Source organism: Micromonospora endolithica, from assembly GCF_003626595.1.
Lineage (GTDB): Bacteria > Actinomycetota > Actinomycetes > Mycobacteriales > Micromonosporaceae > Micromonospora > Micromonospora endolithica.
Genome location: NZ_RBAK01000007.1, coordinates 341,240 through 384,181, shown reverse-complemented (window position 1 = coordinate 384,181; position 42,942 = coordinate 341,240). Strand labels below are relative to the sequence as shown.

42 protein-coding genes and 2 pseudogenes are annotated in these 42,942 nt (G+C 72.3%); 25 read left to right on the top strand and 19 right to left on the bottom strand.

Translation table 11 applies throughout. The annotated features are described in order from the left end of the window. On the bottom strand, window positions 1–793 hold a 793-nt coding region (locus tag D7223_RS19930), incomplete at its 3' end, for an ABC transporter ATP-binding protein (protein WP_147442472.1). Window positions 794–1,118: 325 nt separating this feature from the next. Here D7223_RS19930 and D7223_RS19925 point away from each other — a divergent pair. From D7223_RS19925 to D7223_RS19905, 5 genes are all read left to right on the top strand, one after another. Continuing rightward, window positions 1,119–2,555, top strand: a complete 1,437-nt coding sequence (locus tag D7223_RS19925) for a TldD/PmbA family protein (protein ID WP_120729903.1) — start codon at window positions 1,119–1,121, stop codon at window positions 2,553–2,555. Window positions 2,556–2,613: 58 nt separating this feature from the next. Further along, window positions 2,614–4,035 (top strand): TldD/PmbA family protein, encoded by a 1,422-nt coding sequence (locus D7223_RS19920; protein WP_120729902.1) that lies wholly within the window; start codon window positions 2,614–2,616, stop codon window positions 4,033–4,035. 292 nt (window positions 4,036–4,327) lie between these two features. Next, window positions 4,328–5,155, top strand: coding sequence for a hypothetical protein (locus D7223_RS19915; RefSeq protein ID WP_120729901.1), 828 nt, complete (start codon window positions 4,328–4,330; stop codon window positions 5,153–5,155). Between the two features lie 12 nt (window positions 5,156–5,167). Then, window positions 5,168–7,135 (top strand): fumarate reductase/succinate dehydrogenase flavoprotein subunit, encoded by a 1,968-nt coding sequence (locus D7223_RS19910; protein ID WP_120729900.1) that lies wholly within the window; start codon window positions 5,168–5,170, stop codon window positions 7,133–7,135. 3 nt (window positions 7,136–7,138) lie between these two features. Beyond that, a complete protein-coding gene (locus D7223_RS19905) occupies window positions 7,139–8,236 on the top strand; it encodes a succinate dehydrogenase/fumarate reductase iron-sulfur subunit (RefSeq protein ID WP_120729899.1) in 1,098 nt (365 codons plus the stop codon). Window positions 8,237–8,417: 181 nt separating this feature from the next. Here the strand turns inward: D7223_RS19905 and D7223_RS19900 are convergent, their stop codons facing one another. Then, on the bottom strand, window positions 8,418–8,870 hold the full coding sequence (locus D7223_RS19900; protein ID WP_120729898.1) for a (deoxy)nucleoside triphosphate pyrophosphohydrolase: 453 nt from the start codon (window positions 8,868–8,870) through the stop codon (window positions 8,418–8,420). Window positions 8,871–9,052: 182 nt separating this feature from the next. Between D7223_RS19900 and D7223_RS19895 the strand changes: the two genes are divergently transcribed. Together D7223_RS19895 and D7223_RS19890 are read left to right on the top strand one after the other, a co-directional pair. Continuing rightward, window positions 9,053–9,358 (top strand): pterin dehydratase, encoded by a 306-nt coding sequence (locus tag D7223_RS19895; RefSeq protein WP_120729897.1) that lies wholly within the window; start codon window positions 9,053–9,055, stop codon window positions 9,356–9,358. 122 nt (window positions 9,359–9,480) lie between these two features. Beyond that, window positions 9,481–10,224 carry a hypothetical protein gene (locus D7223_RS19890; RefSeq protein ID WP_120729896.1) on the top strand — a complete coding sequence of 248 codons (744 nt, stop codon included), beginning with the start codon at window positions 9,481–9,483 and terminating at the stop codon, window positions 10,222–10,224. Window positions 10,225–10,280: 56 nt separating this feature from the next. Here the strand turns inward: D7223_RS19890 and D7223_RS19885 are convergent, their stop codons facing one another. After that, window positions 10,281–10,682 (bottom strand): VOC family protein, encoded by a 402-nt coding sequence (locus tag D7223_RS19885; protein WP_120729895.1) that lies wholly within the window; start codon window positions 10,680–10,682, stop codon window positions 10,281–10,283. A gap of 113 nt (window positions 10,683–10,795) precedes the next feature. Between D7223_RS19885 and D7223_RS19880 the strand changes: the two genes are divergently transcribed. The 3 genes from D7223_RS19880 (at window position 10,796) to D7223_RS19870 (ending at window position 13,010) form a co-directional block, all read left to right on the top strand. Beyond that, the gene (locus D7223_RS19880; RefSeq protein WP_120729936.1) at window positions 10,796–11,677 is read left to right on the top strand and encodes a LysR family transcriptional regulator; all 882 of its coding nucleotides are present in this window, start codon (window positions 10,796–10,798) and stop codon (window positions 11,675–11,677) included. Between the two features lie 36 nt (window positions 11,678–11,713). After that, window positions 11,714–12,076, top strand: a complete 363-nt coding sequence (locus tag D7223_RS19875; protein WP_120729894.1) for a PH domain-containing protein — start codon at window positions 11,714–11,716, stop codon at window positions 12,074–12,076. A 202-nt stretch (window positions 12,077–12,278) separates the two neighbouring features. Further along, window positions 12,279–13,010, top strand: coding sequence for a class I SAM-dependent methyltransferase (locus tag D7223_RS19870; RefSeq protein ID WP_120729893.1), 732 nt, complete (start codon window positions 12,279–12,281; stop codon window positions 13,008–13,010). Between the two features lie 42 nt (window positions 13,011–13,052). On the opposite strand, the gene D7223_RS19865 is transcribed toward D7223_RS19870, so the two are convergent. After that, window positions 13,053–14,336 (bottom strand): RNA polymerase sigma factor, encoded by a 1,284-nt coding sequence (locus D7223_RS19865; protein ID WP_120729892.1) that lies wholly within the window; start codon window positions 14,334–14,336, stop codon window positions 13,053–13,055. Next, window positions 14,329–14,664, bottom strand: coding sequence for a YciI family protein (locus D7223_RS19860; protein WP_120729891.1), 336 nt, complete (start codon window positions 14,662–14,664; stop codon window positions 14,329–14,331). The genes D7223_RS19865 and D7223_RS19860 overlap by 8 nt, the downstream gene beginning before the upstream one ends. A gap of 336 nt (window positions 14,665–15,000) precedes the next feature. On the opposite strand from D7223_RS19860, the gene D7223_RS19855 reads away from it, so the two are divergent. Together D7223_RS19855 and D7223_RS19850 are read left to right on the top strand one after the other, a co-directional pair. After that, a complete protein-coding gene (locus tag D7223_RS19855; protein WP_120729890.1) occupies window positions 15,001–15,939 on the top strand; it encodes a hypothetical protein in 939 nt (312 codons plus the stop codon). Window positions 15,940–16,181: 242 nt separating this feature from the next. Beyond that, window positions 16,182–16,820 (top strand): SanA/YdcF family protein, encoded by a 639-nt coding sequence (locus tag D7223_RS19850; RefSeq protein WP_337589453.1) that lies wholly within the window; start codon window positions 16,182–16,184, stop codon window positions 16,818–16,820. Between the two features lie 48 nt (window positions 16,821–16,868). Here the strand turns inward: D7223_RS19850 and D7223_RS19845 are convergent, their stop codons facing one another. From D7223_RS19845 to D7223_RS19835, 3 genes are all read right to left on the bottom strand, one after another. Further along, entirely contained in the window at window positions 16,869–17,849 is a 981-nt protein-coding gene (locus D7223_RS19845) for a hypothetical protein (RefSeq protein ID WP_147252682.1), read from the bottom strand. Next, entirely contained in the window at window positions 17,846–18,361 is a 516-nt protein-coding gene (locus tag D7223_RS19840; protein ID WP_238162122.1) for a SigE family RNA polymerase sigma factor, read from the bottom strand. Before D7223_RS19840 ends, D7223_RS19845 begins: the two co-directional genes overlap by 4 nt. Before the next feature lie 87 nt (window positions 18,362–18,448). Beyond that, on the bottom strand, window positions 18,449–18,973 hold the full coding sequence (locus D7223_RS19835; protein WP_202864678.1) for a GNAT family N-acetyltransferase: 525 nt from the start codon (window positions 18,971–18,973) through the stop codon (window positions 18,449–18,451). A gap of 102 nt (window positions 18,974–19,075) precedes the next feature. Between D7223_RS19835 and D7223_RS19830 the strand changes: the two genes are divergently transcribed. Both D7223_RS19830 and D7223_RS19825 read left to right on the top strand, forming a co-directional pair. Further along, a complete protein-coding gene (locus D7223_RS19830) occupies window positions 19,076–19,861 on the top strand; it encodes a class I SAM-dependent DNA methyltransferase (protein ID WP_120729886.1) in 786 nt (261 codons plus the stop codon). A gap of 2 nt (window positions 19,862–19,863) precedes the next feature. Next, window positions 19,864–20,415 carry a YciI family protein gene (locus D7223_RS19825; protein ID WP_120729885.1) on the top strand — a complete coding sequence of 184 codons (552 nt, stop codon included), beginning with the start codon at window positions 19,864–19,866 and terminating at the stop codon, window positions 20,413–20,415. 94 nt (window positions 20,416–20,509) lie between these two features. Here D7223_RS19825 and D7223_RS19820 read toward each other — a convergent pair whose 3' ends face one another. After that, window positions 20,510–21,256: a hypothetical protein gene (locus tag D7223_RS19820; RefSeq protein ID WP_120729884.1), complete on the bottom strand. Its 747-nt coding sequence runs from the start codon at window positions 21,254–21,256 to the stop codon at window positions 20,510–20,512. Between the two features lie 605 nt (window positions 21,257–21,861). On the opposite strand from D7223_RS19820, the pseudogene D7223_RS19815 reads away from it, so the two are divergent. The 3 genes and pseudogenes from D7223_RS19815 to D7223_RS19805 form a co-directional block, all read left to right on the top strand. Further along, a pseudogene (locus D7223_RS19815) lies at window positions 21,862–22,197 on the top strand (hypothetical protein); the annotation flags it as partial. A 129-nt stretch (window positions 22,198–22,326) separates the two neighbouring features. Further along, a complete protein-coding gene (locus D7223_RS19810; RefSeq protein WP_147252681.1) occupies window positions 22,327–22,962 on the top strand; it encodes an HAD family hydrolase in 636 nt (211 codons plus the stop codon). Window positions 22,963–23,000: 38 nt separating this feature from the next. Beyond that, entirely contained in the window at window positions 23,001–23,201 is a 201-nt protein-coding gene (locus tag D7223_RS19805) for a hypothetical protein (protein ID WP_186832341.1), read from the top strand. Here the strand turns inward: D7223_RS19805 and ychF are convergent. Continuing rightward, complete coding sequence (gene ychF / locus D7223_RS19800; protein WP_120729882.1) at window positions 23,191–24,276, bottom strand: redox-regulated ATPase YchF; 1,086 nt, start codon at window positions 24,274–24,276, stop codon at window positions 23,191–23,193. The two genes, D7223_RS19805 and ychF, sit on opposite strands and share 11 nt — an antisense overlap. 71 nt (window positions 24,277–24,347) lie before the next feature. On the opposite strand from ychF, the gene D7223_RS19795 reads away from it, so the two are divergent. Next, window positions 24,348–24,920, top strand: a complete 573-nt coding sequence (locus D7223_RS19795) for an exonuclease (protein WP_120729881.1) — start codon at window positions 24,348–24,350, stop codon at window positions 24,918–24,920. On the opposite strand, the gene D7223_RS19790 is transcribed toward D7223_RS19795, so the two are convergent. Both D7223_RS19790 and D7223_RS19785 read right to left on the bottom strand, forming a co-directional pair. After that, window positions 24,898–25,632 (bottom strand): Type 1 glutamine amidotransferase-like domain-containing protein, encoded by a 735-nt coding sequence (locus tag D7223_RS19790; protein ID WP_120729880.1) that lies wholly within the window; start codon window positions 25,630–25,632, stop codon window positions 24,898–24,900. The two genes, D7223_RS19795 and D7223_RS19790, sit on opposite strands and share 23 nt — an antisense overlap. Window positions 25,633–25,705: 73 nt before the next feature. Next, a complete protein-coding gene (locus D7223_RS19785) occupies window positions 25,706–26,209 on the bottom strand; it encodes a MarR family winged helix-turn-helix transcriptional regulator (protein ID WP_238162121.1) in 504 nt (167 codons plus the stop codon). A 94-nt stretch (window positions 26,210–26,303) separates the two neighbouring features. On the opposite strand from D7223_RS19785, the pseudogene D7223_RS19780 reads away from it, so the two are divergent. Next, window positions 26,304–27,074, top strand: a pseudogene (locus D7223_RS19780) (EamA family transporter); the annotation flags it as partial. Between the two features lie 110 nt (window positions 27,075–27,184). Here the strand turns inward: D7223_RS19780 and D7223_RS33650 are convergent. Then, window positions 27,185–27,667: a hypothetical protein gene (locus tag D7223_RS33650; protein WP_238162120.1), complete on the bottom strand. Its 483-nt coding sequence runs from the start codon at window positions 27,665–27,667 to the stop codon at window positions 27,185–27,187. A gap of 251 nt (window positions 27,668–27,918) precedes the next feature. Here D7223_RS33650 and D7223_RS19775 point away from each other — a divergent pair, with 251 nt between their 5' ends. The 4 genes from D7223_RS19775 to D7223_RS19760 are packed head-to-tail and all read left to right on the top strand — an operon-like array spanning window position 27,919 to window position 33,667. Beyond that, window positions 27,919–29,433, top strand: coding sequence for a DNA-3-methyladenine glycosylase 2 family protein (locus D7223_RS19775; protein ID WP_120729878.1), 1,515 nt, complete (start codon window positions 27,919–27,921; stop codon window positions 29,431–29,433). After that, on the top strand, window positions 29,430–29,951 hold the full coding sequence (locus D7223_RS19770) for a methylated-DNA--[protein]-cysteine S-methyltransferase (RefSeq protein WP_120729877.1): 522 nt from the start codon (window positions 29,430–29,432) through the stop codon (window positions 29,949–29,951). The genes D7223_RS19775 and D7223_RS19770 overlap by 4 nt, the downstream gene beginning before the upstream one ends. 36 nt (window positions 29,952–29,987) lie before the next feature. After that, window positions 29,988–31,817: an ABC transporter ATP-binding protein gene (locus D7223_RS19765; protein WP_120729876.1), complete on the top strand. Its 1,830-nt coding sequence runs from the start codon at window positions 29,988–29,990 to the stop codon at window positions 31,815–31,817. After that, window positions 31,814–33,667, top strand: a complete 1,854-nt coding sequence (locus D7223_RS19760; RefSeq protein ID WP_120729875.1) for an ABC transporter ATP-binding protein — start codon at window positions 31,814–31,816, stop codon at window positions 33,665–33,667. Before D7223_RS19765 ends, D7223_RS19760 begins: the two co-directional genes overlap by 4 nt. Before the next feature lie 19 nt (window positions 33,668–33,686). Here the strand turns inward: D7223_RS19760 and D7223_RS19755 are convergent, their stop codons facing one another. Both D7223_RS19755 and D7223_RS19750 read right to left on the bottom strand, forming a co-directional pair. Then, window positions 33,687–35,210, bottom strand: coding sequence for a hypothetical protein (locus D7223_RS19755; protein ID WP_120729874.1), 1,524 nt, complete (start codon window positions 35,208–35,210; stop codon window positions 33,687–33,689). A gap of 119 nt (window positions 35,211–35,329) precedes the next feature. Further along, a complete protein-coding gene (locus tag D7223_RS19750; protein WP_120729873.1) occupies window positions 35,330–35,791 on the bottom strand; it encodes a DUF1801 domain-containing protein in 462 nt (153 codons plus the stop codon). A gap of 164 nt (window positions 35,792–35,955) precedes the next feature. On the opposite strand from D7223_RS19750, the gene valS reads away from it, so the two are divergent. Next, window positions 35,956–38,520 carry a valine--tRNA ligase gene (valS, locus tag D7223_RS19745; protein ID WP_120729933.1) on the top strand — a complete coding sequence of 855 codons (2,565 nt, stop codon included), beginning with the start codon at window positions 35,956–35,958 and terminating at the stop codon, window positions 38,518–38,520. Between the two features lie 163 nt (window positions 38,521–38,683). Here the strand turns inward: valS and D7223_RS19740 are convergent, their stop codons facing one another. Genes D7223_RS19740 through D7223_RS19725 form a run of 4 tightly spaced genes read right to left on the bottom strand, consistent with a single transcriptional unit; the run spans window position 38,684 to window position 42,141 of the window. Next, entirely contained in the window at window positions 38,684–39,394 is a 711-nt protein-coding gene (locus tag D7223_RS19740) for an ABC transporter permease subunit (protein ID WP_120729872.1), read from the bottom strand. Then, a complete protein-coding gene (locus tag D7223_RS19735; RefSeq protein WP_120729871.1) occupies window positions 39,394–40,353 on the bottom strand; it encodes an ABC transporter ATP-binding protein in 960 nt (319 codons plus the stop codon). Before D7223_RS19735 ends, D7223_RS19740 begins: the two co-directional genes overlap by 1 nt. Next, complete coding sequence (locus D7223_RS19730) at window positions 40,350–41,234, bottom strand: ABC transporter permease (protein ID WP_120729870.1); 885 nt, start codon at window positions 41,232–41,234, stop codon at window positions 40,350–40,352. The genes D7223_RS19735 and D7223_RS19730 overlap by 4 nt, the downstream gene beginning before the upstream one ends. Continuing rightward, the gene (locus tag D7223_RS19725; RefSeq protein WP_120729869.1) at window positions 41,227–42,141 is read right to left on the bottom strand and encodes an ABC transporter ATP-binding protein; all 915 of its coding nucleotides are present in this window, start codon (window positions 42,139–42,141) and stop codon (window positions 41,227–41,229) included. Before D7223_RS19725 ends, D7223_RS19730 begins: the two co-directional genes overlap by 8 nt. A 118-nt stretch (window positions 42,142–42,259) precedes the next feature. On the opposite strand from D7223_RS19725, the gene D7223_RS19720 reads away from it, so the two are divergent. Continuing rightward, a complete protein-coding gene (locus D7223_RS19720; RefSeq protein WP_120729868.1) occupies window positions 42,260–42,862 on the top strand; it encodes a DM13 domain-containing protein in 603 nt (200 codons plus the stop codon). Window positions 42,863–42,942: the final 80 nt, after the last annotated feature.

The following is a 42,942-nucleotide window of genomic DNA, read 5'->3' as shown; positions in this document are numbered from 1 at the left end:
GCTGCACACCGCCGGACTCCACCGCCCGCCCCCCATACATCACCAACACCTCGTCAGCCACCTGCGACACCACCCCGAGATCATGAGTGATCAGCACGATCGCCGAGGCGAACTCCGCCTGGAGATCAGCCAACAGGTCGAGGATCTGCGCCTGCACCGTCACGTCCAACGCCGTGGTCGGCTCATCGGCGATCAACAAATCCGGATCATTGACCAGAGCCATCGCGATCATGACCCGTTGCCGCATCCCACCGGAGAACTCATGCGGATACTGAGCGAACCGACGAGCCGGCTGCGGAATACCCACCCGACCCAACATGTCCACCGCACGCTGCCGCGCCTCCCGCCGACCAGCCCCCGGATGGTGCACCCGATACGCCTCAGCGATCTGCCGACCCACCGTGTAGTAAGGATGCAACGCGGACAGCGGATCCTGGAAGATCATCGCCATGTCCCGGCCACGCAGCCGACGTACCTCCTCATCCGCAAGACCGACCAACTGGCGGCCGCCGACGGTGATCCCACCGGTGACGACAGCCCGCTTCGGGTCGTGCAGACCGAGGATCGCCAACGAGGTCACGCTCTTACCGGAGCCGGACTCGCCGACGATGCCCAGAGTCCGCCCCCGATCGACGCTGAACGACACCCCGTCCACCGCACGGACCGTCCCGTCCTCGGTGTCGAAACGCACCCGCAGGTCCTCCACCCGCAGGTAGGGGCCGTCACCGGCGCGCGGCTCCGGGACGCCGGGGCGATCCGCCGCCGTGGCGGGCGTCGGCTCCGACATGTCCATGACCACCTCCCTCCGGGTGATGTAGGGAACCTACAACAGAATGCGGAGGGTGAAAATAACCTACAGAGGCCGGGCTGTCGGCGGGCCACAGCGTAACGGCTGGGCAACCCCCCGGAAACCCCTCGCTCTCTGCCACCCGCCGTTCCGGACGGACGCCGGGTGCGACGATGTCAGGGGCAGCCCGAACAGGAGCCGGGGGAACTGCTCTCCTGACGGATGTCGGGCCGCTCGCCTAGGGTCGGCGCATGAGCGAGCGGCAGCGAGCGGATCATCGGCACCGCGCGAAGGTGCCTCTTGGCGGCACGCAGCGAAACGGAGTGCCGGCATGAGCGAGTTCGACGCGGCCTCCGCCGCCGTCCAGGCCGCCCTCGACGCCGGCGCCCGATACGCCGACGCCCGGGTGATGCACCGCCGCTACGAGTCGATGTCCGCGCGCAACGGCGACATCGAGGAGCTGGCCCAGGACGAGAGCGTCGGGCTGGGCGTCCGGGCGCTGGTCGGGTCGAGTTGGGGCTTCCACGCCGTACCCGACCTGTCCGACGCCGCGGCCCGCGACGCCGGCCGGCGCGCCGCGCGGACCGCCGCCGCGAGCGCGCGCGTCCCCGGCCCGCCGATCGAGCTGGTCCCCGGTCCGGCCGCGGTGGCCAGTTGGGCCTCGCCGTGCACCGTGGACCCGCTCGGCGTGGCCCTGTCCACCAAGGGTGACCTGCTGGTGGAGGCCACGAAGACGATCGTCGACCACGGCGCCGACCACGCCGAGGGGCTCTACCAGATCTGGGACACCGCCAAGTGGTTCGTCTCCAGCGAGGGCCACCGGATCGACCAGCGCATCCGGGAGTGCGGCGGCGGCATCTCGGCCACCTCGATCGGCGACGGTGAGACGCAGCGTCGGTCCTACCCGAGCTACCGGGGGCAGTACGGCACCACCGGCTGGGAGCTGGTGGAGTCGCTCGACCTGGCCGCGCACGCCGCCGAGATCGCCGACGAGTCCCGCGCGCTGCTGACCGCGCCGCTCTGCCCGGCCGGCGAGACGGACCTGATCCTCGGCGGGGAGCAGCTCGCGCTCCAGATCCACGAGTCGGTCGGCCACGCCATCGAGCTGGACCGGATCCTCGGCTGGGAGGCAGCCTTCGCCGGCACGTCCTGGCTGGACCTGGCCCAGCTCGGTTCGCTGCGCTACGGCTCCGACCTGATGACCATCACCATCGACCCGACCCTGCCGGGCGCGCTGGGCAGCTTCGGCTTCGACGACGAGGGCTCGCCGGCGGTGAAGCGGGACGCGGTGCGGGAGGGCCGCTGGGTGGGTGTCCTCGCCGGCCGGGACTCCGCCTCCGTGGCCGGTCTCGACTACGCCGGCAGCGTCCGGGCGGACGGGTGGGCCCGACTGCCGATGGTGCGGATGACCAACGTCGGCCTGGAACCGGGCCCGCACACCCTGGAGGAGATCATCGCGGCCACCGACGACGGGGTGCTGATGGACCTCAACCGGTCCTGGTCCATCGACGACAAGCGGCTCAACTTCCAGTTCGGCTGCGAGGTCGGGTGGGAGATCAAGAAAGGGCGGCGGGGACGGCTGCTGCGCAACCCCACCTACACCGGCATCGGTCCGCACTTCTGGCGCTCGATGGACATGCTCTCCGCCGAGACGGTCGCCTGGGGCACACCGAACTGCGGCAAGGGCCAGCCGGGCCAGGTCGGGCACACCGGCCACCCGGCGGCGCCGGCCCGGTTCCGCAACGTGCGGGTGGGGGTTCGGGCGTGAGCGCGAGGAGTGAGCCGGTTCTGCGAGCCCCGCAGTCGCGAACGAAAGGGGGCTCCGCATGACCGAGCTGGACCTGGCCGGGCAGGTGGTCGAGCTGGTCCGCCGGCTCGGCGGCCCCGGCGCGCAGGCCGAGGCGACGGTGGTGCGCAGCGATCTCGCGCTGACCCGCTTCGCCAACTCGTTCATCCACCAGAACGTCGGCGAGTCCGGCGTCTCGGTCCGGCTGCGGTTGCACGTCGACGGCCGCACCGCCGCCGGCGGGGGCAGCCTGATCACCCAGGACGGGCTCCGGGCGCTGGTCGACCGCACCCTCGCCGCCGCACGGCTCGGTCCGCCGGACCCGGCGTGGCCGGGGCTGGCCCCGTCCGCGCCGACCCCGTCCGCCCCGGCCTTCGACGAGGCCACGGCGTACGCGGACCCGGACGACCGCGCCGAACGGGTACGCGCCTTCGTGGCCGCGGCCGGTGGGCTGACCACTGCCGGCTACTGCCGCACCGCGCACCGGTCGGCGGCCTTCGCCAACTCGACCGGTCACTCCGCGTCCGGGCGTACCGCCGAGGCGGCGATGGACGGGATCGCCCGTACCGGCGGCTCGGACGGAGTGGCCCGCCGGTGCGCCGACCGGATCGGCGACCTGGACGGCGCAGCCCTCGGCGCGCGGGCCGCCGCGAAGGCCCGCGCGGCGGCGGACCCGGTCGAGTTGCCGCCCGGCCGGTACGAGGTGGTGTTGGAACCCGCCGCGGTGGCCGACGTGCTGGAGAACCTGGCCTTCTACGGCTTCAACGGCAAGCGGTACGCCGAGCGGCAGTCCTTCGCGGAACCGGGCGTGGCCCAGTTCGACCCGGCGGTGACGCTGGTGGACGATCCGCTCCGCGGCTCCGGGCTGCCCTTCGACGCCGAGGGCACCCCGCGCGCCGCGGTGACCCTGGTCCAGGCGGGGACCACCCGGGGCGTGGTGCACGACCGGCGGACCGCCACGGAGGTCGGCGCGACCTCCACCGGCCACGCGGCGCCGGGAGCGACCACCTGGGGGCCGATCCCGCACAACCTGTGCCTGGCCGCCGAGCCCGGGGCCGACGCCCGCGCCTCGGTGGACACCCCGGGTGCGGCCGGCGCACCGGCCACGGCGGGTGATCTCTCCGGCGCGGTCGCCGACGTGGACACCGCGGCCCTGCTCGCCGGGGTGCGACGCGGCCTGCTGGTCAGCGACCTCTGGTACACCCGGGTGCTCGACCCGAAGACGCTGGTGATCACCGGGCTGACCCGCAACGGGGTCTGGCTGGTCGAGGACGGGGTGGTGACCAGGTCGGTCCGCGACCTGCGCTTCACCGAGTCCTACCCCCGGGTCCTCGGCCCGGGGGCGGTGCTCGGGGTGGGGCGGCACGCGGTCCGGCTGCCGGACCGGGTCGACGGGGTCTGGTGGGAGGCCCCGCCGCTGCGGCTCGCGTCGTGGAACTTCACCGGCGGCGCCTCCGGCTGACCGGCCGGCGGCAACGCTGCGTACCAGGTTCGTCGATGCCCGGTGACCTTCTTAACATCCGGACATCGATCCACGTCGGAGGGCTTTTGCCCGGCCCGGACACACGGGACACTGCCTTGCGCGGACGGCTCGCGGAGATCGGCGTAACGTGTGTCACTTAGCTGCGCCGTTATCGCCGGCGCGGCCGTTGGTGCGCGCATGACGTTGGCAAGCGGGTGCGGTTACGCCGGGCCGGTTGCCTACCGGAACTTGATCCGCCGCCCGTGAGGGCCCCGTCAGGGAGACGACTCGAATGACAGCACCGTCGGCCACGACGCCGACCACCAGGCCGGGGGGAGCGCGACCGCGCGCCGCCATCGCGGCGAGGACGTTGCGAACCGATCGCTGGTGGCTACAGCCCCTGATCATCGCCGCGATCCTGCTCTTCTTCATCGTCTACTCGACGATCCGCATCTTCATGGCGAAGTGGTACTACGTCGAGGACTACCACTACCTGACGCCGCTCTACTCGCCCTGCATCTCCACCGAGTGTGTGCCCGGGTCGGCGCACTTCGGCACGCCGCTCGGCGACTTCCCGTTCTTCATCCCGCTGGGCATCATCGCGTTCCCGATCGTGGCCGGCTTCCGGGTGACCTGCTACTACTACCGCAAGGCCGGCTACCGGTCGCTGTGGGCGTCCCCGCCCGCGTGCGCGGTGAACGAGCCGCACAAGTCGTACAGCGGGGAGACCCGGTTCCCGCTGTTCGTGATGAACTGGCACCGCTACTTCTTCTACCTCGCGGCGCTGATCCTGCTGGTCAACATCTACGACGCCGTGCTGGCGTTCCGGGGCCCGGACGGCAACTTCGGCGTCGGCCTGGGCACGTTGATCATCCTGGTCAACATCGTGGCGCTCGCCGGTTACACGGCCTCCTGCCACGCCTGCCGGCACGTGATGGGCGGGCGGCTCAAGCACTTCTCCAAGAACCCGGTGCGCTACCGCCTGTGGACCTTCGTGTCGAAGCTGAACGTCCGGCACGGCACGTTCGCCATGACGTCGCTGTTCACGGTGATCCTCACCGACTTCTACGTCATGGCCCTCTCGGCCGGCTGGTTCGACGACCTGCGCTTCATCAACTAGAAGGCCCCTGACATGACCACTACTTCGCGACCTGACCCCAGCACCACCACCCGCATCGAACGCCACCACTACGACGTCGTCGTGATCGGGGCCGGCGGCGCCGGCCTGCGGGCGGCGATCGAGGCCCGGCTGGCGGGCAAGAAGACCGCCATCATCTCGAAGTCGCTGTTCGGCAAGGCGCACACGGTGATGGCCGAGGGCGGCGCCGCCGCCGCGATGGGCAACGTCAACAGCCGGGACAACTGGCAGGTGCACTTCCGCGACACCATGCGCGGCGGCAAGTTCCTGAACAACTTCCGGATGGCCGAGCTGCACGCCAAGGAGTCGCCGCAGCGGATCTGGGAGCTGGAGACGTACGGGGCGCTGTTCGACCGTACGAAGGACGGCAAGATCTCGCAGCGCAACTTCGGCGGCCACGAGTACCCGCGCCTGGCGCACGTCGGCGACCGGACCGGTCTGGAGCTGATCCGCACCCTCCAGCAGAAGATCGTCTCCCTCCAGCAGGAGGACAAGGCCGAACTGGGCTCGTACGACGCCCGGATCAAGGTCTTCGCCGAGACGACGATCACCGAGCTGCTGCTCGACGGCGACCGGATCGCCGGCGCGTTCGGCTACTACCGGGAGTCCGGCGAGTTCATCCTCTTCGAGGCGCCGGCCGTGGTGCTGGCCACCGGTGGGGTCGGCCGGTCCTACAAGGTCACCTCGAACTCCTGGGAGTACACCGGCGACGGGCACGCCCTGGCGCTGCGCGCGGGCGCGACGCTGATCAACATGGAGTTCCTCCAGTTCCACCCGACCGGCATGGTCTGGCCCCCCTCGGTGAAGGGCATCCTGGTCACCGAGTCGGTGCGCGGCGACGGTGGCGTCCTCAAGAACTCCGAGGGCAAGCGGTTCATGTTCGACTACGTCCCGGACGTCTTCCGCAAGCAGTACGCGGAGACCGAGGAGGAGGCGGACCGCTGGTACACCGATCCGGACAACAACCGGCGTCCGCCGGAGCTGCTGCCCCGCGACGAGGTGGCCCGGGCGATCAACAGCGAGGTCAAGGCCGGCCGGGGCACCCCCGCCGGTGGCGTCTACCTGGACATCGCCAGCCGCAAGCCGGCCGAGGAGATCCGCCGCCGGCTGCCCTCGATGTACCACCAGTTCAAGGAACTGGCCGACGTCGACATCACCGCCGAGCCGATGGAGGTCGGCCCGACCTGCCACTACGTGATGGGTGGCGTGGAGGTCGACCCGGACTCGGGCGCCGCCTTCGGTCACGTCCGCGGGCTGTTCGCCGCCGGTGAGGTCTCCGGCGGCATGCACGGCTCCAACCGCCTCGGCGGCAACTCGCTGTCCGATTTGCTGGTCTTCGGCAAGCGGGCGGGCGGCCACGCCGCGTCGTACGCCGACGGCCTGAGCGGGCGCCCGAAGGTGCCGGTGGCCGCGGTCGAAGCCGCGGTGGAGACGGCCCTGGCGCCGTTGCAACGGGACACCGGGGAGAACCCGTACACCCTTCAGCAGGATCTCCAGGCCGTGATGGGAGATCTAGTAGGAATCATCCGCCGGCAGGGTGAGCTTGAGGACGCGTTGGGCCGGCTCACCGAGCTGCGCGAGCGGGTGGCCAAGGTCAGCGCGGCCGGCGGCCGGCGCTACAACCCGGGCTGGCACCTGGCGCTCGACCTGCGCAACATGCTGGTCGTCTCGGAGTGCACCGCGAAGGCGGCCCTGGAGCGGCAGGAGTCCCGCGGCGGGCACACCCGGGAGGACTACCCGGCCATGGAACCGGCGTGGCGCCGGGTCAACCTGGTCTGCGCGCTGGAGGGCGACACCGTACGCCTGGAGCGCAAGCCGCTGCCGAAGATGCGCCCCGAGCTGGTCGGCCTGTTCGACCGTGCGGAGCTGGCCAAGTACCTCACCGACGAGGAGCTGACCGAGTTCGACGCCCTCGTCGCCGCCGACGAGAACGCCGACGCCGCCGCCGAGAAGGAGCGCTGACGAATGGGTGCCAACGATCCGCAGGCGGCCGGCAAGCCGGCCACCAAGCGCCAGTTCCGCATCTGGCGGGGCGACGAGAACGGCGGCGACCTGCAGGACTACACGGTCGAGGTGAACGAGGGCGAGGTCGTCCTCGACGTGATCCACCGCCTCCAGGCCACCGACGCGCCGGACCTGGCCTGCCGGTGGAACTGCAAGGCGGGCAAGTGCGGCTCCTGCTCGATGGAGATCAACGGCAAGCCGAAGCTGAGCTGCATGACCCGGATGTCGACGTTCACCGAGGACGAGACGATCACGGTGACGCCGCTGCGGACCTTCCCGATCATCCGGGACCTGGTCACCGACGTGTCGTTCAACTACGAGAAGGCCCGGGAGACGCCGGCCTTCGCGCCGCCGCCGGGCGTCGCGCCGGGTGACTACCGGATGCAGCAGATCGACGTGGAGCGCTCGCAGGAGTTCCGCAAGTGCATCGAGTGCTTCCTCTGCCAGAACGTCTGCCACGTGGTGCGCGACCACGAGGAGAACAAGACGGCGTTCTCCGGGCCGCGCTACTTCATCCGGGCCGCCGAACTGGACATGCACCCGCTGGACGCGCGCAACGACCGCAAGGAGTACGCGCAGGCCGAGCAGGGCCTCGGGTTCTGCAACATCACCAAGTGCTGCACCGAGGTCTGCCCGGAACACATCAAGATCACCGACAACGGGATCATCCCCATGAAGGAACGGGTCGTCGACCGCAAGTATGATCCCCTCGTGTGGCTTGGTAGCAAGATCTTCCGGAGGGGTCAGGTGCCTCAGACCAGCGTGACCAGCGGGCATTCCAGCGGTGCCGTGCACTCCAGCGGCGGGGCCGGTGGCCAGCACTCGCACGCCGGCGGTTCGCACGACCCGCAGGCCGAGTTGCAGGCCCAGAAGGGTGTCAACTGGCACCGCGAGGTGCCGCACCCGACCGCCCCGGCGGTCGACGACCGCGGCAAGCTGCCGCTGACCGAACTCACCTTCGACCGCGCGGCGGCACCCTCGCCGTTCGGCGACGACGTGACCTTCCCGCTGCCTCCGGAGCACCTCAACTTCGCCCACCCGGACCAGGACAAGCACTGACGGGCACCGCACCACGACGGGGGCCACGGCACACGCCGCGGCCCCCGTTCCCGTTCCTCCCCACGCCGAGCCGCCGCGGGCCGCCGCGCGAGCCGCCGCGCGAGCCGCAAGATCACGCTCGAACCATGAAGTAGTGGTCATCCCGGCGGTTCGAGGCCACTACTTCCCTGTTCGTGCACGATCAACGCGCCGCGTCCTCGGGGGCCAGCAGGGGGCGCAGGGCGGCGACGATCGGAATGTCGGCGGGCAGCCAGGTGACCGAGTCGAGTTCGCCGGCGGAGAGCCAGCGCAGCGCCGAGTGCTCCAGTGCCTGCGGCTGGTCGTCGTGCAGCAGGCGGGCGGCGTACACCTTCAGCACGGAACGGCCGTGCGCCATCCGTACGTTGCGGCCGACCCGGTCGCCGACCTCCACGCGTACGGCGAGTTCCTCGGCGCACTCCCGGACCAGCGCGGCCGTCTCGCTCTCCCCCGGCTCGACCTTGCCGCCCGGGAACTCCCACATGCCCGCCACCTCGGGCGGGGCGGCTCGGGCGCAGGCGAGGACCTGCCCGTCCCGGATGATCGCCGCTCCGACGACGACCTTCAGGTCCCGTCGCTCGGCCTGCCCGCCACTGTTAGCCCGTTCGGTCCGCACGGGCGTCCAGCGTGCCAGATCAATCGGCGGTTTGGGTACCGTGGCCGACCATCAGGTCAGGAGAACACGGAAGTGTGGGCGTGGACACACCAACCGTGCGAGGACAGACTTGAGACACCGACAAGACACGGGACGGCGACGATTTGGCCACGAGCCGGCAACGACGCCTGGGAGGTGCGGTCATGCGCGTGCTCTTCACCGGCCGCGCCAAGGGCGACTATCTCAGCGACGCTCTCACTCTACTCAGCGGCTGGGTCCGCGAGGGAGAGCGGATCAGTCGCACTCTCGTGATCGACGACGCGCAGCACGCGGCCCTGACCGAGCGGGTCAAGGTGGTCGCCGACGCGCTGCACCTGCGGCCGGAGATCAACCGGCTACCCGACCAGACCCGCATCCGGGTCGGCCACGTCGACGCTCCCCTCTCCGACGGCGAGGTCCTGCTGGCCGCCCGGATCGAGGACGCCTACCGGGCGGTCACCGAGTCCTGAGTTCCCGCCGGTTGCCGTGGTCGCCCGACGGCGTGTCCGGTCGCACGGCTGCCCGACGTCCCGGTCGCGGGCCCGCGGATGACGGCACTCCAGCGCGTGCTTTCCTCACTAAGCTGCTCGCCATGCCACCGACCGCGCTGCGTCGCGCCGCCCGCATCTGCCTCATGCTCATGGTCTTCACGGCGCTCGCTGCCACTGCCGCACCCTGGGTGACCCGGGCCAACGGCGACGCGCTCATCGGGCTCGACCTCGGCTACCTCGCTGGTGAGCTGCGCGACCAGCCGCACCCGGTGGCCCAGCTCTTCGTGGAGGCCCTGCAACTGCCCGTCTTCCTCGCGATTCTGCTGGCCCCCGGCGTCGCGGTGCGCTCGCGTCAGGGGCGGATCGGCGCGGTGTTCCTCGGGCTGCTCGCCACCGCGGTGGCCGTGCTCATGGCGATCTCCCTGCACAGCCGGATCGAGGACTACTGGGAACCGGCGTGGGAGCAGCGATACGAACTCTTCGCCGTCGCGGTGGGGCTGGTCGCGGTGGTGGTCCTCGCCGCCGTCGTCGCGTTGGCCGCCGGGCGCGGCCAGGCGTACGCGGTGGCCGTGGCGCTGCTGCTGGTCGGCTCGGCGGCGTTCCACCTCTACAGCGTCGCGGTCCTCTCGTCGCTGACGTCCATCGGTGTCGAGGTGAGCCCGCTGGCCTGGGCGCCCGGGCTGACGTGGCTGCTCGCGGCCGGTTGTGCCCTGGTGGCGGCACGGACGGACCGGGCGGGCGGGGCCAGCGGGGCCGGCGGCGGTCACCGCGACCGGGTCGAGCCGGGCGAGCGCCGCACGGCGGAGCCGGCGGCCACCGAGGCGTACGGGGCGCCGCAGGGCTGAGCCGCACGACGCGATGTCGGGGGCGCCGGCACACCCGTGGTGAGTCGGCTGGCCCGTCAGCCGGACGCGTCCTGCGGGTACCAGCGCAGTTCCACCACGTTGCCGTCCGGGTCGCGGACGTAGACCGAGGTGGCTTCGCCCCGGGCGCCGAACCGGCCGACCGGGCCCTCGACGACGGTGAACGTTCCCGAGTCGATCACCGCCGCCCAGTCCAGTGGTGCCACCACCAGGCAGAAGTGGTCGACGTTGGCCTCGCCCCGGTCCCGGCGCACCAGGTCGACGATGGTGTCCGGGTCGACGCGTACGGAGGGGAACGGCACCTGGCCGGCCCGCCACTCGTCGACCCGCACCGGAGTGAGGCCGAGCGGACCGCAGTAGAAGTCGAGGGCGCGTTCCACGTCGGAGACGTTGAGCACGAGGTGGTCGAAGCCGGTCACACGCAGGGTTTCGGTGGTCATGAGGTCGCCCTTCGTCGGGGATGTCCGCCCCGCTGACGATCCCCGTTCCGGTACGCCCGACCAAGACCCGATCGGCGTACGATCGTTGTCCCCAGGGCAACGATGGAGTGGCGGTGCTGGAGCGGTACGAGATCGAGGCGTTCCTGACCCTCGCCGAGGAACTGCACTTCGGCCGGACGGCCGCCCGCCTGGGCGTGACCACCGGACGGGTCAGCCACGTGATCCGGCGGCTGGAGCGTCGGGTCGGTGCCCCGCTGTTCGCCCGCACCAGCCGGGTCGTGCGGCTGACCCCGTTGGGCCGGCAGCTCGCCGACGACCTGGCGCCGCTGGTCACCGGCATCCAGGAGGCGGTACGCCGGGCGGTGGACGCCGGCCGAGGGGTCACCGGTCACCTGCGGGTGGCCTTCCTGGGTGAGTGGACCGCCCCGGTGCTGCTGCGCGCCGTGGCCCTGTTCACCGAGCGGCACCCGGAGTGCGCCGTCGAGGTACGCGAGGTGCAGCTCTACGACTCCCGGCCCAGCCTGGTGGACGGGTCGATCGACCTGCTCCTGGCCGCGTACCCCTTCGACGGGATGGCGTGCGGCCCGGCGCTGCTGACCGAGGCCCGCGTGCTCGCGGTGGCCGCCGGGAGCCCGCTGGCCGGGGAGGCGTCGGTCTCCCTGGAGGTGCTCGGCGACCATCCGGTGGTGCAGTACCCGGCGGTGACCTCGGCCGGGTTCAAGCGGGACCGGACGCCGGAGCGGACCCCCGCCGGCCGGGCGGTGACCCGGGGGCCGGCCGGCAACACGTTCTCCGAGATGCTGACGCTGGTCGCGATGGGCCGCGGGGTGCTGCCGGTGGGCGAGCACACCCGCCGGTACTACCCGCGCCCCGACGTGGCGTACGTGCCCATCCACGACGCCCGCCCGATCGAACGTGGCCTGGTCTGGCGGGAGGACAACACCACCGCCCGGGTCCGCGCGTTCGTCCGGGCCGCGACCGACGCGCACGGTTGATCTTGCTGTTGGCGGGGCGTACCTACCCTGGGGAACATGGCCAACGCGACGTACGACCGCAAGGAACAGTTCCAGCAGATCCAGAGCGGCCTGCTCGACGGTGAGCGGATCATCGCCGTCTACGACGCCGTCGGAACCGGCACCGGCTTCATCGGCCTGACCGACCGGCGCGTGATCATCCAGGACCGCTCGTTCGTCGGCAAGCGGTACGCGATCACCAGCATCCCGTACTCGAAGATCACCAGCGTGAGTGTGGTCAGCAACAAGTCGTGGGGCGGCTCGTTCTTCTCCACCGGCGCGATCGCGATCCACGTCGGCACGCACACCTACGAGGTGGAGTTCCGGGGCGACCAGAAGAGCCACCACGTGCACAACGTGATCCTGCACTACATCAGCTGACGCAAATGCGGTTGCCGCCGCGGTCCGGTCCGGGTTGGGTGGGAGGCACGCCGAGCGAAGGGAGACGACGATGTCGCACGCGTCGAGGTCCGTCCAGGTAGGAAACCCCCAACCCACGGAATCGAGGCTTCGTGAGTACGTGCACCTCCGCGATCCCGGCGCCGGAGCGCGCCGCTGACCGCACCACCCGGGGAGGCCGGTGATGTCGGTCTTCGACGATCCCGGTCTCTTCGGCCGGCTGTGGGCCGCCGGCTACGACGGTCCCGGCAACCCCGATCCGGCCCCGGCGGTCGACTTCCTCGTCGACCTGGCCGACGGCGGCCCGGTCCTGGAACTCGCGATCGGCACCGGCCGCGTCGCGCTGCCGCTGGCCCAGCGGGGCGTCACCGTCGAGGGTGTCGAGGCGTCACCGGAGATGGTGGCGAAGATGCGCGCCAAGCCCGGCGGCGACGGCATCCCGGTCGCTCTCGGCGACATGGCCGACGTGCCGGTGACCGGCCCCTACCGGCTGGCGTACCTGGTGTTCAACACCCTGTTCAACCTGGTCGACGCGGAGCGGCAGGCGGACTGCTTCCGCAACGTCGCCCGGGTGCTCGCACCCGGCGGCGCGTTCGTCATCGAGACGTTCGTGCCGGACCCGGCCGACTTCGACCGGAACGAACAGGTCCAGATGCGGGAGGTGACCGAGGATTCGGCCACCCTCCGCCTGCACCAGTACGACCGCGCGGCGCAGACGTTCGTCCGGCAGACCATCACGTTCGACTCCGCCGGCGTCCACCTGCGTCCCTTCGCGATGCGGTACCTGTGGCCGGAGCAGGTCGACGAGCTGGCGGAGCGGGCCGGGCTCCGGCTCGCCGAGCGGCACGCCGACTGGCACCGGACCCCGTTCGGTCCGGACAGCCCCTCCCACATCTCCGTCTACCGCAAGCCGTAGCCCATCCGCTGCCGCACGCAGCAGTTCCCGGGAAAGAGTTGGCTATCCGAGCGCGGATGACCACTCTTCCCCGGGAACCGCGTCCGGCGGAGGCGGGGGCGCGAGGTCGTCGGCGCGGTCGAGCAGCGCCCGGCGTTCCGCCCCGGTGTGGGCCTCGGCGGCCTGCCGGAACAGGGCGGCGGCCCTTCGGCGGTCACCCTGGCGGGCCACCAGGTCCGCCTCGACGGCGACCGCCAGCGGGTACCCGTCCAGCGCCCCGCCACCGCGGGCGACCCCGAGCAGGTGCAGCCCCACCGCCGGCCCGTACGCGTAGCCGTGCGCCACCGCCCGGTTCAGCGCGACCACCGGTGACGGCTGGACCTCGGCCAACCGGTCGAACCCCCGGGCGACGGCGACCCAGTCGGTGGCCGCGACCGACACGGCCGTGGCGTGGCACGCGGCGATCCGGGCCTGGAGGGCGTACGGCCCGTCGCCGGTGGCCCGGGCCAGCGCGGCCAGCCCTTCGGCGACGGCCGCCCGGTCCCAACGGGAGCGGTCCTGCCGGTCCAGCGTCAGCAGCCGGCCGTCGGCGTCCCGCCGGGCGTCGCGGCGGGAGTGCTGGAGCAGGAACAGGGCCAGCAGGCCGGCGATCTCCGAGCGCCCCGGCAGCAGCCGGTCGAGCAGCCGCGCCAGCCGGATCGCCTCGTCGGCGAAGGCCGGCTCGCCGTCGGCGTCGTAGCCCCGGGTGAACAGCAGGTACAACACGGCGAGGACGCCGGGCAGCCGTTCGGTCAGCGCCGGCCCGGTGGGCACCCGGTAGGGGATGCCGGCGGTCGCGATCCGGGTCTTCGCCCGGGTCAACCGACGGGTCATCGTCGACTCGCTGACCAGCAGCGCGCGGGCGATGTCCGCGGTGGGCACCCCACAGACGGTACGCAGGGTCAGCGCGACGCGCGCCTCCAGCGCCAGCGCCGGGTGGCAGCAGGTGAAGACGAGCCGCAGCCGGTCGTCCACGATGTCCCCCTCCGTCGGTGGCCCGTCGTCGCCCGCGCCGGTCAGGGCGAGCACGGCCAGCTCACGCAGCTTGCGCTGCTCCACCGCCGCGCGCCGGAGCACGTCCAGGGCGCGGTTGCGGGCCACCGTCATCAGCCAGCCGCCCGGGTTGGCCGGTACGCCCTCGGCGGGCCACCGCTGCCACGCCAGCGTCAACGCCTCCTGGGCGCAGTCCTCGGCCAGCGTCCAGTCGCCGGTGACCCGGATCAGGGTGGCGACGATCCGGGCGTACGACCCGGCGGCGGCGGTGGCGACGGCCTCCGTGGCCGTCGCCGCCGCGCGCCGGTCAGGCATCCGGGTTGAGGAAGGGCCGCAGCTCGATCCGGCCCTCCCGGGCCATCGGGTGGGTACGCGCGACCTCGATCGCCTCGTCCAGGTCCGCGCACTCCAGCAGGTCGAACCCCACGATCACCTCCTTGGTCTCGGTGAACGGGCCGTCCGACACCAGCAGTTCGCCGTTGCGGACCCGGACGGTGGTCGCCGCCGACGTGTCGGCCAGGATGTCGCCGGCCAGGCGTCGACCCCGGGTGTCGTTCTCGGCCACCCAGGCCTCGACGTCGGGCCAGTCGGACCGGTCGGTGTCCGGCTCGGTGTCGCTGCAGACGAACATCAGGTACTTCATCGTGTGCTCCTCTCGGGCTGTCCACCAGCATGACGAACGGCGACCGGCGTACCGGACAGCCCGCCGCCAACGGCGCGCGGAGCGGTTGTTCCGCCACCCGCCACCCGAGGGTGCGCATCGCGCTGGACGCCGCTGGTATGGGCGCCGCACCAGTTGGTATGGGCACCGCACCACCTTGGTATTACCCACAGGAGAGATCGATCTGATGAAATCTCTCTGCAGCCACTCACGCCGGCGAGTAGGCGCAATACCTTTTACGTTACTCAGCCCTGGGCGGGATCGGACCGGACTTTCCTGCATTCCTCCGCATTCATCAATCTCGAAGGGAAAGCGTAGATGTCCATCCAATGGAGCAAGAATTTCGCTGCGCTGGCGATACTGTCGCTGCTGTCCGCGCTGGTGGTGGTGGTGACGCCCGCGGCGAGCCGCCCTGCCGCCGCCGCGACCCGGACGTGGACCGGGCACGTCGACTGTTACGGCAACCTCACCAACACCGGTATCAACCTCAGGGCCGGGGACCGGGTACAGGTGACCAGCGCCACCGGTCTTTGCTACTTCTATCCGGGCCGGCCGTCCAACCGAATGCCGGGCGAGGGATTGAATTCCCGAATCGGTGCGAGTGAGTTCACCCACGGCGCCCCGGTCACCGCCACGGCGCCCATGGACGGCACGCTGTTCTTCTACTTCGGGGACAGCCAATACCAGGACAACTCGGGCAACGGCTACACCGTGACGGTGACTGTCCTCTCGGGTGAGCGGTGCAAGAACTTCACCACCACGAGTGAGTACCTCAAGTTGTCGATCGGCGATCTCTTCCGCGGGGTCCCGATGCCGTCCCACATCCGCCAGTTCGCCGACAGGTCCCTGCTCAGTCGACCGCTGGCCTACATGCAGCTCAAGGGCAGCTGGTGCTACCAGAACAACCGGGTCACCTGGAGGAGCATCCGTCCCGTCCAATCGGCGCTGACCGGTGACGGGCTCACCGGCCTCGTGCTCTCCGTGCAGAGCACGGCCACGGGCAGCATCGTCGAGGAGCAGTACAACGGGGCCACCCGCTACCGCATCGGCCCGACCAAAGCCGTCGTCTACCTCGAAGTCCCGGTCGCCGTCAATCTCACCATCGACGGTGTCGGCTTCACCCTTCCCGCCGGCGCCCGGCGGCCCATCTACACCATGGTGATGGACACCCTGCTCACCGGTTTCGGCGACGTCTCTTGCGCCGCCACCGCTTCCGCCCCGTGCAAAGTGCAGGCGTCGGCCGAATACACGAGATGATCAGCTCGTGTCCCGCTGAATCCTGACCGCTTCTCCGGTCGTCCCACAGCCGGGGCCGCCCTCGCTACGCGAACCGCGCGGCGGGGGCGGCTCCGCTCGCGGTCAGCGTTTGTCCGGGTGCAGCGACGACGGTCTTCCATTCGGGGCAGCCGGGCATACTTGCCGGCATGTGGGGACGACTCTCCCGGACGGCCGTCCGGCGTACACCGTCAGGCTCTCGGGTGCGGTGGTGGCGGCGCGCGGTGGTCGCGGCGGTAACCGGCGCGGCGCTGCTCACCGCCGGCACCATGGCGAGCGTGGCCTGGGCCCGCGGCGGCGCCGAGGGGCACATCTTCACCGAGGAGGCGGTACCCGAGGCGCCGGTCGCGCTCGTACTGGGCACCCGGGTGTACCCGGACGGCACCCCCTCGCCGTTCCTTGTCGGCCGGCTGGAGATCGCGTACCGGCTTTTCACCGCCGGCAAGGTCCGCGCCATCCTGGTGTCCGGCGACAACATGGAAGCGGACTACGACGAGCCGGGCGCGATGCGTCGCTGGCTGGTCGACCGGGGTGTGCCATCCGACAAGGTGGTGCGGGACCACGCCGGCTTCGACACGTACGACTCGTGCGCCCGCGCCAAGCGGATCTTCGGCGTGGACCGCGCGACGGTGATCACTCAGACCTTCCACCTGCCGCGCGCCGTCACCGTCTGCCGGCGGCTCGGCCTGGACGTCAACGGGGTCGGCGACGAGACGGCCCGGCGGTACGAACAGACCTGGCGGATCAGCTCCAGCCGGGAGTACGGCGCCAGCGTGAAGGCCGCGTGGGACGTGCTGTGGGGGCGGGACCCGGTCCACCTCGGCCGCCCCGAGACGGGCGTCGAGGACGCCCTGCGCGGCTGACCGGGCCCCGCGCCTGTTCGTGCGACGGAGCGGGGATCGAGACCTCGGTCAATCCTTGTGGGAACGCTCAGCCGCGGCGCGGTCGCTCGCCACGATGAGGTCGAGCAACTCCCTGCCCAGCCCGGCCGGGACCCGGACGCGACCGCCTGCGGTCGAGATCGCCTGTGGGCACTGCGCGTCGCCCAGCACCACGCTGACCCCGTCGAGGGCGATTCCCACCCGACCAGGTCCCTGCGGAGTGCATTCCTCGCCGGCGGGCACCGGGTCGCGCAGCTCGGTGAGGGCCGTCCGGATCCGGGCCAGCGTGCCGGCGTCCATCGCGGTGACCATGGGGCCGGCGTTCTCGCTGACGGCACTGGTGATGCGGTCGGGCAACATCAGGCCGCCCGAGGGTGGCGCCGACGGGCCGGCGGGCCAGGTGACCCGCTGGAGCAGCTGCTCGCGGTCCCTCTCGTTGCCCGGGATGAGGACGGCGGTCGCCATCTCCTCCTCGTTGAAGGCACGATAGGTCCACCAGCCCTCCAGTTCCTGCGTAGCCTGGAGCGGCTGCCCGTCCTTGACCACCAGTCGCTCTGGAGTGACGTATCGGGGAACTCCGGCCCGCACGAGGGCCAGCCACAGCTGGCCCTCCGACGTGCACTTCGTGGGCACGCCGCGGCTGAACCTGTCCCCGGGATCCCGCCGGCTGGCGAGGTAGACGGTGCGGGGCTCCGCGGTGCAGGGGTCGAAGGTCGTGACCTCGCTCGTCCGCCAGCCCTCCGGGACCGCGACCGACAGGCCACCCAGGTTCACCGTCTTTTCGGGCGCTTCGGCGACCTCGGACCGGTCGGGGGCCTCCGGCCCCAGGGGAAGGGCCGCCACGGTCGCGATCGCCGCCGCCACCGCGACCGATCCGGCGGTACCCCAGGCGCGGCGGCGCCGCCTGCTGCGCCGCCCGAGGCTGACCAGCCGGGCCGCGGGGTCGTTCTCCGTCGGCGTCACGGAGGCGGCGGCACGTGCGAGGAGTTCGCTGACATGGTGAGAATTCACGAGGTCTCCTTGGAGGATTCGACGAATAGACCGCTGGCCCGCAACGTCGCCAGGGCACGGGACGTACGGCTCTTGACCGTCCCCACCGCGATACCGAGGGTCTGCGCCACCTCGGCCTCCGAGGCGTCCGCCCAGAACCGCAACACGAGCACCACCCGCTGGTCAGCGGGGAGCCGACGCAGACTGGCGAGCACCTGCACGCTGAGATCCGACTGATCGGCGAAGCCCACGCGGGACGCATCCGGCAGCTCCCCGGTCGGCACCTCGCCGCGCCAGCGCCGGCGCCTCGCCCGCATCGCGGTGCGGACCATCACCCGCCGGACGTACGCCTCCGGCCGCCCGTCCGGCACGCCCAACCGGTGCCACGACCGGTAGGCCGCGATCAGCCCCTCCTGGGCGAGGTCCTCACCCAACCGGCCGTCACCGCTCAGCAACGCCCCGAAGCGAACGATCTCCCGGTACCGGCTGGCGACGAAGTCCTCGTAGCCGGCGGGTTCCGCCCTGCGAAGCAAGCCCATACCCAACTAAGGGGCCTGGGCCTGCCCGTTGGTTCCCGCCTCTGTCCGGATCACGCTCCAGGCCGGCTGGTTACCGACCCGCTATCCGAGGACGCGCAACCGCATCTGGACGTACGGCGCGTCGAGGGGGCCGGGCCGCGACCGCCCGTCCGGCTTCCACCCGTGCCGGGCGTAGAACGACCGGGCGCGGGCGTTGCGCTCCCAGACCTCCAACAGTCCGGTACGCAGTGACGCCTCGGCGAGGTAGGCGACGAATGCGGCGTGCAGGGTGCTGCCGACCCCGTTGCCCCACCGGCCCGGGGCGACGTGGATCTGGTAGAGCTGACCCACCGAACCCGGATCCTCGTCCGGCGAGTGCGGCGGCCCCATCGCTCCGACGCCGACGATTTCGCCGTCGACGTCGGCGCACACCACCCGCTTCACGGGCGACCGGATCGCCTCGGTCCAACCGGTCCGCTGCTCTCGTACCTGCGCCGGGTCGCGGACCGCCTCCGGCGCGAGCCCACCCGCCCCGTAGTAGGCCAGTCGCGCCCGCGTGTGCACGTCGATGACCGGTTCGAGATCGTCGAGGGTCGCCGTACGCACCCGCACCACCGCAGACGTCACGGGAGTCCACGTTAGTGCCCTGGTCCGGACCCTGAGGCCCCGCCGGCGGGGCTTTCGGAAAGTCGGTGGACGTGCGGCTGATCCATGACGATCGTTGGCGGAGTGGAACAGGCCAGGGTGTGGGACCGGGACGCGGCGCGACGCTACGACACACCGGGCGCCGGCATGTTCGCGCCCGATGTGCTGGGCCCGACCGTCGACCGACTGGCCGACCTGGCCGGCGACGGCCCGGCGCTGGAATTCGCCATCGGCACCGGGCGGGTGGCGGTGCCACTCGCCGAGCGGGGAGTCCCCGTGACCGGCATCGAGCTGTCCCCCGCGATGGTCGAGCAATTGCGCACGAAGGTCGACGCCGACACGCTGCCGGTGGTCGTCGGCGACATGGCCAACGCCTCCGCACCCGGTGACTTCACCCTCGTCTACCTGGTCTACAACACCGTCGCCAACCTGCTCACGCAGGCCGAGCAGGTTGCCTGCTTCCGCAACGCCGCGCGTCACCTCCGGCCCGGCGGCCGGTTCGTGATCGAGCTGTGGGTGCCCGAGCTACGCAAGCTCCCGCCCGGCCAGCAGGCCACCGTCTGGCTGTGCGAGCCGGGCTACATCGCCCTGGACACCTACGACACCCTGCATCAGCGGGTCGTGTCGCACCACTTCCACTTCGACGGGAGCACGCAGGCCGAGCTGTTCCGTACTCCGCACCGCTACATCTGGCCGGCCGAACTCGACCTCATGGCCCAGCTGGCGGGGTTCGAGTTGGAGTCCCGGCACGCCGATTGGCGCGGCGGCGAGTTCACCGCCGACTCACGTTCGCACGTCTCCGTCTACCGCCGCGGATCGAGCACCGGCATCAGCGGGAAGAACCGGCGCGGTCCCGAAGGGACGCGGTGAGCATGGAGTTCCTCTGCTACCACCGCGATCGTGCCGATTCCCGGGCGCTGCGCGATGACCTGCTGACCGAGCACTGGGCCTACATGGACCGCTACCCGACCGAGATGATCGCCCGCGGCCCGACCATGACCGGTGACGGCAACACACCCACCGGTAGCCTGCACATCCTCGACCTGCCGGACTCCGCCGCCGCCCGCGCGTTCGCCTTCGACGAGCCCAACTACCAGGCCGGCGTCTACCGGGACGTGCTGCTCAGGCGGTGGCAGAACACGCTCGGGCGTACCATGTGGGATTTTCCCGGCGGCCGGACCGGCGGCAACCGCTACCTGGTGCTCGGCCTGGGCGCGGGGCAGGCCGCCGACCTCGCCGTCCCGCTCGACCGGGACGAGCTGATCGCGTACGGGCCGCTGCTCTCCGACGACGGCACCACCTGGCTGGGTACGGCGGCGTTGATCCCGGCGCCGGACCCGGACACCGCCCGCGCGATCCTGACCCCGCACCGGTACGCCGACATCGAGGTCCACCGCTGGCAGTTCGGCGGACGACCGTCCTGAACCGGCGTGACCCGCCCGCGCAGTTTCCGGGACAGTGCGGCCATCTCCGCGTCGGTAGCCACTCTCTTCCCCGCAACCGCACCCGAGGGAGCGGTCAGGGCCCGGTCGTCTGATACCTGTGGAGGGCGGCTTCGGCGAGCTGGGTGAGGGAGCTTTCGCCGCCAGGTTCGTTGAACTGCTCCTGGACGACCACCAGGGCAGTGCCGATCCGGACGAGAATGCTGTCGCACCTCGACGTGCCCGAACTGGACGCTACGCCGCAGCTGACGTGGACACTGTCATCGCCCAGCCGCGGCCCCGGTGCCGTCGCGTAGCGGTAGCGGTGGCCGGAGCGGGACGACGTGGCGGTGGGGCATCGGTCGATGAAGGCCCGCAGATCGGTCATCGCTCGCCGCGCCCCGTCGTCGGCGTAGGTCCGGAGCACTTCGTTCGCCACCCAGAGGCCGGCCGGACCGGCGTCATGGCTGACGGTGGCCGCGGCCATCGCCGACGGCGTCCCGGTCAGCCGCGTTGCCGACAGCAACGGGAGCATGCTGTCCGAGCAGGACCCGTCGACGCCGGAGGGTTGCTCCCCGGCATCCGTCGGCATGACCGTCGCGATCTCCACGGCGAATCCGGGCGGCAACGAGTCCGTGGTGACCAGGCGTGCGGACAGCGTCGCGGAGTAACCGGGCCCGCCGGTCGCCGGAACCGCGGGGGAAGCTGTTGCGGTGGCCGAACCCGTCGCCCCCATCGTTTCGGCTGCCGGCCGATCCGCTGGGCGGGCCGTCGGAGAACCGCACGCGACCACCATGCAGACGGCCACCACCGTGACCGACCTGGACAGCACCATCCTGAGCACCGGTCCGACTCCACCTTCTCGCGCGAGACGCGTCAGGCTACAACGTGCGTGCCTCGCCGAGGACGCCGAGCGGTCCAGCGGTGCAGACGTTGAAGCGGAACGTGGAGCGGTCCCAGGGCGACATCTGCTCCTTCGAGCACCACATCAGCATCGGCGAGTAACCACGTCCTCCGGTTGAACTCCACCGGGAATCGGGCCGCAGGCGGCGGCGCTGAACCGCTGGCTGCATGAACTCTGGTTCGCACAGATCGTCCGACCGCAGAACGCCCCTGCCCTGTTTGGTGACCGCGCCAGGCAATCGGGCCTGGGGCGAGGCCGAAGAGGGGCGGTGTACCGATGGAAGCGGGCACCGCCCCGAACCTCTGCATCTGATGGAAGGGCACAGGCATGTCGGTAACGAGGGAGAGCGGCGAGCAGGAACGCCAGCCCGAACGTGACGGTGGTTCGTGGGGGAAGGTGACGGCTCTGGTCGTGGCCGTGAGCGGCCTCGTGACCGCGGTCGCCGGGCTGATGGCCGCTTGCCGGTCGTGACGGGTCGGCGGTGACGCAGCGGCCCGCCAGGGTTGCCCCTGGCGGGCCGTCTGTTCAGGCCACGCGTGCGTAACGAGCAGGTCACCCGGTCGGTGCTGGCCGAGCGGGACCCTGCCGGGGATGGCGGCGCCCGTCCGCGCCGGTCGGGCTCGGCGCGTCTCGACCTGTGGCTGACGCTGGTCGCCGCGGGCAGCCCCGCCGAGGCCAGCGCGCCCGCCGCCGCAGCGGTGGAGTCGGGGCGGGTCGTCGCGTCGAACTGGTGGCGGGCGCGGGAGCTGCTCGCCCGGGTGGAGCGCACCGGCGCGCCGGAGGCCGCAGACCTGAGCTCGTGTGCTCGGCCATGGTTCCGGCAGCGACTTCTTCGTCCCGAAGGAACCGTCGGAGGATTCGGTGGTCGGGGCCGGGGGTGATATGAAGCAGGCGATGATCGGCCGTTCCGCACGGACTCGGGGGTGGATGTGGATCAGCCTGCTGGCCGAACCGCAACGAGGGTGCGGGCCCATGTCGCGCGTGCTGTCGGTCGAGCCCAACATGTGCTGTTGGACTTTGACGGTGTGATGTTCGACGTGCAGGCCGCGATGGGTCCGGAAGCCCGTGAGAAGGCGATCACGGGTTTGCTGATGAGTCGCCAACCCCGGTCCCGACCAGTGCCGGTCACGTGGTCATTTTTCGGGGCCTACCAGACGCTGGAGTTTCTCGCGAGGCGCGAACCTGATCACGCCGTTGAGGCGGAAGCACTCATGTCGCGTCTGGAGGTGGACGCGGCGCTCACCGTTAGGCCGGCGCGGGACCTGGACCAACTCCTCGCCGTCTGTGCTGCCGCCGGGCGCAAGGTAGCCGTGATCAGCGACCTCTCCGAGGACGCGGTGTTGGCCACGCTCCGAGCGCATACTCTGGATAGGTACGTCGCTGCCGTCGCCGGTCGGCAGGGACTCGACCTCCCCGGGATCGACGCCGGATGCACAGCTGAACGCGCGGCCGATCTGCTCGGAGTGCCCGTCGCGTCCTGCCTTGTCGTGAGCGGTTCGTTCCTGCGGCTGTACCGTGCCCGGCGTACGGGTGCGATTGGCCTCGGCTGCGAGTGCGGACGCGATTCACGCAAACACCTAGCCTTTGACCAGACCCCGGTCGTCTCGAACCTTGCCACCCTGACCCAGGCATTGCTCGCCCCGTAGCGCCAGGGCCCGGCGCCGAGGACTCGGTCACCAAGGACATGCCACAGCCAACCTCCGCAGCCACCGTGTTGGATCGGATCGTCGGGCACTCTCCGGTGGTGCGGGTCAGCCTGCCGTCAACCCCTCGGGAACGCCTCGTGCCGCTGACCGTCGAGCAGGTGCGCGCCCTGGCCGCCGCGATGCCCGCCCGTAATCACGCCATGGCTGACCTGCGGGAACGGGCCGGATTCAGACGTTGAAGCGGAACTCCACCACGTCGCCGTCCTGCATCACGTACTCCTTGCCCTCGATCCGGACCTTGCCCGCCGCCTTCGCGGCGGCCATCGAACCGGCCGTGACCAGGTCGTCGTAGGAGACCACCTCGGCCTTGATGAACCCCCGCTGGAAGTCGGAGTGGATCACACCCGCGGCCTCCGGCGCGGTCGCGCCGACCGGGACGGTCCAGGCCCGCGCCTCCTTGGGGCCGGCGGTGAGGTACGTCTGCAGCCCGAGCGTCCGGAAGCCCACCCGGACCAGCTGGTCCAGGCCGGGCTCGCTCTGCCCGATCGACTCCAGCAGTTCGCGGGCCTCGTCCTCGGGCAGGTCCACCAGCTCCGACTCGATCTTCGCGTCCATGAAGACGGCTTCGGCGGGGGCGACCAGGGCGCGCAGCTCGTCGAGGAACTCGGCGTTGCCCAGCTCGGCCTCGTCGACGTTGAACACGTAGAGGAACGGCTTGGTGGTGAGCAGGTGCAGCTCGCGCAGGTGCTCCAGCTCGATGCCGGCCTTGGCGGCGCCCGAGTAGAGGGTGACCCCGGTGTCCAGCAGTTCGGCGGCCTTCTTCGCGGCGGTCACCGCGGCGGCCCGGTCCTTGCGGAGCTTGGCCTCCTTCTCCAGCCGCGGGAGCGCCTTCTCCAGGGTCTGGAGGTCGGCGAGGATCAGCTCGGTGTTGATCGTCTCGATGTCGTCGGCCGGGGAGATCTTGCCGTCGACGTGCACCACGTTCGGGTCGGAGAAGGCGCGGACAACCTGGCAGATCGCCGAGGCGTCGCGGATGTTCGCCAGGAAGGCGTTGCCCCGCCCCTGCCCCTTGGAGGCGCCGCGCACCAGGCCGGCGATGTCGACGAACGACACCGGCGCGGGCAGGATCTTCTGCGAGGAGAAGATCTCGGCGAGCTTGGCCAGCCGCTCGTCCGGCAGCCCGACCACGCCGACGTTGGGCTCGATGGTGGCGAACGGGTAGTTCGCCGCGAGCACGTCGTTCTTGGTCAGCGCGTTGAACAGGGTGCTCTTGCCGACGTTGGGCAGGCCGACGATGCCGATGGTGAGACTCACGACGGGCCAGCTTACGCGCCTCGTCCCGGCCGCCGGGCAGGCAGTCCCGCGAAAGGGGGTAGCGTCCGCTCGTGACCGACAAGCTTCCCGAGCTGTACGTGGCCGTCGACGTCGAGGCGGACGGGCCGATCCCCGGGCCGTACAGCATGCTGTCGCTGGGCATGGCGGTGGTCGGCCGGCCGGATTTGACCTTCTACACCGAGCTGCGGCCGATCTCCGAGGACTACGTGCCGGCCGCGCTCGCCGTCTCCGGCCTGGACCGGAACCTGCTGCTCCGCGAGGCTCCCCGGGCCGAGGAGGCGATGGCCGCCGCGAAGGGTTGGGTCGACGGACTGCGCCAGATCGGCCGGCCGGTGTTCCTCGCCGCCCCGGCGGTGTGGGACGGGATGTTCGTGCACTGGTACTTCGTCCGGTTCGTCAGGCACAGCCCGTTCGGCGCGACCGGCTCCGGGATCGACCTGCGCAGTTACTGGATGGGCCGCACCGGCGGCGAGTGGGCGGGCGTCCACCAGAGCACGATCAAGCGCGAGCTGGGCCTGTCCGGCGTGGCGCACACCCACCACGCCGGCGAGGACGCCGCGGAGCTGGCCCAGGTGTTCGACGCGGTCCGCCGGCTGCGGCCTAGCCCAGCAGCCGAGGCGTGATCGCCGTCTCCGTCACGGTGCCGTCGTCGGCCCGGCTCACCTCGTACGCCGAGGCACCCGGCCGGTCCGCGACGGCCTCGACCAGGCGCTGCCCCCGGTAGACGAGGCCGGTGCCGTCGTCGGTGCAGTGCGCGGTCGGCAGCGTGCCGCCGCCGACCAGCCGGTGCATCAGCGGCCGGCGCTGGTCCTCGCTGTCGTAGTGCACCCCGTTGCCGTACGGCAGCCAGCCCAGACCGTCGGTGAACCCCCGCAGCGTGGTGCCGAAGCTGTCGGTGGCGCCGCCGGTGTGCCAGCAGATGGAGCCGGCGGACACGCCGCCGAGCACCACTCCGGCCGTCCAGCACTCCCGCAGGATCTCGCCGAGGCCGTGCGCCCGCCACACCGCGCAGAGGTTCGCCACGCTGCCACCGCCCACCCAGATCACGTCCTGGGCCAGCAGGTGGGCGCGGACGTCGTCGACGTTCGGCATCGGGAACAGCGCCAGGTGCGTCATCCGGAACCGGCTGCCGGCGAACGTCTCGTAGACCCGGGTGAGGGTCGTCGGCTGGTCCCCCTCGGCCTGGCCGAGGAAGCACAGGCGCGGCTGCCCACCGGCCCCGGCCAGCTCGGCGGCGAGGTCGAAGACGGGATTGACCCGCCGAGGCTCGCCGGCGCGACGCGGGGCGGAGATGCCCATGCTGGTGGCGATGATGGTGGGTTCGCTGGCCGGCATGGTCGTCCTCTCATCGGTGGCTCCCCATCCTGCCGCAGCCGTTCCCGGTCCCGGGCACCCGGGAGGCGGGCGGTCAAGCTCCCTGGTCGGGGACGGCGCCGAGGAGGGTACGCAGCAGGTCCGCCAGCCGCTCCTGGTCCGCCGGGGGCAGGGCGTCGAGCAGGTCGCGTTGTACGGCGAGGCCGGCGTCGGCGGCCTCCTCGACCAGGTGCCGACCGGCGTCGGTGAGGGTGACCTGGAGGCCCCGCCGATCCGCCGGGTCGGGTGAGCGCCGGATCAGTCCGGCCCGTTCCAGTCGGTCCAGCCGTCCGGTCATCCCACCGGAGGTGAGCATCAGCGACGCGGTGAGGACCCGGGGCGCAAGCGTGAAGGGAGCGCCGGCACGCCGCAGCGCGGCCAGCACGTCGAACTCGCCACGGCTGATGGACCAGCGGGCGTACGTGCGCTCCTGGACGTCGCCGACGAGCCGGGCCAGCCGGTAGATCCGCCCGAAGACGGCCATCGGTTCGGGTCGCATCCCGGGTCGCTCTCGCCGCCACTGCTCGACGATCGCGTCGACGTCGTCCCGCTCCGCCACACGGCGATTGTGCCGCACGTCCCACCCTTCATCTCTCTCACCCCAAAGTAGCTTAGTACTAAGATACTTAGCGACGAGCTATTGAGGGGGCGTGATGGGTTCACGAGTGGCCGACGTCGTGATCACGGCAGCCGCACCGGCGGCCTGGGGCACCACCTATCTGGTGACCAGCCAGCTCCTGCCGCCCGGCCATCCGCTCTGGTCGGGCGTGATCCGGGCCCTACCGGCCGGACTGCTCCTGCTGGCCCTGACCCGGCACCGCCCACGCGGCTCGTGGTGGTGGCGGTCGGCGGTGCTCGGCGCGCTCAACATCGGCGCGTTCTTTCCACTGCTGTTCCACGCCGCGTACCGGTTGCCCGGGGGCACCGCCGCCGTCCTCGGCGCGGTCCAGCCCCTGGTCGTCGCCGGACTGACGATCCTCGTGCTGGCGGAGCGCCCGCACCGCCGCGCGCTGGTCGCCGCCGTCGCCGCTCCGGCCGGAGTGGCCATGGTCGTGCTCCGACCGGACGCCGCACTCGACCTCACCGGTGTCGCCGCCGGCCTGACCGCCACCGTCGCGATGGCGGCCGGCCTCGTGCTGACCCGCCGCTGGGGCCGCCCGCCGGGCGTCGGCACGCTCACCGCCACCGGCTGGCAGCTCACCGCCGGGGGCCTGATGATCGCCCCCGTCGCGCTCGCCGTCGAGGGACCCGTGCCGACGCCGGACGCGCCGGCACTGCTCGGGTACGCGTGGCTGACGCTGGTCGGCACCGCCCTGGCGTACGCGCTCTGGTTCCGGGGTGCGGCCCGGATGCCGGTCACGCAGGTGTCCCTGCTCGGCGCGCTCAGTCCGCTGACCGCCGCCGTGCTGGGCTGGCTGGTCCTCGGCGAGGCACTGAGCGGCGGGCAGACGATCGGTTTCGCGGTGGCGCTGGCGGCGACCGTCGTCGGTCAACTGTCGCCACGCGCCACCGCCGACCGGCCCGCACCGCACCGTCAGTCGCGGGGACCCGGCTGGCGGGGAACGACGGGCTCGATGCGCAGGGCGCCGGGAGCCAGCTCGCCGGCGGCGGCGAGCGGCAGCGTGAAACGGGCGTCGGCGGCCGGGCCGGCCGCGTGCGACTCGCGCAGCATCCAACGCACCTCGTCGGGCGTCCAGCCGAGGCCCGGCCGACCGGCGATCTCCCGGACCAGCCGCAGCGCCACCCGGGTGTCGTCGTCGTAGAAACGCATGCACCAGTGGTGCACCCACATGCCGAGGGCGCGCAGCGCGTCGGCGTCCAGCGATCGGACCAGTCGGCCGCAGGCGGTGTCGCCGAACGCCCGCCCCGGGTCGTCGGCCCGGTCCCGCTCCAGGGCGCCCACGGCGGCCGGGGCGACCGCGCGCATACGGTGGTAGAAGCCCTGCACCACGGTGGGGTCCAGCGGGGGCAACTCGTCCCGTGTCGACGCCGCTCCCCGACCCGCAACGCTTGCCATCGCCGCACCCCTTCTTGAGTTGGTGACCGGACGGTACCCACCACAACCGACACTTTCCGCGCCACGGCTGCTCGCCCAGGTGCCACGGCTGCTCGCGCCGACGCCGCGGCTGCTCGCGCCGACGCCGCGGGTGTTAAGCGGGGGCCCTTCCTCTACCGGAGGCGTTAATAAGGTGCCCTTCCTTGCACCGCCGACGGCGTGGTCCGATTTCCGCGAGCCGGGCGGCTGACCTGGGGGGCATCATCGGTGGCGTGGAGTTGGACTTCGAGCGGTGCTACCGGGCCGTGGACAGCCGTGACCAGCGTTTCGACGGGTGGTTCTACACCGGCGTGACGTCGACCGGGATCTACTGCCGGCCGTCCTGCCCGGCGATGACGCCGAAGCGGCAGAACGTCCGGTTCTTCCCCTCGGCCGCCGCCGCGCAGGGCGCCGGGCTGCGCGCCTGCCGCCGCTGCCGGCCGGACGCCGCGCCCGGGTCACCCCAGTGGGACGTACGCGCCGACCTGGTCGGGCGGGCGATGCGGCTGATCGCCGACGGCGTGGTGGACCGGGACGGCGTGCCGGGGCTGGCCGGCCGCCTCGGCTACACCGAGCGGCACCTGCACCGGATGCTCCGCGCCGAGTTGGGGGCCGGGCCGCTCGCGCTCGCCCGGGCCCAGCGCGCGCAGACCGCCCGCACGCTTGTCGAGACCACCGGACTGGGGATGGCGGAGATCGCGTTCGCGGCCGGGTTCGGCAGTGTGCGGCAGTTCAACGAGACGGTCCGCGAGGTGTACGGGGTGGCTCCGTCCGAGCTGCGTACCGCCCGGGGTGCGCGACCCGCGCCGGCCGGGGCGGGCACGATCACGGTGCGGCTCGCGTACCGTCCGCCGCTGCACGTGGCGGCCCTGCTGGACTTCCTCGCCCTCCGCGCGCTGCCCGGGGTCGAGAAGGTACGCGACGGTGCGTACCGCCGGGGGTTGCGGTTGCCGCACGGCACCGGCGAGGCGACCCTGACCCCGACCGACGGGTACGTGGCGGCGACCCTGCGGCTGGCCGACATGCGGGACCTGGCTCCGGCGGTGGCCCGCTGCCGCCGCCTGTTCGACCTCGACGCGGACCCGGCCGCGGTCGACCAGACCCTGGCGGAGGACCCGGCGCTGGCCAGGTCGGTCGCCGCCGACCCCGGCGTCCGGGTGCCGCGCGCGGTGGACGGCTTCGAAATGGCCGTCCGCGCCGTGATCGGCCAACAGATAACGGTCAAAAGCGCCCGCACGACCCTCACCCGCCTCCTCACCCACACCCGCCTCCTCACCGACAGCGCCGACAGCGCCGATCATGGTGTTGACGGGTGGTCCGGAGATCGACCCGCCCGCCAACACCATGATCAACCGGGCGAGGGGTGTGGGTTGACGGGGTTTCCCTCGGCGGTGGAGGTTCTGCGGGTTGCGGATGACGGGTTCGGGATGCCGGGTGGGCGGCGGGAGACACTGCGGGCGCTCGCCCGGGAGGTCGCGGAGGGCCGGCTGGACCTGGAGCCGGGCGGGGACCGGGAGGAGACCCGCCGTCGGCTGACCGAACTGCCCGGGATCGGCCCGTGGACCGCCGGCTACGTCGCGATGCGCGCGCTCGGCGACCCGGACGTCCTGCTCCCCACCGACCTGGCCGTCCGGCGCGGTGCCGCCGCCCTCGGCCTCCCCGACGCCCCGTCGACCCTCGACACGTACGCCGACCGCTGGCGCCCCTGGCGCTCGTACGCGGTGATCCGACTCTGGAGAGCAGCATGAGCAGCACGAGCACGATCGACAGCACGGTCTTCGACACCCCGGCCGGCCCGTTGAGCATCCTGGCCACACCCGACGGGGCGGTCCGGGCGGCGGGGTTCACGGCCGACCCGGGGAGCCTGCTCCCACTGGTCCACCCGAGCCTGCGGGCACCGCTGCGACACCGCGCCGACCTCGGACCGGTCACCGCCGCGGTGGCGTCCTACCTGGACGGCGACCTCGCCGCGATCGACGCGGTGCCGGTGGAGCAGCACACGCCGGGTGTCTTCATGGCGCACGCCTGGACGGTGCTGCGCGAGGTGAAGCCGGGCGAACCGGTGACCTACACGGCGTACGCCGGGCTGGCCGGCCGCCCCGCGGCCGTCCGCGCCGCGGCGGCGGCCTGCGCCCGCAACGCCGCCGCCCTCTTCGTCCCCTGCCACCGGGTGCTGCGCACCGACGGGACGCTCGGCGGCTACCGCTGGGGGCTGGACGTGAAGAAGTGGCTTCTCGGTCATGAGGGACGGTTGACGGGAAGCTGACACCGGCGCGCCTCCCGTTTGCCGCTACCGTCGGGTATGCCTGCGGACCGCGACGGCAGTCCGGCCTCACCAGCCGGCCGACATCCGCTGCGCAACCTCTGGCGGCTGCGCCACTACCTGCGCCCGTACGCGGCCGAGTTCAGCTGGCTGATGCTCGCCGGGCTCGCCGCCACCGGGGCGGGGATCTCCGTACCGTTGGTGGCGCAGCGGGTGGTGGACGGCCCGGTGGCCCGGCAGGAGCCGGCCGGCCTGGTCCGGCTGGCCGGCCTGGCCCTGCTGCTCGGCCTGGTCGAGGCGCTGCTGATCTTCGTCCGGCGCTGGGTGCAGTCGTCGTCCTCGATGGCGATCGAGGCGGCCATCCGGGACGACGTGTACGCCCACCTGCAACGGCTGGCGCCGAGCTTCCACGACCGGTGGCAGTCCGGGCAGTTGCTCTCCCGGATCACCAGCGACCTGTCGGTGATCCGCCGCTTCCTCTCCTTCGGCCTCTTCTTCCTGGTGCTGAACCTGGTCACCTATCTGGTCGTGGTGGCGCTGCTGATCCGGCTGCACACCGTCCTGGGCCTGGTGGTGGCCGGCAGCGCGATCCCCCTGTTCGTGATCACCAGACGGTTCGCCCGGGCCTACCACACCGCGTCCCGCCGGATGCAGGACCAGCAGGGCGACGTCGCCACGCTGGTCGAGGAGACCGCGCAGGGCCTGCGCACCATGAAGGCGTACGGGCGGGGGCCGGAACTGACCGCCCGGTTCGCCACCAGCGCGCGGACGCTGCACGACACCGGCGTCGGCAAGGGCCGGCTGCTCGCCCGTACGTCGGCGAAGCTGGACCTGGTGCCCAACCTGGTCCTCGGCCTGGTGCTGGTGGCCGGGGCGGCGGCGGCCGCACGCGGTGCGCTGTCCATCGGTGAGCTGGTGGCGTTCATCAGCCTCCAGCTGATGCTCACCTGGCCGGTGCAGGGGTTGGGCTGGATCATCGCCAACGGGCAGGAGGCGGCCACCGCGGCGGACCGGGTCCGCGAGGTCCTGGACACCCCGCCGGCCATCCTGGACGCGCCGCACGCGGTCACCCTGACCCGGGCCGAGGTCACCGGTCGGCTGCGGTTCGAGGGGGTCACGTTCCGCTACCCCGGCACGGCGAGGGCCGTCCTGCGCGGCATCGACCTCACCGTCGAGCCGGGCGAGACCCTGGCCCTGGTCGGTGCCACCGGCTGCGGCAAGAGCACCCTGCTCTCGCTGGTCCCGCGGCTGCACGACGTGACCGAGGGCCGGGTCACCCTGGACGGCCACGACCTGCGGGACCTGCGGCTGTCGTCGCTGCGCCGGGTGGTCGGCGTCGCGTTCGAGGAGCCGACGTTGTTCTCCATGTCGGTGTGGGAGAACCTCACCCTGGGCCGCCCGGAGGCCACCGAGGAGGAGGTCCGGGCGACGCTCGCGCTGGCGCAGGCCGACTTCGCGTACGACCTGCCGTGGGGCCTGGCCACCCGGGTCGGCGAGCAGGGGCTGTCGCTGTCCGGCGGGCAACGGCAGCGGTTGGCGCTGGCCCGCGCGGTGCTCAGCCGCCCGGCCCTGCTCGTCCTCGACGACCCGCTGTCCGCGCTGGACGTGCACACCGAAGCCCTGGTCGAGGCGGCCCTGAAACGGGTGCTCGGCGACACCACCGCCCTGCTGGTCGTGCACCGGCCGTCCACCATCGCCCTCGCCGACCGGGTGGCGCTGCTGGACGCCGGCCGGATCGTGGCCGTGGGCACGCACTCCGAGCTGCTGGCGGGCGTGCCGGCGTACCGCGCGGTGCTCTCCGCCGAGCCGCCGCCCCCGGTGTCCGCCGCCGGGCCGGCGCCGGACGGGCGCGGGTTGGTGCGGTCGTGACGGCGAACGCGGACGACCTCACCCGCTGGCGGGGCGTCGCCGTCGAACCGGACGCCGACCGCAGCCGCGCCGAGGACACCGATCCGGAGGCGGTGTCCCGGCTCCGCTCGCTGAGCCGGGTGCTGCTGCGGGACCTGCTGCGCCCGCACCGCCGGCAGCTCGGCGTCGCCGTCGCGCTGCTGCTCGGCCAGAACGCCGCGGCGATGGCCGGGCCCTACCTGGTGATGCTCGGCATCGACCGGGCGATCGACCCGCTGCGGGCCGACGACTACCGGCCGCTGGCCGCCGTCGCCGCCGCGTTCGTCGCGGCCTCCGCCGTGGAGTACGCCGCCCGCCGCGGCTTCCTCACCGTCTCCGCGCGGATCGGCCAGGCCGTTCTGCTCGACCTCCGCCAGCGGGTGTACGCGCAGTTCCTGCGCCTGCCGGTGGCGTTCCACGAGCGGTACACGTCGGGTCGGATGGTCTCCCGGCTGACCAGCGACCTGGACTCGATCGGCGAGTTGGCCGGCGGTGGCCTGGACAGCCTGGTGCTCGCCGCGCTGTCCGTGCTGTCGGTGGCCGGCATCCTGCTCTGGCTGGACCTGCCGCTGGCCGCGGTGACGCTACTGGCGTTCCCGTTCCTGTTCGCGCTGTCCCGCTGGTTCGCCCGCGCCTCGGCCGCCGCCTACCGGCGTACCCGGGAGACGATCGCGCTGGTCATCGTCCACTTCGTCGAGTCGATGCGGGGTATCCGGGCGGTGCAGGCGTTCCGCCGCGAGCCGCGCAACCAGCAGATCTTCGCGGCGGTCAGCGACGACTACCGCCGGGCCAGCCTGACCGCGTTCCGACTGATCGCCACCTACTCGCCGGGCATCAAGGTGATCGGCAACGTGACCGTGGCGGCGGTGCTCTGCTACGGCGGTTGGCGGGTGCTGCACGGGGCGACCGAGTTGGGGGTGCTCGCCGCGTTCCTGCTCTACCTGAGACGGTTCTTCGAGCCGATGCAGGAGCTGAGCCAGTTCTACAACTCGTTGCAGTCGGCGACGGCGGCCCTGGAGAAACTCGCCGGTGTGCTGGACGAGCGGCCCGGCGTACCGGAACCGGCCCGACCCGTACCCCTGCCGGCGGTGCCGCACCCCGGCGGGGTGGCGTTCCGGTCGGTCACCTTCGGCTACCGCCCCGACGCGCCGATCCTCACCGACCTGGACCTGATCGTGCCGGCGGGACAGACGGTGGCGTTGATCGGACCGACCGGCGCCGGCAAGTCGACGATCGCCAAGCTGCTCGCCCGGTTCCACGACCCGGTCGCCGGCACGGTCACCCTGGACGGCGTGGACCTGCGCGACCTCGCCGACGCCGACCTGCGCCGGGCGGTCGTCCTGGTCACCCAGGAGACCCACCTGTTCGGCGGCACGGTGGCGGAGAACATCCGGTTCGGCCGGCCGAGCGCCGACGACGCCGCCGTACAGGCCGCCGCACGGGCGATCGGCGCGCACGACTTCATCGCCGCGCTGCCCGACGGGTACGCCACGCAGGTGCACCGGCGCGGCGGCCGGCTCTCGGCCGGGCAGCGTCAGCTGGTCGCGTTCGCGCGGGCCTTCCTGGCCGATCCGGCGGTGCTGATCCTGGACGAGGCGACGTCGTCGCTGGACGTACCGACCGAGCGGGCGGTGCAGCGCGCGCTCGGCACCATCCTGGCCGACCGCACCGCGCTGGTCATCGCGCACCGGCTGTCCACCGTGGAGATCGCCGACCGGGTGCTGGTGCTCGACGCCGGCCGGGTCGTCGAGGACGGCTCACCGGAGCGGCTGGCCGGGGCCGGCGGCCGGTACGCCGCCCTGCACCGCCAGTGGCGGGACTCCCTGCTCTAGGGTCCCCGGTCGGGGGCCGTCACGGCGCGGACCCGTCACGCGGCACGGCCCCGTCCGGTGGGGTGACCGCCGCCGGTGGGGTGACCGCCGCCGGTGGGGTGGCCGCCTCGGCGCGCAGGTCCCGGCGGAGACGGTCGACGGCCCGGGAGAAGCCGAACAGCAGCACCAGCAGCACGGCGGCCACTCCGGCGAAGACCGGGACGGTGAATACCGGCGCCTCCTGGCCCGGCCCCTGGAACTGGAAGCGCGCCACGAGCGGCGCGAACGCGGTCGCGGACAGCACCAGCGCGGCCGGCCCGAGGACGAGCGTGGTGGCCGGCGACTCCGGCCGGTCGTCGCCGCGCGCGACCAACGCCGCGCCGCAGCCCAACGCCAGGCCCAGCCCGGTGACGATCAGCACCGGCCCGACCAGGTCGAGCGAGGGAAACTCGCGGCGCAGGACGGGCGAGGCCAACGGCGTCGCCACGGCGGCGACCACGAGTCCCACCGCGTCCCACGGGGCCAGGTTCGCCGCGTGCCGGCCCACCAGCGCCCCGCCGACCACCGCCAGCAGGCCGAAGACGAGGACCACCGCGTGGCGTGACGCCGGTGCGACCGATTCGACGCGGAGCACGAGCAGCGTGATCGGCGCCGCCGCCGCGCACAGCACCACCCACCGGGCCGCGCGGCCCCGACCGGTCCGGTAGGCGTACCAGACCAGCAGCAGCGCGACCACGGTGGCGACGACGACGACGGAGTAGTGGGCGAACGACTCCACCGCCCGCTGCCGGCGGGGACCGGCGAGCCCGTCGGGGCTGAGCCGGAACGCGTCGACCACCCGCAGCCGCAGCGCGAGACCGACCAGCAGCAGGGCCGCCGCGCCGGCCACCACCACGACGGCGCCCGGCCGGGGGCGGGCGGCACCGGGTCGGACCGCCGGCTCCCGCCGGACGAGCGGGACGACGGCGACGGCGACCGCGGCGGCGACCGCGACCCAGAGCTGGACGTCGGCCGGTTGCAGCGACGTGGCCTCCACGACGACCGGCCAGTTCCCGGCCCCCGACGGGTCCGGCAGGGCCGCCCGGATCAGGGTGCTGACCAGCGGATGCAGGACCAGCCCACCGGCCAGGGCCGCCGCCACCAGCCACCGGGCGGACCGGGCGGTCCGCGCGGCCGCGAGCAGCACACCGCCCACCGACAACCCGAGGCACCCCGCGACGACGAACGCGACCACCACGTCCGACGAGCGCGGCACCCGGTCGGGCAGCAGCGCGATCGTGACGTCGCCGACGAGCACGTCGAGGGCGAGGACGACCACCAGACCGGCGGCGGTCACCAGCCACCCCGACACCCGGGTCAGCAGGACCGGCACCGCGATCGCCACCGCGACCAGCGCCGCCGCGTACGTCGCGTCGACCGGTGCCGGTGCCGCCACCAGATCGGTGAACGCGGAGATCAGCACCAGGGGAGACACCCGCGCCGCGAAGACCACCCCGACCGCCGCCGCCGCCACGACACCCAGGACGTCGGGCCATGCCGGGCGCCGCAGTTCCACCTCGTCCACGACGGTCCTCCCCCGTACGCCCCAGACAGACACCGGTGATGCTGGCACAGGCGGGGGCGACCCGCTGCCCCGTACCCGGACGGGCCCGGGGCCGGCGGGTCAGGGTCGCCGGAGGCGGTTCAGCTCACGGCCTTCCGGACGAGGTCGGCGATCGTCTCCTCGGCCTTCGCGGTCAGCTCGACCACCGCGTACGAGGTGGGCCACAGGCCACCCGGATCGTCGAGGTTCGCCGCGGGGGTGAATCCGAACGACGAGTAACGCTCCTTGTCGCCCTTCCCGCTCCGGAAGAAGCAGACCACCTTTCCCTTCCGGGCGTACGCCGGCTGTCCGTACCAGAGTTTCGGCGCCAGCTCCGGCGCGGCGCTGGTGACGACGGCGTGGATGCGTTCGGCCACCGCGCGGTCCGCGGCCTCCATCTCGGCGATCTTCGACAACACGTCGAGTTCGTCGGCGGCGGCCTTGTCGCCACGACCGCGGCCCGACTCCTTTCTCAGCTCCGCCGCGCGCTCCTTCATGGCGGCGCGTTCCTGCTCGGAGAATCCCGCCGACTTCCCGCTCTTTCCCGTGGCGTTCGCACCCATGGTCGCCCGTCTCCCGCTCGGATCGATGTGCCGTGCTCGCCACGCTAGCCACGCCGGGACCCCGGTGCTTCTCGAATCCTGATCGACCACCGGCCAGCACGTGCCCGCGCTGGACCGGCGCATAAGCCGTGGCCGGGCACCTGTGGCGCGCCTACGATCGACGGATGACCGATACGGAACGGACGGCCCGCACCGGCGTCCCCGAGCGTCCCACCCTGGACGGGCTCGAGGAGACCTGGGCGCGCCGCTGGCAGGAGGAGGGCACGTACGCGTTCGACCGCTCGAAGGAGCGTCAGGACGTGTACGCGATCGACACGCCGCCGCCGACCGTATCCGGCGAGCTGCACATGGGACACGTCTTCTCGTACACGCACACCGACGTGGTGGCCCGGTTCCAGCGGATGCGCGGGCGGACCGTGTTCTACCCGATGGGCTGGGACGACAACGGCCTGCCGACCGAACGCCGGGTGCAGAACGTGTACGGGGTGCGCTGCGACCCGGCGCTGCCGTACGACCCGGACTGGCGGGCGCCGGACGCCCCGGTGGACGCCGCCGCCCGCAAGGACCCGACGCCGGTCTCCCGACGTAACTTCATCGAGTTGTGCGAGCGGCTGACCGTCGCCGACGAGCAGGTGTTCGAGGCGCTGTGGCGGCGGCTCGGGCTGTCCGTGGACTGGTCGCTGACGTACACCACGATCGGCCGGGTGGCCCGGGCCACGTCGCAGCGGGCGTTCCTGCGCAATCTGGCCCGCGGCGAGGCGTACCAGGCGGAGGCGCCGACCCTGTGGGACGTCGGGTTCGCCACCGCCGTCGCCCAGGCGGAGCTGGAGGACCGGGAGCGGCCCGGCGCCTACCACCGGCTGCGGTTCGCCGGGCCGGGCGGGCGCGAGGTGCTCATCGACACCACCCGACCCGAGCTGCTGCCCGCCTGCGTGGCGCTGGTCTGCCACCCCGACGACGAGCGCTACGCGGACCTGGTGGGCGCGGCTGTGCGTACGCCCGTCTTCTCCGTCGAGGTGCCGGTGCGCGCGCACCCGCTGGCGGACCCGGCCAAGGGCACCGGCATCGCGATGGTCTGCACGTTCGGTGACCTCACCGACGTGACCTGGTGGCGGGATCTGGCCCTGGACACCCGCGTGGTGATCGGCCGCGACGGCCGGCTGCTGCCGGACCCGCCGGCCGGCGTGCCCGCGCAGCCCTACGCGGCGCTGGCCGGGCAGACCGTGAACGGCGCCCGGCGGACGCTGGTGGACCTGCTCGCCGACGCGGGCGACCTGGTCGGCGAACCGCGCCCGGTGACCCACCCGGTGAAGTTCTACGAGCGCGGCGACCGACCGCTGGAGATCGTCTCGACCCGGCAGTGGTACCTGCGCAACGGCGGGCGGGACGCGACGTTGCGGAATGAGCTGCTCACCCGGGGCGGCGAGCTGCGCTGGGTGCCGGCGCACATGAGACACCGCTACGACCACTGGGTCGGCGGGTTGACCGGTGACTGGCTGGTCAGCCGGCAACGCTTCTTCGGGGTGCCGGTGCCGGTGTGGTACCGGCTCGACGACGCTGGCGAGCCGGACTACGCCCACCCTCTCACACCGGACGAGGCATCGCTGCCGATCGACCCGTCCAGCGACGCCCCCGCCGGTTACACCGAATCCCAGCGCGGCACGCCGGGGGGTTTCGTCGGCGACCCGGACGTGCTGGACACGTGGGCCACGTCGTCGCTGACGCCGCAGATCGTCGGCGGCTGGGAGACCGACCCGGACCTGTTCGCCCGCGTCTTCCCGATGGACCTGCGCCCACAGGGCCAGGAGATCATCCGGACCTGGCTGTTCGCCACCGTGGTCCGCGCCCACCTGGAACACGGCGTGCTGCCCTGGCGGGACGCGGTGCTCTCCGGCTGGATCCTCGACCCGGACCGGAAGAAGATGTCCAAGTCCAAGGGCAACGTGGTCACCCCGATGGCCCTGCTGCAGCAGCACGGCTCCGACGCGGTGCGGTACTGGGCGGCCAACGGCAAGCCCGGCATGGACCTGGCGTTCGACCCGGCGCAGATCAAGGTCGGCCGGCGGCTCGCCACGAAACTGCTCAACGCGTCGAAGTTCGCCCTCGGGCTGGGCGCCGCCGACGCGCTGCGCGCCCCGGCGACCACTCCCCTGGACACCGCGATGCTCGCCGAACTGTCCACCGTGGTCACCGCGGCGACCACCGCCCTGAACGGGTACGACCACACCGCCGCCCTGCAGGCCACCGAGTCCTTCTTCTGGCGGTTCTGCGACGACTACATCGAGCTGGTGAAGGAACGCGCCTACGGCACCGGGCCGGGCGCGGACTCGGCGCGGGCGGCGCTGGCCACCGCGCTGTCGGTGCAGTTGCGGCTCTTCGCCCCGGTGCTGCCGTACGCGACCGAGGAGGTGTGGTCCTGGTGGCGCTACGGATCGGTGCACCGGGCCACCTGGCCCACCACGTACGAGGTGGACCGGGCGATCCAGACCCCGGGCGACCCGGCGTTGCTGCGGCTGGCCGGTGACGCGCTGAGCCAGGTGCGCCGGGCCAAGTCGGAGCGGAAGCTGTCGATGAGGGCGGAGGTGCCGCTCGCCGAGGCGCTCGGTCCGGCCGCCCTTCTCGATCAGCTCACGGTGATCGCCGACGACCTCCGGGCGGCCGGCCGCATCGCCAAACTCGACCTCCTCCCCGACCGCACCCCCGAGCTGGTGATCGCCTGCGCCTTCTGAGTAAGGAAGGGCCCCTTCTTAACGCCTGGTGCATAGGAGGGGCCCCTTCTTAACGACCGCGCCCCTGCCCGGCCTGACGCTTCCGGCCGGCGCTCTGGTGGCTCGCGTTAAGAAGGGGCCCTTCCTCTACCGGAGACGTTAAGAAGGGGCCCTTCCTTACACCTCAGCTGGTTTCGCCGGCCACCGAGAAGCTGCGGAGGCGGTCGACGGCCAGCACGGTGAAGCCGACCGCGATCAGGGCCGTCATCACCGTGGCGACCGGAACCGACACGGTGGTGGACAGCAGTTCGGTCGGTGCCAGCCGGTCGGCCAGGGCGATCACGTACTGCTGGATGGACAGCACCTTGGTGCCGCTGACGAAGTTGCCCAGCAGCCCCTCCCAGATCAGCACGTAGACCAGGCCGAGCAGCACCGGCCGCCGGGTGACCAGGCTGAGCGCCAGGAACAGCGCCGAGTACGCCAGCGCCCCGACCGCCGCCGCGGCGGCGAGCGCCAGCCCGAGGCGTACCGAGTCGGCGAGCACGCCCCCGACGTAGAGCGGCACGGCGACGGTGGCCGCGGTGACCCCGGCCGCGACGCCCAGCTTCGGCAGCACGATCTGCCAGCGCGGCAGCGGCTTGGTCAGGATGTGCACGACGGTGCCGTCGTCGATCTCGGCGCCGAGGACGCCGGTGCCGACGATCAGCGCGACGACCGGCAGCACCACGGCCAGGCCGAGACCGACCAGCACCGCCGGACCCCACTCACCGGGGTCCACCCCGAACGCCCGACAGATCACCGAGAGCAGCACCATCAGCAGGGGCAGGGGAAGCAGCAGCAGGAACCGGCGACGCCCGAACAGGCCGCGTGCGGTGATCCAGGTAACGGTAGACATCAGGCCTCCACCAGGTAGGAGAAGACGCTCTCCAGGGACTCGTCCTCGGGCACCAGCTGCTGCACCCGGATGCCCCGGGCGAGGGCGATCTTCGGCAGGGCACGGGTGAAGGCGCCGTAGTCGCCGGCCCGCACGGTCAGCCCGGCGCGGCCGAGTTCCACGCCGCTCACCGAGGACTCGGCCATCAGGGCGACCGCCAGGGCCCGGTCGTCGGTGGAGCGTACGGCGAACACGTGCGGCCGGTTGGTCATCAGCCGCCGGATGGTGCGGAAGTCGCCGGAGGCGGCCAGCCGGCCGGCGACCATCACCTGCACGGTGCCGGAGACCTGCTCGACCTCCTCCAGGATGTGCGAGCTGAACAGGATGGTCCGCCCGGCGCCGCCGAGCCGGTGCAGCAGGTCCATCATGTGCAGCCGCTGGCGCGGGTCCATGCCGTTGAACGGCTCGTCGAGCAGCAGCACCTGCGGGTCGTGCACGAGCGCGGCGGCGACCCGGGCCCGTTGCCGCATGCCCTTGGAGTAGGTGCCGATCCGGCGTTCCTGCGCCCCTTCCAGCTCGACCAGGGCGATCGCCCGTCGGGCCGCCTCCTCCGGGTCCGGCAGCCGGTGCAGCTTGGCGCTGGCCACCACGAACTCGTGCGCGGTGAGGAAGGTGTGCACCGCCTCCCGCTCGCTGACCAGGCCGAGGTGCCGGTAGACGTCCGGGTTACGCCAGGTGGGCTGGCCGTCCAGGGTGACCGCCCCGCGTGACGGGGCGAGGAAGCCGGCCATCATGTGCAGCAGCGTGGTCTTGCCGGCGCCGTTCGGGCCGAGCAGGCCGGTGACGCCCGCGCCGAGGCTCATGCTCACGTCGTTGACCGCGACCACGTTGCCGTACCAGCGGGAGACGCCGGCCAGGTCCAGGGTGCTGGTGGTGGCGCGCACGGCGGCGGGCGTCGGGTCGGTGCTGGTCGCGGTCATCGGGCGGCCACCTTCCGGTATCGCAGGAGCAGCAGGGCGACGCACGTGGTGACCAGCGCGACGGCGGCGAGCGCGTAGACCGGGCCGAAGTCACCGATCGGCAACCCTCCGCCCTGGTCGGCCGGCTCCAGCAGGTCACCGAGCGCCCAGGTGCCGACCCCGCTGACCAGCGTCGACGGGGAGGCGAGGAAGGCCAGTTCGTTGACCGTCTGGGACGGCATGATCGACAGCGTGCCGACGACCGGCGCGGTCATCAGGAACACCGCGACGATCCCACCCGCGGCGAAGGCGCGCTTGCCGGTGAGGGACGCCACCAGCAGCCCGATCGAGGCGAAGACGACCGCCCAGAGACCGGCGTAGAGCAGACCGGGCAGCAGGTCCAGCAGTTCGTTCCACACGCCGCGCATGCCCTGCTTGGTGGTGAACGCGGCGCCGAGGAACATCACCAGCTGCGGGCCGCCCAGCAGCAGCCACAGCGCGGTGCCCAGGGCCAGCAGCTTGGCCAGCGGGTAGTCGGCGCGGGGCAGCGGGCGGGAGAAGTAGAGCGGCAGCACCCCGCTCTGCAGGTCCCGGCTGACCAGCTCCGGCGCGGCGACCGCGACGAAGAAGATGACCAGCCAGCTCATCGCGTCGGCGAACTGGGCGTACGACATGACGACCTCGCCGATCTGGCTGCGCACGGCGGTGACGCCGGCCGCGACCAGGGTGACGATGCCGAGCACCAGCCAGGGGAAGATCTTCGCCTTGGCGCTGCGGCCCAGGCCGAAGACGGTGCGCAGGCCGTGCAGGTAGAGCGCGCCGAAGACGTGCCGGCGACCCAGCCGGGGGCCGGTGTAGCGCTGGTAGCCGATGTCGTGGATGACGCCGGTGGGTTCAGGCATGGCTGGGCTCCCTCGTGGCGAAGAGCTCGGCCACCCGGTGCCGGCGCTGGTCCAGCCGGTGCAGCGGCAGGTCCAGCTCGGCCACCGCGCCGAGGATCGTGTCGTAGGTGGTGTCGTCGGCCAGTTCGACCAGCAGCAGGCGGCCGTCCCGACGGACCGGCAGCCGCAGCGCGACGAGCCGCGCGGCCAGCTCCTCGATGCCCTCGCTGACCTCGACGGCCAGGATGTCGGTCGCCGAGGTCATCGCCGAGATGCGGTCGGCGCGCAGCAGCCGCCCGCCGTCGATCGCGACGAGCGTGTCGCAGATCCGCTCCACCTCGCCGAGCAGGTGCGAGCAGACCAGCACGGAGATGCCGAACTCGGTGCCGATCCGGTGCACCAGGGCGAGCATGGCGTCCCGGCCGGCCGGGTCGAGACCGTTGGTCGGCTCGTCGAGCAGCAGCAGGTCCGGGTCGTGCACCAGCGCCTGGGCGAGCTTGACCCGCTGCTTCATGCCGGTGGAGTAGCCGCCGACCGGGCGGTACCGCTCCTCGTAGAGCCCGACGTGCCGCAGCGCCTCGGAGGCCCGCTCCCGGGCGACGGTGCGCGGCAGGCCGCTCATCCGCCCCAGGTGGGTGACCAGCTCGGCGGCGGTCAGGTCGGGCGGGAGCGCGTCGTGCTCCGGCATGTAGCCGACCCGGGCGCGCACCTGGTCGGACTGGGTCGTCGGATCGAGGTCGAGGACCCGCACCTGCCCGGTGGTCGGTTCGAGGAGGCCGAGGAGGATCTTGATCAGCGTGGACTTGCCGGCGCCGTTCGCGCCGACCAGACCGATGATCCCGGGCTCGACCGCGACGGTCAGGTCGGCCAGCGCGGTGACCCCACCCCCGTACGTCTTGGTCAGCGACTCGGTCGCGATGAGTGTCACGCGACCCAGCCTAGGGAACACCCGCATCCCGGCCCATCAGGCTCGCCCCTGATAACTCCACTAGGGGTGTAAGGCTTCGGTAATCCCGCCGGGCGGGCTCGGACGGCAGACTGGTCCCATGATCGTCCGACTGCTCCGCGCTCCCCTGGTCCGGGCCGCCGTCGCGGTCCTCGTCCTCGGCGGTGCCCTGGGGCTCTGGTGGTTCCAGCCGTGGAAGCTGGTCACCGACACCGAGGTGGACGAGGAGCTGTCCGCCGTGGTCACCGCCGCGCCGGCCCCGACGGGTCCGCCGCCCGGTCCGGACCCCACCGCGGCGGTACGCAGGCCGACGGCCGGGAGTACGGCCGACCGGGCCGCCGCCGGGCCGGTCCTGGTGCGCGACGGCAGGTTCGTCACCCACGAGCACGCCACCTCCGGCGGTGCCCGGATCGTCCGCACCCCGGACGGGCGGCACCGCCTGGAACTGGTCGGGCTGGACACGTCCAACGGACCGGACCTGCGGGTCTGGCTGACCGACCAGCCGGTACGCCCCGGCACGGCGGGTTGGCGCGTCTTCGACGACGGGCGGTGGGTGGAGCTGGGCCGGCTCAAGGGCAACCGGGGCGACCAGACGTACGCCATCCCGCCGGACGTGGACCTGACCGACCTGACCAGCGTCTCGATCTGGTGCAAGCGGTTCGCGGTGTCCTTCGGGGCCGCCCCGCTGGACCCCGTCGACTGACCCTGGCCGACGGCCGTCCGACCGGCCCTGGCCCGGCGTCCGGGGTGCCCGTCACCGGACCGCGCCCCGCCCGGGTGGAG

What these genes read in the sequence shown, in the direction of transcription:
- D7223_RS19925 (WP_120729903.1), top strand. Translation starts at nt 1,119, where the DNA reads ATGAGCGAGTTCGACGCGGCCTCCGCCGCCGTCCAGGCCGCCCTCGAC.
- D7223_RS19920 (WP_120729902.1), top strand. Translation starts at nt 2,614, where the DNA reads ATGACCGAGCTGGACCTGGCCGGGCAGGTGGTCGAGCTGGTCCGCCGG.
- D7223_RS19915 (WP_120729901.1), top strand. Translation starts at nt 4,328, where the DNA reads ATGACAGCACCGTCGGCCACGACGCCGACCACCAGGCCGGGGGGAGCG.
- D7223_RS19910 (WP_120729900.1), top strand. Translation starts at nt 5,168, where the DNA reads ATGACCACTACTTCGCGACCTGACCCCAGCACCACCACCCGCATCGAA.
- D7223_RS19905 (WP_120729899.1), top strand. Translation starts at nt 7,139, where the DNA reads ATGGGTGCCAACGATCCGCAGGCGGCCGGCAAGCCGGCCACCAAGCGC.
- D7223_RS19895 (WP_120729897.1), top strand. Translation starts at nt 9,053, where the DNA reads ATGCGCGTGCTCTTCACCGGCCGCGCCAAGGGCGACTATCTCAGCGAC.
- D7223_RS19890 (WP_120729896.1), top strand. Translation starts at nt 9,481, where the DNA reads ATGCCACCGACCGCGCTGCGTCGCGCCGCCCGCATCTGCCTCATGCTC.
- D7223_RS19885 (WP_120729895.1), bottom strand. Translation starts at nt 10,682, where the DNA reads ATGACCACCGAAACCCTGCGTGTGACCGGCTTCGACCACCTCGTGCTC.
- D7223_RS19875 (WP_120729894.1), top strand. Translation starts at nt 11,714, where the DNA reads ATGGCCAACGCGACGTACGACCGCAAGGAACAGTTCCAGCAGATCCAG.
- D7223_RS19870 (WP_120729893.1), top strand. Translation starts at nt 12,279, where the DNA reads ATGTCGGTCTTCGACGATCCCGGTCTCTTCGGCCGGCTGTGGGCCGCC.
- D7223_RS19865 (WP_120729892.1), bottom strand. Translation starts at nt 14,336, where the DNA reads ATGCCTGACCGGCGCGCGGCGGCGACGGCCACGGAGGCCGTCGCCACC.
- D7223_RS19860 (WP_120729891.1), bottom strand. Translation starts at nt 14,664, where the DNA reads ATGAAGTACCTGATGTTCGTCTGCAGCGACACCGAGCCGGACACCGAC.
- D7223_RS19855 (WP_120729890.1), top strand. Translation starts at nt 15,001, where the DNA reads ATGTCCATCCAATGGAGCAAGAATTTCGCTGCGCTGGCGATACTGTCG.
- D7223_RS19825 (WP_120729885.1), top strand. Translation starts at nt 19,864, where the DNA reads ATGGAGTTCCTCTGCTACCACCGCGATCGTGCCGATTCCCGGGCGCTG.
- D7223_RS19805 (WP_186832341.1), top strand. Translation starts at nt 23,001, where the DNA reads ATGCCACAGCCAACCTCCGCAGCCACCGTGTTGGATCGGATCGTCGGG.
- D7223_RS19790 (WP_120729880.1), bottom strand. Translation starts at nt 25,632, where the DNA reads ATGCCGGCCAGCGAACCCACCATCATCGCCACCAGCATGGGCATCTCC.
- D7223_RS33650 (WP_238162120.1), bottom strand. Translation starts at nt 27,667, where the DNA reads ATGGCAAGCGTTGCGGGTCGGGGAGCGGCGTCGACACGGGACGAGTTG.
- D7223_RS19770 (WP_120729877.1), top strand. Translation starts at nt 29,430, where the DNA reads ATGAGCAGCACGAGCACGATCGACAGCACGGTCTTCGACACCCCGGCC.
- D7223_RS19765 (WP_120729876.1), top strand. Translation starts at nt 29,988, where the DNA reads ATGCCTGCGGACCGCGACGGCAGTCCGGCCTCACCAGCCGGCCGACAT.
- D7223_RS19750 (WP_120729873.1), bottom strand. Translation starts at nt 35,791, where the DNA reads ATGGGTGCGAACGCCACGGGAAAGAGCGGGAAGTCGGCGGGATTCTCC.
- valS (WP_120729933.1), top strand. Translation starts at nt 35,956, where the DNA reads ATGACCGATACGGAACGGACGGCCCGCACCGGCGTCCCCGAGCGTCCC.
- D7223_RS19740 (WP_120729872.1), bottom strand. Translation starts at nt 39,394, where the DNA reads ATGTCTACCGTTACCTGGATCACCGCACGCGGCCTGTTCGGGCGTCGC.
- D7223_RS19735 (WP_120729871.1), bottom strand. Translation starts at nt 40,353, where the DNA reads ATGACCGCGACCAGCACCGACCCGACGCCCGCCGCCGTGCGCGCCACC.
- D7223_RS19730 (WP_120729870.1), bottom strand. Translation starts at nt 41,234, where the DNA reads ATGCCTGAACCCACCGGCGTCATCCACGACATCGGCTACCAGCGCTAC.
- D7223_RS19720 (WP_120729868.1), top strand. Translation starts at nt 42,260, where the DNA reads ATGATCGTCCGACTGCTCCGCGCTCCCCTGGTCCGGGCCGCCGTCGCG.